Here is a 56,800-nt window from a genome sequence, read left to right as displayed (position 1 = left end):
GCACTTTCCCATCGTTATGATGCTGTAATTTGTCTAGGTGCAGTCATTCGTGGGCAAACACCCCATTTTGATTATGTATCCGCCGAAGTTTCTAAAGGCATCGCCGCCGCTAGCTTTCAAACTGGAGTGCCAGTAATTTTTGGCATTTTGACAGTAGATACTATGCAGCAAGCCTTAGAACGGGCAGGTATCAAAGGTAATCATGGCTGGGATTATGCCCTAAACGCCCTAGAAATGGCAAGCCTGATGCGGCAATTGCGTTCTAACCTAGCAGAGCCATATTCTCGTAATAGCCAGTCTTTGCCAGCCTCTTTTCAAAGTGCCAGCATTGGCAATTTAACGGCGGAGTCAGAAGAACTGGGCTAAATGAGTCATTAGTCATTTGTCCTTTGTCATTCACCAATGACCAATGACCAATGACCAATGACCAATGACAAATTAATAAATAAAGGGGTTGACAATCAGAGATAAATCTGAGATATTGATATATGGCAATTGATTGCGGGTGTAGCTCAGTGGTAGAGCGTCACCTTGCCAAGGTGAATGTCGCGCGTTCGAATCGCGTCACCCGCTTCCAACTAAAACCTCTTGAAGTTAAAAATCTCAAGAGGTTTAGTGTTTTTAGGGTGCATTGAAGTTTTTGGCGATTCGCACTGTATTCCTCTGAATCGTTCCAAATTTTTATGAATTTCATAGATAGCTAGAATATAAAGTAATTTAGATATGGTGGAACTGTGTATTCGTGAATAGATTTTACCCATCTAGTAAAACTTGTTCAAATTATGGGGGAATTCAAGGGTCTTAGTCTCTCAAAACAGGTTTATGTATGTCAGCAGTGTGCTGACACTTCTGACTAAGATTTCACACTGAGCGTAGCCGAAGTGTTAAATACATCTAAAAACCCTGAAACTTATGCACGGATAGCTAAATCGTGTCTCGACGTTAAGGGATAACCGCTCCTATGCTCCCATTCAAACGTCAAGTAAAATCTAGACGAAGCTAGATTTTATCTAGTAGAAGGAAATTTTAAATAAGATTGTCAGCTTCGGGGAAAGACTACAAATAAAAAACTCCGTACTGATATGAAAATTAGGATATTTAGAGTCTGCTGCATCTACTGTTTGCAATCATGGCGATATTTGTATTGCCAGTATATGTATATAAAGAGAGCAATCTATAGTAGCAGAAGCTTCTATTGCATTTACCAAAAGATTATATTGTCGTAGTTCGTGTAAAACACGCTCAAGTTACTAGAACGCTTGTGCAATCTCAAAAACCCGAAAAAATAGATTTCAATGCTGAATACCCCTGTCCCTGTCGTCGCCGGGGTCAGTTAATTCCGATTACGTTGACAGAAGCATTTGGTTGCGATCGCTGTCAGCAAATCTTTGTTGTAGAAGATAATGGTCATGTCCTAGAACAGCTTTCTACCACCTATCCCTACAAACGGGCTTGGCGTTGGATGGGAAATAGTTGGCACGTTGTCCATCCCCGCTTGGGAGAAAGCTATCTGCCTATAGCACTTGGCATTATTTTCGTGCTAGTGATTATATGGCTGCCATTAGCACTGCGATTAGCAAATGGTTCCAGCATTATTGCTTGGGCAATGGTGGCGGTGCTATTAGCTATTCTGCCAGCATTAATGGTCTGGCTTACCTACAGACGTTAACTCAATGACTGTTGAAGTTTTAGATGACCACCCCGAACCGATTACTAGTGCCCAACGAGCCTATCAAGCTTCCCTAAAGTTGGGGATCACAAAGGGAGCAGACCGAAGTCGTGCAGTATTGGCGATGGCGCAAGCTCTTGAGCGCTCATTTGACGACATTCTAGAAGCCAACACGCTGGATTTAGAAGCCAGTCGAGAAATGGCAGTGCCAGAGTTGATATTGGACTGGCTGAAGCTGACTCCCACAAGGCTAGAGATGACAGTAGATGTTTTACAACGGTTAGGGGAATTATCAGATCCGCTACGGCGCGTCAGAACGGCTGATTATCAACTGGAAGATTCCCAGAGTTACACCCAGTTAATGCCTTTGGGAGTGATTGGATTTATTTATGAAGCCTTTCCCGATTTAGGAGCGATCGCAGCAGGTTTTTGTATTAAAACTGGCAATAGTATAATTCTCAAAGGCAGTACGGAAGCTAGCCATTCCAACGCCGCCATAGCTGAGGCACTGCAAAATGCGATCGCAGAAGTTGGTCTAGCTCCCGGCTGTGTAGAGCTGATCACAGCCGAACATGGTGCTTCAATTCGGGATTTAGTCACCCAAGACCAGTACGTGAATCTAGTTATTCCCTACGGACGTTCTAGCTTGGTACAGCAGGTAGTACGACAGTCAACTTGCCCAGTCTTAAAGTCCGCGATGGGTAACTGTTATCTCTACTGGTCGCTAAATTCCAGCTTAGAAATGGTGCGCTGGATGATTCTTGATAGCCATCAAAGTGAACCCGATCAAGTTAATGCCATTGAAAAGGTACTCATTCACCGCCAAGCCTTACCATCATCCTTAGCAGTTCTGTGGAACAGCTTGATGGAAAAAGGCTTTGAAATTAAAGGGGATGCAGAACTAGTACAAGCCTTTCCCCAGTTGCAGCTGGTGAAGGAGGGCGAATGGGGAAATCCTTATTTAACAAAAACAGTAGCTTTTAAACTTGTAGATAGCTTAGAGGGTGCGATCGCTTGGATTAATGAACACAGCAGTGGTCATGCTGACTCCATCGTGACTGAATCCTACCAAGAAAGTCGGCAGTTTGCCTTGGGAGTTAACAGTGCCTCTACCTACATCAATACTTCCCCGCGTTTTTCCCGCAACCCTTCGCGAGGAGATTCAGTGTTTCTCGGTATGTCTAACCAAAAAGGTCATCGTCGAGGATTTATCAGCCTAGAAACTTTGACCACCGTTAAGCACATTGTTCAGGGAAATGGCAGGTTTTAAATAATTCGTAATTCGTAATGGGCTACGCCCCGCTTCTCTACGAGACGCTACGCGAACGCTAACGTAATTCGTAATTTGTAATCTGTTTTAGTTGGGGTCTAAATTCCCAATGTCCCAATCCAATCTTAAACTTAACAAAATCTTAATTTCTGCTTGATCCGAGTTTGCTAGGTTCCTTGTGTTTGGTTGAGCAGCAATTAGGAGACAAGTTGAATCAAGCCATTACCTGTGCTTTTCACAACTGACTCTCCTAAAGTTTGCCAACTGTATTTACATCTGGGTAGAGGTGAATATGGAACTTATGGATGGCGGACTGCTAGCAAATCGGTGCAGACGGCGGAGTTTTTTGTTGGGTGCAGGATTCTTAACTGGGTTAACAATTGCTAGCCAGTGGCATCCGGTATTGGCTAGCTCAAGGTTTTCTGGTTATCCGTTCAGTCTTGGTGTTGCCTCTGGCGATCCTTTGCCGGATGGTGTTGTTATTTGGACGAGGCTGGCTCCAAATCCACTTTCTGGAGGTGGAATGCCAGTGGTAAATGTGCCAGTGCGGTGGCAAGTTGCCCTTGATGAAAATATGAAACGGGTTGTGCGGCGAGGAACAGTGCTGGCAACACCAGAGTTAGCGCACTCAGTCCACGTTGATGTGCGTGGGCTAGATCCTGACCGTTGGTACTGGTATCAATTTGAAGCGGGTAGGGAAGTTAGCCCCATTGGACGGACTCGCACAGCACCAGCATTTTATAGCTATACCCAACAACTAAACTTTGCTTTTGTCTCCTGTCAAGACTGGCAAAATGGCTACTACACGGCTTATCGCCATTTGGCTGAAGAAAACCTCGACCTTGTAGTTCATCTAGGTGATTACATTTACGAATATGGGCCACAATCTGGTGGTCCACGCCAGCATAACAGTCCAGAAATCATCACTCTTGCAGACTACCGCGATCGCTACGCCCTGTACAGAACAGACCAGAGTCTCCAAGCTGCTCATGCTGCTTTTCCCTGGATTGTTACTTGGGACGATCATGAAGTTGATAATAATTATGCCAACTTAATCCCCGAAGACAACCAAACTAAAGAGGCTTTTAGAAAACGCCGAGCTAATGCTTACCAGGCTTACTACGAACACATGCCTCTACGTCAGTCTTCGCTGCCTAAAGGCCCAGATATGCTGCTTTATCGGCGGTTGACTTTCGGTAATTTAGCTGAGTTCAATGTGTTAGATACCAGACAGTACCGCACTAACCAACCTTGTAATGATGGACTTAAGCCTCGCTGCCCAGATGCTTTTGATTCAAATGCTACCATGACCGGCTCAGAACAAGAGCAGTGGCTACGAAAAGGATTAGATCAGTCGCGATCGCGCTGGAATGTGATTGCTCAACAGACCATGCTAGCCGAGTACAATTTCAATGGTAATCCAGGCGTAGGTGTCTTCAATGTGGATCAGTGGGACGGCTACGTAGCTGCACGTAATCGGCTCTTGAGTTTTCTAAACCAGCGCAAGCCTTCAATCCAGTGGTGATTACCGGAGACATCCATTCTAGTTGGGTACACGATCTAAAGCTTGATTTTAATAACCCCAATTCAGCCACCGTAGGTACTGAGTTCGTAGGAACCTCAATTACCTCTGACTTTCCCACAGCATTTATCGCTCCAGTTCAAGCTTCACTAAGTAACAATCCCCATACCAAGTTTTTTGATGGTGCTTTTCGGGGATATGTCCGTTGCAACCTTACCCCACAACGCTGGCAAAGTGACTACCGCGTTGTATCAAGCATCGTTGACTTGAATGCCTCTGTCAAAACTCTAGCTTCGTTTACAGTCCAAAACGGACAACCAGGAGCGCAACTGAGTTAACGTGAGTTTCGATCAACCTCTCCTTGACTTTAACTCAAGTTCAAGTCTCTCCCTCTCCGACTCGGAGAGGGAAGATTTTGCATAGTAAAACTAGGGAGAGGTCTTTGTAGTATGAAATATGACTTTAGATTATTCAAGCCAGAAGCGATCGCTTATTAAGCGTTACAGCGAATCAATTTTCATTAAAAGTTATTTGAGAATTTCTTTGCAATACTTAACTAACTTCTAATTAAAAAAAGTGAATATAGATTAACAATGATAACTAACATCATATTTTATTAAGTTCATCAGGCTAAATAGAGAGTATGCTTAACAATTGAAGTCTAGTTGACAATTTAAATAACTAGGTGCAAACAAACTTAAATATTTGTTGAGTATTTTGTACTTTGCCATTTTTTTAAGTATTAAATACTAAAAAACAAAGTTTATTGTGTCAACTTACTAACTAGGTTATCAAGCGAGGTGGTGAAAATCCAACCTAAGCCAAATACTAACAACAGCGAAAACAAAAGTAAACTTAACAACAACTACGTAAGATGATAAGAAAAATTTTGCTGACTGTATCGGGATTGGGACACGCAGAAGAAATGCTCAAAACCCTGAGAGAAATCCCTTCAATTGAATCTGCGAAAGTTACAATTTTGCATGTTGTTCAGGCACAAAATACTGCTGCTACCATGACAACTAAATGGGAAAATGGTGGTAAAATTCTGGCTAATGCCATTCAAACTTTGAACTTAGATCCTAGCCAGGTTTCTTCAATTTTGCGCGAAGGCGACCCCAAAGATGTAGTTTGCCAAGTAGCTGATGAAATCGACGCTGACTTGATTGTTATGGGTTCACGCGGACTGAAGCGACTACAATCTATTTTATCGAACTCAGTTAGTCAGTATGTTTTCCAGCTATCTTCTCGCCCCATGTTGCTGGTAAAAGATGACATTTATGTGAAAAAAATTAAGCGCATTATGGTGGCAATAGACAACTCTGATTCTGCAAAAAACTGCTTGAAATTGGCACTGTTTTTACTGCGAGATATTCAGGGAGGCCAGTTAATTTTGGCAAATATTAGTACAGATTTAGGTGGTAAAAAATCGGAAATAACCGAGGTTAACTCAGATAAAAATCCAGTTTTAGCAGCCGCAGTTGCAGAAGCTCAAAAACAAGGTATCCAATCTCGTGCTTATATCAGCAGTGGGAAACCTGGTGAAGAAATTTGTCGGTTAGCAGAAGAATTGAATATAGACTTATTATTGCTCGGTTCTCCAGATCGTCGTCCATCCATCGCTAAGAGTTTTGTTGATATAGATCGACTCATCGGATCTTCCTTGTCTGATTATGTTCGAGTCAATGCCACTTGTCCGGTATTATTGGCGCGGACGATCGCTTAAACTAAGCAATGCTGAGTATTAGATTTGTTGTAATAAGATACTAGAGAAGCAAGATTTTCTTTCTAATACTCTGTACTCATACTATTTTTGTTTGAAGCTGCGCTTATGTGACTGTAGGGGCAATCCATGAATTGCCCCTACAGAAATGCTACCAGTTAGCGGTTGATAAATAAAAACCCCCACATTACTAGTGCAGGGGTTATTTATTTTATACACAAATTCTTAACTATCTTTTCCACCTTGGCGGCTAGCAGTTTGGATGTACAGAATGAGTAAAAATACAGTGGGAACTAATACGAACAAAATGCTCGCTACGAACCCCAGGTCATTAACTTGCATGGCAAGAAAGCCTCTCTTAAATTTCCAGTCAACAACATTAGGATACCATTATCAATGACAGAGTTAGCCCAAATTTTTTACTTTCTCAAATGCTAACCACGGATGATCCCAAAAAACTTAAGGCTTCGTAACTACGCTGACTGAGCCATTCACTAAAGTTTGACAGGCAAGGCGGTAATTTTCTGGCTTTTTCTTGAATTTCCGGTTTTCTACTTCTGTGCGCGGGGAAAGATTTTCTAGTCCTTCGACTATTTCAACAATGCAAGTACCACATTGACCATTACCGCCACAATTGGTCATCTTGCCAATGAATGTATATATATCAATGTCATTTTGCATGGCTTTGAGTCGGAGATTGGCACCATCTGCCGCCACTACTTCTTTATTCTCTTTAACGAATTTGATATTACCCATAACTGATTCCTCCTTGACTCTAAGCTTGGCTTTCAAGGCTTCATATTGACATGGCTTGATTCACATCTTATTTATTATATTAAAACATTACAAAATATTAATAAATGTTAACTTTAGAAAACATAGTTCCACAAAAAAATAGAACAGGTATATTACCTGTCCTATAAATTGAAAAATAGATTAACTTACCTAAATCCCACGGCTGCTTGCCAAACGAAAGCAAGCAACAAGAAGAATACAGGGATGACTGGGAGAACGTCTACCAAAGGATCGAAGATTTGGTAAGCTTCAGGCAGTTTTGCTAATAAAAGTGCTGCTTCCATGTTTGTTTAAATCCACCTATCCAACACAGCTTTCATAATTGAGAAATATCTTAACATGGTTTGGTCATTGGTCATTTGTTATTAATACCCTATTCTTCGATTCTCCACTCTTCATCTCCACTTTCTTCGTTGAGCCAGTGGCCAAATTCTGTGGTGAAGCGATCGCTCAATATTGCTTCTCTAATCTTTTGGGTAAAGCGAATTAGCTCGGTAATGTTGTGAATGCTCAACAACGTATAAGCTAAAATTTCTTGCGATCGCACCAGATGAGATACATAAGCACGGCTAAAATTTTGACAAGTGTAGCAGGGACAAGTTTCATCTAATGGCGTAAAATCTTCACGAAACTTAGCATTTTTTAAATTCCAGCGTCCGCCCTGGACTATTGCCGTTCCATGTCTTGCCCAGCGAGTGGGAATTACGCAATCAAATAAATCTATCCCAGATGCGATCGCGATCGCCATTTCCCGATAAGTACCCACGCCCATCAAATAACGCGGCTTTTCGGGAGGTAAAAGCGGTGCTGTCACTTTTACAATCTGAGCCATCAATTCTGGCGGTTCTCCCACACTCACGCCACCAATGGCATATCCAGGCAAATCTAACTTAGCCAAAGCTTCAGCCGCACGGCAACGCAAATCCAAATACACGCCCCCTTGCACAATCCCAAACAAAGCCTGCTCACTACGTTGATGAGCCGTTATACAGCGTTCTAACCAGCGATAAGTCCGTTCAGTAGCAGTTTCCACCTCTTGGCGAGTCGCTGGGTAAGGCGGACACTCATCAAAGGCCATGATCACATCTGCCCCTAAAGTATTTTGAATTTCAATAGAGCGTTCTGGTGTCAAGTTAATAATTCGTCCATCATGTGGTGAGCGGAAAGTTACACCTTCTTCAGTAATTTTTCGCATCTCACTTAAACTGAACACCTGAAACCCACCAGAATCTGTGAGCATTGGGCCGTTCCAACCCATAAACTTGTGTAATCCTCCACCCCCAGCCACGATCGCTTCACCTGGTTGTAGGTGAAGATGATAAGTATTGGATAAAATCATTTGCGCCCCAGTATCTCGTAACTGGGCTGGGGTGATAGTTTTGACATTTGCCAGCGTACCCACTGGCATAAATCTGGGGGTTTCTACAACCCCGTGAGGAGTGAAAAACACTCCAGCTCTAGCTTTTGTCTGACTACAGCAAGCAAGACATTCAAAGGAAAAATTCGCACTCATGCCATTTTAGATTTTTGAAGATGCGCCTATTAGGACTTAAGCAAAACTATACGATGTAGGGGCAATTCATGAATTACCCCTACATCAATGCCGCTAAAGGCGGCAAGGCAGAAGGCAGGAGGCAGGAGGGAAACCTCTCCCATAAAGGGAAGAGGTTTGAACAAGGACACATCTTTTATCGTGCGACGCATCTCACAAAGAATGTTTTTAATTTTTTTGCCCACAAGGGGAGCCACTGCGGTCTTGGCTCGTAGTCAAGATGAGCAAGTGGCGTGCAAGGTTTGTACCTTTTTCTTCCTTCTGCCCTCTGCCTCCTGCCTCCTGCCTCCTGCCTCCTGCCTCCTGCCTCCTGCCTCCTGCCTTTCTTTTATCAAATTGGTATAGTAGTCGCTATTTTAAAAAGAATCAGAACAGTCATCGTCAATTTCTGCATCCCATCTGGCTGAGAGAACTTGCTCCATCATCGCTTCTATGGCGCTGACATTGAAGGTTCGCTCTCGTCGCTCTTGTATGGGGGTTGAGCGGGGAATCAACCGCAGACACACTCCTTCTTGCATCAAATCGAAGTAAGTTTCTTGTTGCGATGACTGTTTGAGTTCCAAGTAATCAAAACTACAAACATTCAAATATAGCGCATGATTAGCCACTAAGGTAGACCTTTGTGGATTAGCAAAAACTTCCATCACATCCCCTTCACCCTCGCTCAGTACCTTATCTTCTTGGGTGTAGATGTAGTGGACTCGACCTAAATCTGCCAGCAATCGCCGGATGTCGAGCTTATTCACAATGATGCCCGTGTTAATAATGCACGGAGCTGGTATCCTGGTGTCGGGTAGATGGTGACTCATAGGAAAATAGCGATTGAGCTAAGGAGAGCGATAACAGAGCTAAACTGTCAAAATTGAATAGCTTGTTTACTCCCTACATTTAAAAAAATATCAATTTTGTGGGGCAATCGTCTAACAATTTGAAGTAAGTTTTGAGTTAACGAATACAAAACACAAATTTTGATTCCTGATGGAATTTTAATTTCCTGAATCATTTTATTTTTGTATAAAAACTACTCAAAATTTTTTATTTACTACTTAGACCAGCATAACAAAATTTTCAGTGATAATCTCTAACAGAAGTAAATCTTATCTAAAGCTTTAAAGTGTACTGATGTTCAATTGTAGTCAAATTATGATGATTATCCAGCAATTAGCCAAATATTAATGTAACTACGATGACGAAACAGCAACAGTGGTGGAAAAAGCTGCTGTTAAAGCTGGCAGCTAGTATTATATTTTACACAAGTATTCCATTGCCGTATTTGAACGGATTAGATTTTCAGGGAGTGGCACGTCTTGCTTCGCTCGTAGGGTTAATAATTGGGGGAATTTTAGGGTTACTGGATACGGGGATGGATTATCTTGGGATGCCAATGTTAACTCGTAGTGCTTTGGTAGTAAGTATTTGGATTGCCATAACTGGAGGACTGCACTTAGATGGGGCAATGGATACTGCCGATGGTTTAGCAGTAGGCGACCCAAACCGGCGGCTGGAGGTGATGGCAGATAGTGCTACAGGTGCATTTGGAGCAATGACTGCGATCGCCTTGGTGCTACTCAAAATAACAGCCTTAACAGATATGCCAGAAAACCGTTGTTTGTTACTGATGGCGGCTTGTGGTTGGGGACGCTGGGGACAACAGGTAGCGATCGCACGATATCCTTATTTAAAACCAACTGGCAAAGGTGCATTTCACAAACAAGCCATTCGTTCTTACAAAGATTTGTTACCAGGATTGTTTTTGCTCTTGGGTTTGAGTGGTTTACTTGTGCTGATAGATAAACAGCAATTATTTCTGGCACTGACAATGATAATTGCTGGAAGTGCGATCGCCACTTTAACTGGTGCATGGTTCAACCACAAATTAGGCGGACACACCGGAGACACCTACGGCGCAGTCGTCGAGTGGACTGAAGCCTTATTTCTGTGCGTATTGACCGTTTTTTAATCAATGGGGGAGTGGGGAGTAGGGGAAGAATAACTATTAATTATTGATCAATGCTTCATGCCCAATGCCCCATCCCCAATGACAAATGACCAATGACTACTTCATTTAATCGGTTGCAGCTTTGTCACCTTGAGTTTAAAAGTCCCAACCCCTGTTTCCCCAAAAGACCGGACACGAATCACATAATTCCCTGTCTCTACGATGCGGGTAAATAGTAGGGAATTGCTACTACCATCGGGGCCATCATCATTTTCTGCCAGAGTCGATCCATCAGGTGCTAGCAGTGTGATAATGCTGTCAAAATTTTCAGATGACAGGTCAACTGCTAAATTATCGCCCTTTTGTAACTTCACAGTATAATCACGAGCAAACCCACCTTGACCTGTGGGAATGTCTTTATCTGAGAGGCTATCGGAAAGTTCAGTACTGTTAGATAAAGGAATTGGACTATACAACTTATTTTGAGCAAAAGCTGCGCTTGTACTTACACCTATTGCCAGCAATGTGGCAGGAATAATTATGAGTTGTTTTAAACCCGCCGCAAAAACTTTATTCATACATTTCAAGCAATTTTTTCCACAAAAATAGAGTAATTCGGTCGATTTATGCGCTTATCTGTTCAATTTAGCTCATTAATTTGGGATTTATCCGTCTTTAACGGCAGTGGCTACTGCTACTAATCCTAAGACCACTATTCCATACTGACGAAGAGTTTGCACAGCAGACCTGGCAGTAGCACCAGTAGTATAAATGTCGTCCACTAACAGCACAGGAACATTTGGGGGGCGATCGCGAAATTCTTGTCCGACAGCAAAAGCTTGAGCCAAGTTTTTTTCTCGCTTAGATACCGATAAACCAAATTGCGCTTCAGTTTCTCGGACTCTGGCTAAACCGTTTAGTTTCAATTTTAATCCAGTTATTTCACAGAAGCTTTGTGCTATTAGTGCAGCTTGATTGTATTTACGTTGCTTTTGTTTGCTAGGGTGCAGTGGAATGGGAACCACCACAGGCTGGCTATCTCGCTTAGGTGAATTTAACAACCATGCTTCTCCTAACCATTGACCCAAAGAGCGAGCTATTTGGGGTTGATTTTCGTATTTCATCACAGCGATCGCTCGTTTCACTGGGCCACCATACTCCCCCCAGCCAAACACTGGTATTGGCCCTTTCCATAGAGACATTGGGTCTTTACGTTGACATTTTTGAAGTTGTCTGGTGCAGTTGTGACAAAATTCTTGGGAAGTTGCGCGTTGGCATAGTGGACAATGGGATTGGAGAAAAAGATTAAGTAAGCCTGTGAGATTTTTAATCCAAGCGTGCATTTAGAATTGTCCTTTGGCATTAGTCACTTGTCCTTTGTCACTTGTCCTTTGTTCTTAGCTAATGACCAATGACCAATGACTAATAACCAATGACTAATGACTTAAAATACACGCGATCGCAGCGTGTTGTTTCTACTCCCGTTGATGGAGTGTAGCCGTTGCTTTCATACAGCTTGACTGCTTCCACCAAAACACTGGCGGTTTCAATCCAAATTTGCCCAAAACCACGCTCTGCGATCGCTGCTTCTAGCTGTTGTAACAAATATTTCCCTAATCCCAAACCCCTAATGCTGGGCAAAAGATACATTTTGCGGATTTCTACAGCTTTTTCACCTCGGTGTATGGGGTAGTATGCCCCAGTTCCTACTAACTGGCTTTGGTGTTCAATTACCCAAAACTCCCCCCCAGTAGCTAAATAATATTCCTCTACTCGCAATACATCTCGGTCAGCGCCGTTGGGTTCCCAACCCAGACCGTATTCTGATAATACATAACTAATGACTTCGGCGGCTCTGGTGCGATCGCTTGCGACCCAATCACGAATTATAAAATCTTGATAATAGTTTTTCATTACCATTTGCTGGTCAAGTTTACACAGAAAATTTTCTGGTTCTATATCCCAATTTACCCAGCAAATAGCAATTCTTGCATGGTCATTTTCAGGCGGTACTCTCAAGATGTCAATAAAGGAACAAGGAGAGGGGAATTATCTTCCCCTCCCCTTGTCTTTTTACCAAGGATAATTCAGCGATATAGTAGCGAGCGCTGACATTGATTTTACGACTTGATATCAGTCTCTATAACCTGTCCAAGGGCCCCAGATAGCTAAAGTAATACCAGGGCTTTGAATGTTAACGAACAAAGTATCACCATCGGGTGAGAAGCAGGCTCCAGCAAACTCACCAGTTTGGAGGGCGTTACGTGCAAATTTGTAGATTTCACCACTGGGAGTAATACCTATCAAGAAATTGTCACCGCTTCCGTCCTCACAGAGGATAAGATCGCCAAAAGGTGCAACGACTAGGTTATCGGGCATATCAAGTTCATCTTTAGATTGAGACTCGACAAACAGTTCAATTGTCTCTTGACCCGGAATGTAGCGCCATACCTGACCACCCCCTACAGGGCCGCCACTTGTAGCAGTGAAGTAAAATTCACCTTTGCTCTTCCTGTCATCCTTGCTGTTTTTGTCTTTCTTGCCCTTGTTGTCATCGTACCAAATGCCTTCCCCACGGTTAAACCGGGCTGCACCTAAGCTACGACCTTGGACTCTGACATTATCTACAGTAGTAGGGTTTGGCTCAGGAATAGTTACCCAATCTACATCCCATTTCTGTCCAACTACGAAACCAGTAGTGGTGTTAACCTCTGGTTTATCCTTAATCCTCAAAGCTTGGAGAGTGCCTCCTGCCTTTAAATTGCCATACTGTTTCGGGATAAAACGATAGAAGAGGCTACTTCCACTATCTTCAGTCTGATAAACAATTCCAGTTTTAGGATCTACAGCTACAGCCTCATGATTAAACCATCCCATTTCAACTAGAGGTACTGGTTCAACAGGAGAGGTGCCTTTAGCTGGAACCTCAAAGTTATAACCGTGTGGCTTAGTGACTCCATTCGTCGCAGTCGGTATGGTTACATTTTCTTCGCAGCTAATCCATGAATCCCAAGGAGTTAGACCACCTGCACAGTTACGAATGGTTCCACCAAGAGAACTGAACTCTTGGATCAGTAGAGTCCTAAAAAAAGCCAGCATCTATATAGACAGTGAACCTGAATAGTCGAAGCTAGCATGATTAGAACTGTAATTAAATATTATTCTAACTTTAACGATCAAGAAATTTGAAAGGTTAGAAATACCTAAAACTTGTAGGGGACGGATTGAGAATATGTCCCCTAGTTACAGTGCAATACGTTTACTGTTAAAACTAAATTTGTAGTTTAGATATGGGATAGTTTTTGACAGCCAATTTTTAACTGACAATTCCTAGATTGCTATAAATTTCGATGAGATTGCCATCAGGATCGCGAAAATGAGCGGTGCGAATTCCCCAGTCTGGACGATCTTGCGGTTCTGTCACAACGATCGCATTCTGATGCTTTACTAACTCATAGACCTCATCCACGTTATCAACTGCGAAAATTAAGACAACTTTATCTCGATTGACAACATAAGAAGGCTGTTCGATTCTTGGGACAACTTCGGCCATTAATTCTTTTTTGAACAAACCCATCTTCAGATATCCGGTATTAAACTCAGCATATCCGCTATCTTCATCGCCCCAATCTACATCAAATTTCAGCAGATCCCGGTAGAACAGAAAAGAATCTTTGTAGTTGGAGACAAGTAGTCTCAGGTGTGTTAGCTGAAGCTTCATATCTGTTGCCTTAGTCTACTAACTGTGAATTCTAGGTTCTGGGTGCAAAGTCGCCAGCAACTCGCTTTCGACAATTGCTAATTCATCAAGCCGTTGCATGACAATTTCTCTGTCGAAATAAGTAGCAGCTAAAACCCAATATATACCGTAGTGACGCGCTTCGGATGCCATTAGGCCACGATAAAATTTTGCTAACTCTGGCTCTGGACAGTGAGCAGCTAATAGTCCCAGACGTTCGTGAGAACGAGCTTCAATTAAACCAGTGACTAGTAAGGAATCCAGAAATCGCTCAGGTTCTTTGGGGCGGACTTGAGCCTTTAAACCTGCGCCGTAGGGAGGCGGTGGTAAGGGAGCTAAGGGAATATTCCGGCGTTCTAACCATTGGTTAACTAGCTCAAAGTGTTCTAGTTCTTCACGGGCGATCGCAGTTAGTTCCCGCACCATTTTAGTATTGGAAGGGTAGCGAAACATCATATTCAAAGCCACACCTGCTGCTTTGCGTTCACAGTGAGAGTGGTCGAGTAAGATGATGTCTAGGTTAGCGATTGCTTGTTCAACCCAAGCAGAGCTAGTGGGCTGTTTTAGGACGTTGATAGTCGGTAACTGAGTAAGCACAGAGTCAATCAATTTTGGATTTTGGATTTTTCCATAGTTTAAACTAGTAGACCACCAAAGAAACTTTGCGGGGTTTATCGTCAGAAAATCAAGTTCTTTTCTCCCCCTGCCCCCTGCTTTTTCATTCCTGCTGCCGCCGTTCCTCCATATCTTGACTAGAAATCATACTATGGACTCTCTCTACATCTGCCATCATTAAAACTGCTCCCTGTATATCCATCCCAAGTAACGGCGTGATTGCCAGGTAACATTTTATTTGCCTACCTCGACGATTAGTAGCCTCAAGCATCATTTCTTGAAATTGTTTTTTACCAGATAGGCAATCGCGGATGGGCGATCGCAACTGCTCGACGGGTAAACCAATATCTAGGCTGAAGATAGACTTTCCTAGAACTTCATCAGTTCGCAGCCCCCATAAATCCTCTAACATGTAATTCCAAATTGAGATATTAAAGCTGCCGTCAATTACCACTATTCCAGTTTGGAGACTTCTGAGAATAGATATCAAAAAAATATTTGTGTGATTAAGTTCTGTGGTGCGTTCACTCAGTTCGTTATTAATTGTCTGTAATTCTTCATTAGTCGATTGGAGTTCTTCATTCATCGTCTCCAATTCTTCATTGGTGGATTGGAGTTCTTCGTTGGTAGTTTCTAATTCTTCATTGGTAGATTGGAGTTCTTCGTTAGTAGTTTCTAATTCTTCATTGGTAGATTGGAGTTCTTCATTAGTAGTTTCTAATTCCTGTTGGGAGCGTTGCAGAGCATCTTGGAGTTTAATATAACGGGTGACATCAAGAAAGGAGATGCTAACACCTAAAAAACTGGTGTCTGTTTCTTGCAAAGGTGTAATTCGCACATCTAGATATTGGGTTTCTGTGTTAGACAAATAGCGCTCTACATTTGTCAGGCTGACAGGGCGGCGTTCGGCATAAGCCCGTTCAATTAGCGATCGCAATTCAATCGGTCGATAGGAAAGTTCTAGATCCTGGAAAGGACGAGCTAAATCTTTGGGGGAAAGGGCAAACAAAGTCCGTGCCTGCTCATTCAGCATTACTAGAGAGCCATTGATATCAATGACTACTTGGGCAATTGGTGATGTGTCGAAACCCATGTCTCGCAGCCGCAAATGTCGAGACACACGGCTGCTAGATTCGTCATCTACTGAATTTGCCATAACTAGGAGGCGATCGCGTATATTAACCGACGATACCTTACTAAATATCCGGTTTTTTAAGTCTATTGGGGTAAAGAGACTAGAATGCATCAATAGCATCTCTGCTTTCCCCAAAAATAGATAACCAGTATCATTAAGTGCAAAATGAAACCGCGCCAGAATTCGCCCTTGAGTCTCAGAATTAAAGTACATTAATGTATTGCGACTAACTAGCAAATCTAAGCGCGAAATGGGCGCATCTTGAAGCAGATCGTGACGGCCAAAAATCACTGAGCGTCGTAGGTCTTGACGGAAGACATAGCGATTACCGACAATCTCAAAGTATTTCTGCCGCAGTTCATCAGATACCGCCTGGACATCTTTTGCTGAATACGTAGCTTGACGAGCTTGGTTGAGAGCTTCTTCATCTACATCTGTGGCATAGATTTTCACCCGTTGGCGAAATTCCTCTGCTCCCAATCTTTCAGCCATCAACATTGCTAAAGTGTAAGCTTCTTCCCCAGAAGCACAGCCAGCACTCCAGATGCGGATTTGGTCAGAAGTATTTTTATTCCTAATCAGATTAGGCAGTATTTCCTCTGCTAGGTATTCCCAAGCTGATGAATCTCGAAAAAAAGCGGTGACGTTAATTAAGATAGTGTTAAAAAGATAATTGAATTCTTCTGGATAAACTTCTAGGTAGTCTAAATACTCTTCAAAGTTTTCTATGTTCAATGACTGCATCCGCTTGCGGACTCGGCGCATCAAAGTCGAGCGTTTATAGCCTGTAAAATCAAATCCCCGGCTTTGTCTGAGATAAATCAGTAGATTTTCAAATTTGGGATCTCTGTCTGCGGAAGTCATAAGGTATAGCGTAGGGGATAGGGGGCATAAGAGTAAAGTTTTTATACTTGTCTACGAGTATCAAAGGCTTAAGTAAGTTGGCACAATAAAATCAAACTATGTAAAGAAAAATCAACTAGGCTAAAACCCTTATACCTGTAGCAAGATTGCCTATTGCCTTATCCCAACGACAATTATTTACGCGAACTTACTTATTAAAGGAGTTCTAAGCTTCATTAATGAGTATCAAAGACTCATTTTTATTCCAAAATATATTTCCTCTGCCCCCTAATTCTTAGCTTAGTTACATTCTCCCATGACTAAAGTCACCAGAGCCCTGGAGATTTCATCTAGGGGGAGAATAAAATCTACGTTGCCAGTTTGAACCGCAGCTGAGGGCATCCCGGAAAATTCGGCGGTCTTTACGTCTTGGACAATGACAGTACCACCCATTTTTTTGATTGCTTCTACTCCCATTGCGCCGTCGCTACCCGTTCCAGTAAGGACAATGGCGATCGCTCTTTCTTTGTAAGTGGCTGCAACCGATTCAAATAATAAGTCTGCCGAAGGACGTAAAAAATGTACTAATTTCGACTGTGATAAGGAAAGTGTGCCGTCATCGTTAACCAACAAGTGACGATTGGGTGGAGCAATGTAAGCCGTTCCTGGGGTGAGATAATCTCCTTCCTGTGCCTGCTTGACGGTAATATGCGTGCGCCGACTGAGAATTTCTGCCATGAATGACGGATGTTCAGGAGAAATATGTTGCACAATGACGATCGCGGCTGGGAATTCTGAGGGTAGAGTCGATAGCACTTTAATTTGAGCAGTCAGACCACCTGCCGAGGCTGCGATCGCCACAATATCAAAGGCAGCATTAGTAAAGTGGGGTGGATTATTCTTGGCATCTTCTGCCATCTGAATCATGATTTTTCAGCTGTAAGTACCAACCAAACTTATTATTTACAGGGAGCATTAATAAATTTACGACTGCTCATCTTTTCTTTATATAAATTGTACAGTATATTTAAACTAATTTTTTGCCTTTGTCTGTTAAGCTTGTTTGCTCATCTTCTTGCTCTAAAATGCGTTTTGCCTCCAAAAGTTGCTGCCTATGTTCGTCACTAACTATGGGGTATTGCAGATTGAGTTCTTCTAGTTTTGTGCAGATAATATTGGCGACTACCAGACGTGTAAACCATTTGCGATCAGCAGGAATAATATACCAAGGGGCCGATTTTGTACTAGTGTTATTAAAAACCTCTTCATAAGCATTCATATAATCATCCCAAAAAGCTCTTTCTTTGACATCGCTATCTGAAAACTTCCAATTTTTTTCAGGATATTCAATCCGTTCTAAAAAGCGTTTTTTCTGCTCTGATTTAGAAACATTAAGAAAGAACTTCAGAACGATCACACCATTGTCTACTAAATATTTTTCAAAATTATTAATTTCTTCAAAGCGTTGCTTCCATATCTTATTTCCATTAGGGAAATGAGGAAGTTGTTGCTTTCTTAACATTTCTGGATGGACACGAACTACTAGCGCTTCTTCATAATATGAGCGGTTGAATATCCCAATTCGACCCCTTTCTGGCAAAGCCTTCATTGTTCGCCACAGGTAGTCATGGTCTAATTCTTCTGCACTGGGGCCCTTAAAACTAAACACCTGAAATCCTTGCGGATTCACCCCAGAGGTCACGTGTTTAATTGTGCTATCTTTACCAGCAGCATCCATTGCCTGAAAAATAATCAGCAAGGCGTAGGTGTTCTGAGCATAGAGAATATTTTGGTAATTCGCTAATCGCTCAATATCTGCCTGTAATTTAATTACAGCATCAGCTTTTTCATTAAAATCAGCTTTATAAGCTGGGTCATAGTTTTTTTTCAGAGAAATTTTTGAACCTGGTGGAACAATGAAAGCATCGTAATTCATATATAAAAATTCCTAATATTTGCTTATATCCAAGCACATTGTTAATTATAAATTACTGAATATTATGATTTATTTATTAAATAATTTTGATTTAAAGTTCATAACTTTTAACAAATTTTCATAGCTATCCATTGGTCAGTAATGCTTTGAAGTTGAAGTGGGTGGAGGAAAAATGGTGAGGCAGGCATTGCTGTCGCCTTGCGTTGGAAAGCAACTGCCGAACCCGCATGGTAAATCATATAAGCGATGCCTAGGTTGGGCTACGCCTACGCAAATCGGCATTGTGGACGAGTTGAGATTCAATGACCCGATAAGCGTTTTTGGCTATCCTCCCAGCGATGTCTACGACGGGCTACGCCTACGCACTCTTACACTCTTCCCTAGCAGTCAAAACTTTGGCATAATCAGACATGGCCGCACCTAAACTGATATAAATTTTGCAAAGCTAATTAAAAGGTTTACGGCGACTGGATATTTTAATAGAATAATCTCATCAAAAGATTCGCAGAAATATAAATGGACTGGATTACACTACTGCGATCGCTACAGTCTGATTTTATTAAAAGGTTAACATCTGGTTGTCTGCTTCATTGTGAAACCGAAGGTCAATATAGCGAGTTAACTATAATCTCTGGAGACAGATTAAAGGCACTACGGGAATTTTGCTGGTTGATGGCTGAAAAATATAAGCGTGTTTCGCCAGTCCGTGACGTGTTTATTAGCTATCTTAAAGGGAAGTTGGGTGAGGAAGTTGTCAAGGAACGTTTAGCAGATTTTATTACCGAAGTCGATTATGAAAAGCGATTCGGCGGCGATGGCAATATAGATTTTACCTTGACTTCTGACCCCTCTATTGGTATCGAGGTTAAATCTCGTCACGGTAATATTGATAGAGTTAGATGGTCAATCAGTTCTGAAGAAGTTGAAAAAAATGCAGTTGTAGTTTGCATTTTGATTCAAGAAGATGTAAGTGAAGCACAATCTCAGTATCATCTTTTTTTGGCTGGTTTTCTCCCAACCCGGATGATTAAGTTAAAGACTGGTAAAATTTCTTTTGGGATAGACCAGTTGTTGTATGGTGGAGGTTTATGGTGCTATCTAGAACAGTTACAATCTTCTCTAAATAATTCTTCTAGACAACAACCATCAATTTACAAATATCTTCCGAAGCAAGAAATTTTATCTAAGCCAACCAATAATCAGTTACTCAAATCTTTTTTTCAACCTGAATATAATAATAATGAAGATTTAAATACACTTTATGCAAAATTAGGGGATGAATATTTTGAAAAAGGAGAATATACAAATGCGATCATTAACTATAGTAAAGCGTTAAAAGTTACATCTAGCGATATTGATTTATATTATAAACGAGGTTTGACTCACTATCAAATAGGTGATTATGAAGCTGCGGTCGCAGATTATTCTCAGGCAATTCAGATGAATATTCAGGATGCTAAATCTTACAACAAACGAGGTTTAGCTCTGTCTCAACTAGGTCGATTAGAAGAAGCAATCAATGATTACACTCAGGCTATTAGAATTAATCCTAATGTTGCCGTAGCTTATAAAAACCGGGCTGAAGCTCGTTCTCATATAGGAGATAATCAAGGAGCAATTGAGGATTATACCCAGGCAATTAAAATTAATCCCCATTATGCTGATGCTTATAAAAACCGTGGTATTGCTCGTTATTTATTAGGTTCTCAGCCGGGGTTTCCTCAAGCAATCAAGATTAATCCAAAAGATGCCATAGCTTATAAAAAGCGTGGTAATGCTCGTTCTGATTTAGGAGATTTTGAAGGAGCAATTGAAGATTATACTCAGGCAATACAGATTAATCCTAATTATGCCGATGCCTATTATAACCGTGGTAATGCTCATTCTGACTTAGGGGATTTTGAGAGAGCGATTGAAGATTATACTCAAGCAATACAAATTAATTATAATTATGCCGATGCTTATTACAATCGTGGCAATATTCGTTTAGAAATAGCAGATAAACAGGGAGCAATTGAAGATTTTCAGAAAGCAGCAGATATCTATCGTAAAGAAGGTAAGCTAGAAGCACTCAAAGATACACGAGAAAGAATATTAGATTTAGAAATAGAAGAATCATTAGATATTTTAAAATTCTAGAAAATTTGTGAATTCGGATAAATAGCAATTTTCAGCTATGTTTCAGATACCCATATTTTCAGAGGATGTTTTAAAAGTCCCCTTGTCAGGATCAAAAATTTATGCTGTTGGCGATGCTTGGGTTGGACTACACTAACACAAACTCACAAAAATTCAGAAAAATCCCAAAATAAAGCACAGTACAAGCTTGTAATAAATAAACCTAGCAGGGGTCATATAACAAAACCGCCTGCCAGGAAGGTATAGTATATTCTGGCCATGTTTGATTAGGTTAGCGCTTATTTATAAAAAATAAATGCGTATCCCTAGATACAATAACTAAATACTTTGGAAAAGACAGTTAAGAAAAGTGACTAAATAGGTTAATTTCCAATTAAAACCAACAATTTTTCAAATGGGTAGATGACGGAGTGAAGGACAAGGAGACAAGAAAAAATTATTGAACGCATTCTTCCTTGTCCTTTTCCAATGCCAATACAACTCTTGGAGAGGCTGCGCCCTAAGCGTAGCTATGCCGCAGGCTTTACGGCTTCGCCCTTCAACTACGCTCAGGACAGGCTCGAAGTGCTTCGTGCCCAATCCCCAATACCTCATAATATAAGAAAGCGCTTCACACTTCTTAAATAATCAGCTTTATTAGAACAATGGCGAGAGACTTGCGGGGATTCATTAAAATTTTGGAAGAAAAGGGACAATTACGGCGGATTTCAGCTTTAGTTGACCCAGAATTGGAAATTGCTGAGATTTCCAACCGAATGCTGCAAAAAGGTGGCCCAGGGTTGTTGTTTGAAAACGTCAAAGGCGCTTCCTTTCCGGTGGCGGTGAATTTGATGGGAACTGTGGAAAGGATTTGCTGGGCGATGAATATGCAGCATCCAGAGGAGTTGGAAACCCTGGGGAAGAAATTAAGTATGCTGCAACAGCCAAAACCACCGAAGAAGATTTCCCAGGCGATAGATTTTGGGAAAGTATTGTTTGATGTGGTGAAGGCGAAACCAGGACGAGACTTTTTCCCCGCTTGTCAGCAAGTTGTGCTTCAAGGTAATGATTTAGATTTAAATAAGTTACCTTTGATACGTCCTTATGTTGGTGATGCTGGCAAGATTATCACGCTGGGACTGGTAATTACCAAAGATTGTGAGACGGGTACACCAAACGTAGGTGTGTATCGCTTGCAACTACAATCTAAAAATACGATGACGGTTCACTGGTTATCGGTGCGGGGTGGGGCGAGGCATTTGCGAAAAGCAGCCGAACGTGGGAAGAAATTAGAAGTAGCGATCGCACTTGGTGTAGATCCTCTAATTATTATGGCAGCAGCTACACCCATCCCTGTAGATTTATCAGAATGGCTGTTTGCTGGACTTTACGGCGGTTCTGGTGTGCAGTTGGCGAAATGTAAAACTGTAGATTTGGAAGTTCCCGCCGATTCCGAATTTGTCTTGGAAGGGACAATTACACCAGGGGAAGTGTTACCAGATGGGCCTTTTGGCGACCACATGGGTTATTATGGCGGCGTGGAAGATTCGCCATTGGTACGCTTTGAGTGTATGACGCACCGAAAAAATCCGATTTACTTAACAACATTTAGCGGTCGTCCACCCAAAGAAGAAGCGATGATGGCGATCGCACTAAATCGCATTTATACCCCTATTCTGCGCCAACAAGTATCTGAAATTGTCGATTTCTTCCTCCCAATGGAAGCTTTGAGTTACAAAGCAGCGATTATTTCCATTGATAAAGCATATCCCGGACAAGCACGACGGGCGGCTTTAGCGTTTTGGAGTGCTTTACCACAATTTACATACACTAAATTTGTAATTGTTGTGGATAAAGACATAAATATTCGCGATCCGCGTCAAGTGGTGTGGGCGATTAGTTCCAAAGTTGACCCAGTGCGAGATGTGTTTATTTTGCCAAATACACCTTTTGATACCTTGGATTTTGCCAGTGAAAAAATTGGCTTAGGTGGACGGATGGGAATTGATGCGACTACAAAGATTCCACCAGAAACAGACCATGAATGGGGTTCGCCCTTAGAATCTGACCCAGATGTGGCGGCGATGGTTGAGAGACGATGGGCGGAATATGGTTTGGCAGAGTTGCAGTTAGGAGAAGTAGACCCCAATTTGTTTGGCTATGATATGAAGTAACCTGTTATAGCTCAATACAGTTTAGATAGAGCAACAAAACCCTAATGTAGAGACGCGATTTATCGCGTCTTGAAAGACAAATTATCTACACCAATAACCATTAACTAAAACGTATTGTGTGATAGATAATGCAGTAATAACAGGTATCATTTAAATAAATGATACCTGGCGTAATAAAATATCAAAATGAAAAAGCTGGAGAACATAGCCTGATATAAATATCTCTTTGATCATCAGCAAAAGACCTTCTCCCATGAAGTATTCTTGTATTATCAATCATTAAAATATCGCCTTTTTGCCACGAAATTTCTGTGGTTATTTTTTCAGCAATCTCATTCAGTTCAGATACAACCTCTTCAGGGATTTCTGAATCATCCTCAAAATTAATAATTTTTGGGTTTAACTGCTTTGTAGGCAATAAACTATTAATAAATACCTGGTATTTTCCACATCTGCTAGGGATAATAGCTGGAGAAATGTATTCAAGCAGAATCGATTGATCTTCATTGACTGTCAAATGCGTATTATTTTTACGACACATTTCTTCTAGCTGATTCAAATCATCTGTTTGGTATTTTTTCTGCCAGTCCTCTTGAGATATCCGAACATTAAATTTTAATTTCTTTTTGCTGAATAACTCTTTGGTTGAACTACTAATTTCATTAAAAAATTGTCTACCATCACATACCGTAGTTTCACCATCTTCTAATGGTGGATTAGCACAGAAAAACCACAGCATAAGTGGGATATTTTTCTGATAATACATTTCTCCGTGCAACTTAATCTCAGATTTAAAGTCATTGACGCTTAAAAGAGTCTCATCTCCATTAATTACCCTTCTACTGAATGCACCACCAGCATAATTTATAAAATCGATACTCAAGAGATTGGTAAATTCTTTAAAAATATCAACATCAACATCAAATCCTCTAAAAAGTAAGATTCCATTAGCATTAAATAAGCTAATAATTTCTTCTTTGTCTAATTCTAAAATACTCACATTATCGGAATTATTAATTTCTTGAACTATGCTAGTTGATATGAAATGTGTATTTTTAGTCATATAACTTAATGAATCTTTGCCGAAATTTGAACTTACTGTTGGCGTTAACTACACCATTGACATTTTAGTACTCAATGATGTTGTTGTGTTGCATTTGTCAGCGTAGGCGTAGCCCGTCGTAGACATCGCAGGACTAAATTTTGTAAAATTAAAAGTGTTATTACAGTACTAAAATCATTTTTAGATAAGTATTTTATAAACTTATCTTTAATTTGCTTGGGTAGATTATGAGATAGAAATTAAACTCAAATCTTAGGTACTGAAGCAAAAAATTGAGCAAATTTATGACAAAAAAAGTGAAAAAGGCACCATCAAAGTTAGTAACAGGATTGGTATTTAGTTGTATTAGTGTAATGCTAAATACAGGTATAGCTCATCAAATAGCTTTAGCGAAATCGACTAATTCCCAAAAGTGCGATATTCTTGCCTACGTGACCGATACAGATCCACAAGGTTTAAATGTGCGGAGTGGTGCAAGTACAAATAACACAATTTTAGGGCAAATACCCATCAACGAAACAGTTCAAGTTATTGGTGCTACTGGAGATTGGGTACAGATTACTAATGCTAGTAATGGTTTTCAAGGAACTGGATGGGTATTTGTGCCAAAGTTAGGTTTAACAACACAGGGCTACGGTACTAATGGCGTAGATTTATATGGTAGTAATAGTCAAGAAAGCCAAAAAGTGAGAACAATTCCTGCGAATACGGCTGTCAAATTGTTAGGCTGTCAGGGAGATTGGGCGCAGGTTGAATATCAAGGTGTTAAAGGTTGGTTGACAAAGGAAGATCAATGTGGTGCTGCGCTTACGAGTTGTTCTTAGAACCTCACCCCTACCTTTCTTGCTGTCAGCAAGCTATCCATCCATTAGCGGAATATTTGTTAATCAAAATATAACTTAATTGAAAGAAGGGCTAATTTCCCTGACTTATTTGATGTAATGCTAACTTAACTCAGCTGCGATCGCTTCCACCTCAATTAAAACAGGCGATCGCAATTAGGTATTGTTATACCTGGTGGACAGTACTAACTCGCCACAGTGAGCGCAATTAGCGCGTAGTTGTGTCCCGCAAAGATAACACTACTTAGCTTTAACGGTATAATAAATTGTTATGCTCTGCGGCATCTCCTTCACCATACCTCTTATGCCAGATCAACCTGCGCCAGAAATCGAACTGCTCCGTGCGGCTTACGCGGCCTTCAACGCACGAGACATTGACGCTGCCCTTGCCCTCATGACTCCGGACGTGGCTTGGCCGAAAGCGTTCAAAGGCGGTTTTGTGCGTGGGACTGAAGAAGTTCGCGCTTACTGGACGGAGCAATGGAGCGAGATCAATCCGCACGTCGAGCCAGTTTCCTTTTACTCGGAGGAGGGCGGGCGCATTTTGGTCGATGTGCATCAGGTCGTGCGTGACTTAGCTGGAGCAGTTCTTGCCGATGAGCGCGTGGGCCATCGATTCACCCTTGAGCAGGGCTTGATTCAAGTCATGGAAGTCACGCTAGTAGGTTGAGTGGAGTGAAACGCAACACAACATTACCACCAAATTTTATGTTGGGTTATGCGATCGCTGCACCAAACCGACAAAACTACGGTTCTCAAGGTAGACGAGGTTTAATTGTTATTTTGGAATTCGTCTAACTTAGCCCGCACTGCCTGGATATCCTGCCACATCAACCATTTAGGCGCACCTCTTTCTTTAGAAGGGTTACGCAGTAAGTACGAAGGATGAAAAATCGGCATACATAAACGCCCTTCCCACTCCAGCCACTGGCCGCGAATTTTCGTAATTCCTCGCTTATCGCCAGTGATGCCTTTGACAGCAGTTGCACCTGTTAACAAGATTATTTTAGGGTCAACTAGACGAATTTGTTCTAGTAAATAGGGTAGACAAGCCGCCACTTCTGTTGGAGTAGGAACTCTATTATCTGGCGGGCGACATTTATTTATATTAGCGATATATACATCATGCTCAGTAGTTAGATTCACCGATGCCAGAATTTTCTCCAGCAATTGCCCCGATCTGCCTACAAATGGTAAACCAGTTTCGTCTTCATTTTGACCAGGCGCTTCCCCAATAACCATAATTGGGGCTTTGAGATTACCGCGTCCGACGACAGCATGAGTCCGAGTGTCTCCCAATGGACAACGGTGGCAGCGATCGCAATGCTGTGCCAACTCCGTTATGGTGGAATAAGTTCCGGGAGCGATCGCAATTTTAGCGTCTGTAGGAATTAGTTCTCGTTGGTTAAAGGTTGAGTCGTCGAAGAGGCTGAGTTGAGTTTCGCTGCTCATGAAAATTAGGATTTTGATATCAGCGCCAGCTGTTTTATCTGAGTTAAATACTGCTCTGGTTGCAGATTTATCTGAATAAATAGACTTTTGCTGAATACTTAATTATTTATACAAAATCTTATTGTATCAGTTAAGTTGAGACAAAATTCAGTCATGATAAAAGCAGTGCCGTCCTAAGATGCTGGGGGGAACCCATGTCACAGACCCCGCTTTTTGCCGATCGCACCCATGCGGGTGAGTTATTAGCGCGAGTGATTCAGGATGTTTTGACTCAGCAAACTATTGCTTCTGGGATAAAACCTGTACCAATTGTTTATGCTTTGCCGAGAGGGGGTGTACCAGTAGCAGCACCAATAGCACGTCTATTGGATTGTCCGTTGACAATCGTTGTAGCGAAAAAGATTAGCCATCCAGAAAACCCAGAGTTAGCAATTGGTGCAGTGACTACTTACGGAAATTTTCTTTGGACTGATCAAAAGCTATTTCGGTTTAAAGATGATACAAAGTTGCGCGAAGTGGCTTTAAATAAAGCTATCATCCAAGCTAAATCTCTTGAGGCTCAATTAATTACTGCTTGTCCGCAGGTGAATGCCGAGAATGCTACAGCTATTTTAGTTGATGATGGCATTGCTACAGGAATGACAATAGCGGTAGCGGCAACTGCTATCAAAGCACTGTCTCCAGCAGCAGTTTGGCTATGTACTCCAGTTGCACCACAAAGATTGCTACCTTGGTTAGAACAGTGGGGCGATCGCACAATCGTCTTGGAAACACCAGAACCCTTTTGGAGTGTGAGTAATTTCTACGCGGAATTTCCCCAAGTTGATACATTAGAGGTTCTCAGATATCTCCAGCAACAAAATACAATGGGGACAATGGATCTATCCGAGTAATTTTAAGTTTGAATTGTTTCCTTCTTTTGCTTTTTAACTATTTGAAGATGTTCCTTGCTGGTATTGCATAGCTTTGGCATAATCACCCAAAGCGTAGCAAGCGACTCTCAAACGATCAAGAGCTTCTTCTTCACTACGACGGTCTTTGATATTCCTAGCTAAGAGCAAACGTTGTTCATAATATGTAATTGCTTTGTTATAGTCACCCAGTGCTTCACAAGCAACTCCTAAACTACCTAAAGATTGTTCCTCGCCACGTTTGTCTTGAATTTCTCTGGCTAAGAGCAACCTATCTTCATAATACTTAATAGCTTTAGTATAATCACCTAGAGCATAACAAGCATTACCCAGATTTTTTAGTACCTGAGAAGCACTGCGAACATTTTTTAAAGAACGTGCTAGTACTACACACTGCTCATAATAAGCGATCGCTTTTGGATAATTATTCAAAGCATACCAAGCATTACCCAAATTTTTGAGTACCTGTTCCTCGCCCCAGTTATCTTTAAGTTCTCGCACAATCTCTAGGCTTTGCTGCTGATACTCAATAGCCTGTGTAAAGTTACTCAAAGATTTATACACCAATCCCAAATTATTCAGTGCTGCAACTTGACTCCGTTTATCTTGCAGCTGTTGCGTTATTTTCAAACACTTTTCTAGAAACTCAATAGCCTTGTTATGGTCATTCAAATGACGGTATGAATTTCCTAAATGGGAAAGTGCTTGCATTTGCAACGCTAAATCTGAGGTGTTATTGAGCAAAGACAAACACTGCTGGGAGTAAGATATCGCACCTTTATAGTCTCCAGCGCTATAAGTTACCAATCCTAAAAAAGAAAGCGCCTGTGCCTGTTTTTGCAAATCCCCAACTCCCTGAAACAGCCCCAAAGCTTGTTGTAAAGACTTCAACGCCGCAATTAATTCACCAGCTTGCTGCTGTTGAATTCCTTGCCGTAGTAGCTTGGATGCTTCCGATAAATTGTCATCATTTTCCTGTGGAGGTAGTATTTCTGCATGTGAACCAGAGCCAAATTCATGAGTAATTGTATTACGCTTCACTGGTTTTAAGTATGTTATGGGTAATTGTAGGGGAATTGTATTTTTCGAACTATTATTCCATTCGCCTTTAGGCATCAACCCCTTTCTTTGAAGTCTGGTGGTAAATATAGTGTTCCCAAAACTAGAAGATATCTTTCATCAGGTTGTTTAGCGCATCATTTAACGCTTTTACAATCAACATCTGCGCTGTATGTATGGTGCAGGCTCTCTCGCACCTCCATTAAAATTTTTCCTAGCATATTTTTACCGCTACCATCGGCTCCGCAACCCCAATAAAAATCGATGGGCGAGTTTTCAACAATTTCTGCATTGCCTGTGGAAAGTAAGATATTCCTAATATCTGTATGAGTTTGAAATTTACATAGCACAGCTTGCCGCATGATATCGTCTTTAACTTGTTCCCAATCTTGACGTAGTGGACGGGTTCTCTCACGTCCCATTCTTGCCGCATCTTTAGGTGTTTTAACTTGGCGGATTTGCTCTAAATGAGTTGTATCCACAAACTTTTGCGCTTGAAAGTAGTGTTCGCTGGTTGACCAATACAATCCATCTAATTGAAAACCGTGGGGCGAAAAGTTAGAGAAACAACCATATTCTTCACGAGTGCTATAAAAGTATATTGTCATAGAAGTTGATCGGCATTCGAGATATAGTTTGAATTAATTATTACTTATTTATACCAATTTTCTATCAAATTTAACTTCATAATTAATTCATTTACCGAGCCGTTTCTTTATATACTACCTAAACTTCATAATTCGTTTAATAAATATTAAGTGCATCATCATGTAGAGTTAATATTACTTATTCCTTACAGTTTGCTGAAGTTAAGATAAGGAATATTAATAATTAATCCCCCCTTTATTCCTGAAAAAAGGGGGGTTGTGTCCCCTATTTTTGAGAGTATTTGGGAGGATATTCAAGAGATAAATGCTAATAATCTACAATTATTAATGATTTATTCAAGTAAAACGCACCTGTAAAAAGTTAGGTGTTGATTCAAGCAACAGGTACGGTTACATTAGTCACAGAGGCATTATTTAGGATAGGTTGGCGGGTTTTCAAGTCAAATTTGAATCCATGTGGCAAAATGTGAAGCTTTGCTCCGCAAATCGCCAAAGACTCATCCTTCAAGATTTCACCCATATTGTTGTATGTAGCTTCTGATTCATCAACAATTGTCACCGCACCTGCACCAATCACTTCAATTTGATTATCGGTTACGACCATAGCGGTATTCTCGTCAATACCGAATCCTAAAACAGCAGGTTCTAGTATTAAAGCTGAAATTAAGCGTCCCAAACGTCCACGTTGGGAAAAATGCTGGTCAATTACCACCCCTGGTAAAAAGCCTAGACCAGGGCCCATTTCAACAGTTTCAATTCGAGGATGCGTTTGAGAATCACCTTCAACTATCATTTTATCTGGCATCACAGCAGCGCCCGCACTTGTACCGGCGATAACTACACCTTCCGCGAACCGTTTATGAATGGCCGCATCGATTTCGGTATCCTTGAGGATATTGGTGATGCGAGCTTGATCTCCACCAGTAAAAAATACCCCAGTTGCTTTATGAATTGCTTCTAATGCGGTAGAGGATGATGCGTCTTCGCGGGTTTCTGTATCAATAATGCGAACATTTTCGGCTCCCAACCGCTCAAAAACTCTAATATAATTTTCTCCCACTTCTCTTGGTAATTCTGTCGCAGCCGTCATAATGACAATGTGCGCCTTCGTACCTCCGGCGCGTCGCACAAAGTCTCGCAGAATTTGAGAATCTCCATCCTTATCTTCTGCTCCCCCAATAATTACCAACTGCCGTTTGGGATTACTTTCCACCATGATGCCCCCTGATGTGAGTTAATAAATTTCACTAAACCATGACAATTAAACTATCAAATCTTCCTTGTGGTAGATTACCCAATAGAAGGTAGTATTGAAATTTGCGCTTGCAATTAGACCAAAAGATTTTTCAGGCAAATTACATACAAAAATAGCTATCCTCAGAATTAATTTTCTTTTACTAAATAAAAACCCTAAAACCAACTGCCTCTAGAGAGATTTTCTAGAGGCATTATTGACTGCGTTTCTAAATTGCCGATTGAAAATTTATCATGCAATTGTTGGTATTAACTCTCGCTGGGTGCAAATTAGATATCTGATAGATATCTGATGGTAAATCCTAATGAATGCGACTTCTGTAAAGCAAGTTAGTCAAGAAAAAACGTGCTTGTTCTAGTGGGAGATGTCTGGGTTTACCTTGGTAGACGATTTGATATTCATTTATGTCAGGCCCATCACCATGACCGGAGATCAGCTTTTGGTGAAAAGCTTCCTCAGCAAGTTCTCGAATTTCATCTCTTAGATCAGCTTGTGTGCTATTCATGCTTTGCTGTCTTTTCAATACCGCATATTTACTTATACAGATTTTGGGATGCGTGTTACACCTTTCAAAGGTTATATCTTTGCCCATTCATAAGGATGAAGTGACTATTCTTGATTCTTTGCTGAGGAAAAGAAATTTAATTATGCCTTGAGATAGTTAAAAATGCTTACTAATAGGGTTAGTGTAGGTTCTGATTAGATCAATGGCTTTGCCATCACTCTCCAACAATTAATCTGAATCAGCCTCCAATCAACAAGTCTGAGTAACGATAACTCAGCATAGAAATTTCAGGGTGTTTAGCCAAAGGTTCGTAATCAATGGTTCTACAAAAAAGCAGTGACTTAGTTCGCATTAATGCTAGAAGAACGGATGTATTCGATATTTTCAACTTCAAGCATTATGTTGGCCCCAACCCCTATTTAGATGTAGGGGCGCTAGTATTTGACTTTGCTCTAGTTGACTCTAGAGAGCCTTTGCCCATAGAAGATTATATTGCAAGCATTGGCGATCGCTATCCAAATCTGGGCAGTCAAAGCTACGAGTCCCATGCCTATCTATTTGCCCAAGTTGTGTCCGAAGTCGGAAAGCTTGATATGGATTTGCACCTTAAGCATTGGAGTGTTAAGCCATATCCAGATTTCGCGCGAATTAGCGTCCAATCACTACATGAACGCACAACTAGAGAGGTCGTTTATTTTGTTTGGGATTGGTTTGAAGCCATTACCCAAGACGAAGACTTTAACTTTGAGGAGCAGCTAGTGAGGCTGCAAAATAGGTTTCGCGCATCTGTTTATGGTGGCCCCACAGTTTACGCTTTATTGCGAACAGCCTACGAAAAAGGTATTCCCGCCTTTTATTTGTGGGAAGAAGGATTAATGCAATACGGCTTTGGAAAAAAACACGTCCGAGGAGTAGCAACCACATTTAACTGTGATAGTCATCTAGATTCAGAGTTTACGACCCGTAAAGATGACTGCAAAGCATTTCTAAAAACCTTGGGTTTCCCAGTCCCTGAAGGCGATATCGTCTTTTCTGAAAAGGAAGCCTTGGCAGCAGCCAGACAAATTGGCTACCCAGTGGCAGTTAAGCCAGTGGTAGGTCACAAAGGAATTGGCGTTACGGCTGACGTACAAGACTCAAAAGAACTGGAATCTGCTTATAATAGAGCATTAGCAGCGATTCCTGAAGATCAGCTAACTCGGATAATTGTTGAGAAAAGTATTTCTGGATCAGATTTTCGGATGTTGTGTGTCAATGGTAGATTTGTCGCCGCCACAGAACGCCGTCCAGCATCGGTTGTCGGTGATGGCTACTTAACGCTTGCAGAATTAATCCGCCTAGAGAACCGCAAACCTGCACGTTTAGATACGCCCACCTCACCCATGAGTAAAATTCAGATTGATGAAGCGATGGAACTTTACTTAGAGGAGCAGCGCTTATCACTAGACAGCGTGATTGAAAAAGGACGCACTGTTTACCTGCGTAAAGTTGCCAATCTTTCAGCCGGAGGTATGAGCATCGATTCAACCCACACAGTTCATGATGACAATATTATCTTGGCACAAGATATTGCCCAACACTTCCAGTTGACTTGCCTTGGTATTGATGTAATTACCAAAAGTCTCTCCGAATCTTGGAAATCTAGTAACTTCGCTATCCTGGAAATCAACGCTGCACCAGGAGTTTTAATGCATCTTAAACCTTCTGAAGGCGAAAGTGTTGATGTACCTTCTCATATTCTAGAAACCTTTTTTGAGTCGGGTGCAGATGCGAGGATACCGATTATTACCTTTAATAAAATCTCAGTTGAAGAACTGCAAACAACAATTGACCATATCCTTTTGCAACATCCCAACTGGACAATTGGTGCTGTTTGTCGTGATGCAGTTTTTGTGAATCGCTCGAAAAAAGTATTAAGCAAAAATTACAATAGCAACGTCCAAACTTTACTCCGTCATCCCAAAGTTGATTTGCTGATTGCCGAATATGCGGAAGACATCTTAGATGAAGAGGGGATGTTTTACCGGAGTAGTAATATCGTAGTTTTGGATAATCCTACCGAAACTGAGATGATGCTAGCGCGGGATGTCTTTGATGGTTCTACTGTGGTGATTAGAAAAGGCAACGATATTTCTATCCGTCGCAAAGGGTTGATTGAAGATTATACTTTGGCTGAAGATGAACCATTTACACGGGTTTATTTGAAAGAAACTGGAACGATTTTGTGAGCTAGCTTAAGAGGTTGCTTTAAAAGCTATTGGTTGGCTGTGATTTAGGCACTTTTTTATCTCCTAAACCCTCTTTTTTAGGCTACGGTGTATACACATCCCTCTACAAGCTCAAAATGTTGTAGATCCTCCTAAATCCTCCTTAAAAAGGAGGACTTTGAGAGGTTTTTGCTTACTTAAAAATTGTTGTTGGGGGATAAAAAGGCTGTGGGAGACTCCATGATTAATTCTAATTGATACAACGTAAGCTAAGTTATATTCAGCGATTGTTCTAATAAATATTAAAATTTCAGAGATAATAAGATTTTATTTCCAGACTTTAGAGATTTAATATGTATCTGTGAGGCTTTGATTGGGACTATATAGTATATAGCGATTTGTGGATCGGGCTGCTTCAATTACCCTTGTATTCGGGACAATTTTGGACATTCCAAAAGCAGTTTTTTTGGTGTGGCGAAAATTTCGTGAAAATAACTAATTTTAACCAAAATTTTAACCAATTATAACTTTTTAAGTCATATCCAATTGCTAGAGTGAATTTCACCACCACTTTTGTGATGCCGCGTGATCCAAACAATTTACACATCGAAAATTGGACGGCGCATGGGCTTCAATTATTCTCAGAGATTATCAAACAATGAAATGTAAAGCAATATCTTCCTTTGCGCTCACAAAGCTGTTTTTTGCCTGTGGCATAAGTTTATTGAGTGCGAAATTGGTAGCAGCCGCTGTCACCTACAGCGCATGGCCTAGCAGCACAACTGTAGTCACTGCTGATGGCTCTAACCAGTTCGGTGGTAATCTCAGTGGTTTGTTCTACGACCCAGCGACTGGAATGCAACAAGCTGTGTTGTGGGGAGTGCAAAATTCGCCATCAAAACTCTATAACCTGGTTTGGAACGGCAGCACTTTCGTCAAAAATACTGCTAATAATTGGAGTTCTGGAAAAACGTTGCGCTATCCCAATGGTACTGGTGCGCCAGATGCGGAAGGCGTGACCAAAGCCGAGTTTTCTTCAACAACTATCTACGTCTCTACTGAGCGAGATGGCAGCGGCTCGAACCGCTTCAGCGTACTGAGTTATGACAGCAGCAGTAGTGCCACCACCCTCAATGCTACTAAGGAATGGAACTTAACTTCTAATTTGCCAACGGTTAGCTCCACTAATTTAGGCTTGGAAGCGATCGCATGGGTGCCAGATAGTTATTTGCAGGCTAATGGATTCATAGATGAAAGTACCAATCAGCTCTACAACCCAGCCAATTATCCGTTACATGGCACGGGATTGTTTTTTGTTGGATTGGAAGCAAATGGACAAATTTATGCATACGCGCTCAACTCCGACTCTACATATACGCGTATTGCTACCATTGCCAGTGGTAATACAAAGATCATGGATTTATCCTTCGACCGCGATAATGAGACTTTATGGGCGTATTGCGACAACAATTGCAGCAATCGCTCAACCCTGCTCGCCATCGATACCGCCGTTGGCTCGTCAACGAAAGGCAAATTCATCATCCGCAAGGGTTACGAACGCCCAAGTTCGATGTCAAACATTAACAACGAAGGTATCGCCATTGCGCCCAATTCTGAATGCGCCAGCAATCTAAAACAGTTCTTCTGGGCGGATGATTCCGAAACCAGCAATCATGCGATTCGTCGTGGAACAATTCCTTGTGGACGATTGTTTTAAGCTGACATTGATCCTCTTTTACTAGTGCGAGGTTTAGGTCTGCTGTGACGTTCTTTCCCGTTAATCTGATGGTATAACAGGCGGGAGAGAACGTCATGTTTTCACTTGACTGCCTGTTACATGCGATCGCTGCTTTAGTGCAACTTTGCCTCGAAAATAATTTTTTGTCAATCAACGCCAACCCATCTTCTGGCTGTTTTGCTTTCAGCAGGTAATGCACATGATGCACAAAGCATAGAGTTTAAACTTATACTTTTCTTATGCCTTTTTGACGGCATAAATAAAGACTTCGCGGCATTCTAAGCGCGTTAGAGGATGTTTGAAAAGTCTTCTTCTTGGTAGCAAAACGTTTTAGATCCACCTAAAATCCCCCCTACAAAAGGGGAATTTAATTCTTGTCCCCCCCTTTTTTTAAGCTACGGTGTACAGACATCTTTCTAGAAAAACAAGTAGTGATTGAAATTGATGGAGATAGCCATTTTACAGATGAAGGTCAAGACTATGACATAGAAAGAACAAGAATTTTAGAATTCCATTCGCCCAATAGTTTCCAAACTTTCAGTATAAAAAAACTGCAAGCAACCGATTAGCAGTAAGGCTTTCAGTAATAAAAGTAAGCTAAACTCTTATAGCCAAGTATTGACTAAAAATATTTCATAATTAAAGATAGAACATCCCAATGGAGAACATAAAAATGCTAGAACAATATCGTAAACACGTTGCTGAAAGAGCAGCACTCGGTATTCCCCCTTTACCATTGGATGCGAAGCAAACCTCAGAATTATGTGAATTACTGAAAAATCCGCCAAAGGGTCAAGAGGATATATTATTACATTTATTGCGCGATCGCGTTTCTCCTGGTGTTGATCCAGCAGCTTATGTCAAAGCTGGATTTCTCACCGCGATCGCCAAGGAAGAAATCACCAGTCCGTTGATTGCGCCCATCGAAGCGGTGCAATTGCTGGGCACAATGATCGGTGGTTACAATGTGCAATCTTTAATCGATTTGCTGCAATTGCCTACTGTATCCGTCTCCGACTCATCCGAAACACCTCTGGTAATGGGTGGACAAGGAAAGGAACCCATCGCCGCTTATGCCGCCAACGCCTTAAGCAAAATCCTCTTGGTGTATGACGCTTACCACGATGTTTTAGAGTTGTCTAAAACCAATCCTTTCGCCAAACGGGTGGTTGATTCTTGGGCGGAAGCTGAATGGTTTACCCTTCGCCCCACAGTTCCAGAAGCGATTACTGTCACCGTTTTTAAAGTTCCTGGCGAAACTAATACCGACGATTTATCCCCCGCCCAAAGCGCCACAACTCGCCCGGATATTCCCTTACACGCCTTAGTGATGTTAGAGTCACGGCAACCGGGAAGCTTGGCAACCATTGCCGAATTGAAGAAAAAAGGGCATCCTGTAGCTTACGTGGGAGATGTAGTTGGTACAGGTTCTTCGCGTAAATCTGCCATCAACTCAGTATTGTGGCATACAGGAAATGATATACCTTTTGTGCCAAACAAACGCGCTGGGGGTTATGTTTTAGGTGGTGCGATCGCGCCAATTTTCTTTAACACAGCAGAAGATGCCGGTGCTTTGCCTATTCAGTGCGATGTCACCAAACTCGAAACCGGCATGGTAATTACCATCCATCCCTACAAAGGCGAAATCACCAACGAAACAGGCGAAGTCATTTCCACCTTTGCCCTCAAACCTGACACCATCCTCGATGAAGTCCGCGCAGGTGGACGCATCCCCTTACTTATCGGCCGTACCCTCACCGATAAAACTCGTCTTGCACTTGGTTTAGAACACAGCACAGTCTTCACCCGTCCTCAGCAAGCCTTTGATACAGGCAAAGGCTATAGCCTAGCACAGAAAATGGTAGGTAAAGCTTGCGGATTACCTGGTGTGCGTCCCGGCACATCTTGCGAACCCATCATCACCACCGTTGGTTCTCAAGATACCACAGGCCCCATGACCCGCGACGAATTAAAAGAACTCGCCTGTCTTGGTTTCAGTGCAGACTTAGTGATACAAAGTTTCTGCCACACAGCAGCTTATCCCAAACCAGTAGACATCCAAACCCATCACGAACTCCCCGATTTCTTTGCTTCTCGTGGCGGTGTCGCCCTCCGTCCCGGTGATGGTATTATCCACTCTTGGTTAAACCGGATGCTGCTACCCGACACCGTGGGAACTGGCGGCGACTCTCACACCCGCTTCCCCTTGGGTATTTCCTTCCCCGCCGGTTCTGGATTAGTGGCCTTTGCAGCCGCCTTGGGTGTCATGCCTTTAGATATGCCAGAGTCAGTTTTGGTAAGATTCAAAGGTGAATTGCAACCAGGTATCACCCTGCGGGATGTCGTGAATGCCATTCCCTACGTAGCAATTCAAAAAGGTTTGCTGACAGCAGAGAAGCAGAACAAGAAAAATGTCTTCTCTGGGCGGATTCTGGAAATAGAAGGTTTGCCAGATTTAAAAGTTGAACAAGCCTTTGAACTCACCGATGCTAGCGCCGAACGTTCTTGTGCCGGATGCACAATTAAGCTGAGTGTAGAGACAATTTCTGAATATCTGCGTTCTAACATAGCGTTGTTGAAAAATATGATAGCACGGGGCTATCACGATCCGCGTACCATGCTGCGCCGTGTGGCAAAGATGGAAGAATGGTTAGCGAATCCCGTGTTATTAGAAGGCGATGCCGATGCGGAGTATGCCGAAATAATTGAAATTGATTTAAACGAAATCAAAGAGCCAATTGTTGCTGCTCCCAATGACCCCGATAATGTTAAGTTATTATCGGAAGTTGCTAATGATCCAGTGCAAGAAGTATTCGTCGGTTCTTGCATGACAAATATTGGTCATTATCGGGCAACAGCCAAAGTTTTGGAAGGTGCAGGTGAAGTGAAAACTCGCCTGTGGATAGCACCACCAACCCGCATGGATGAACACCAATTAAAAGAAGAAGGTGTATACAGCATTTTTGGGGCTGCGGGTGCTAGAACAGAAATGCCAGGATGCAGTTTGTGCATGGGTAATCAGGCGCGAGTTGCTGATGGCACAACAGTGTTTTCTACCTCTACCCGCAACTTCAATAATCGCATGGGTAAAGATGCGCGAGTGTATCTTGGTTCAGCAGAATTAGCCGCAGTTTGTGCGCTGCTGGGACGGCTTCCGACAGTGCAAGAATATTTAGATATTGTAGCGAGTAGAATTCATCCTTTTGCAGATGATTTATATCGGTATTTGAACTTTGATCAAATTGTCGGTTTTGAGGATGAAGGGCGTGTGATTGCGTTGGAAGATATGCCGAGACTTGAGGATATTTTGGGTATGCCAGCTAGTAGTTTGCGTTAGTAAATTTAGTAGGGTGGGCAATGCCCACCTCACACCACAATTTCAATAGGTGAATATCAATGGAATTTTACACAGTAGTACTCAAGCAAAGCGCTGGTTATTGGGTTGCTTTGTGTTTAGAAAATGGAATTGTAGGACAGGGCACTATTCAAGAAGATGCTATCAGCAAGCTAAAAGAGGCTATTGAATCTTTTGAAATTGTTTATGAGTCTGAAAGCAATATTTATAAATCTCCCATTTCAATAGATGAATTACATGAATTTTTATTTGTTGAAGAAAAAGAACAAGATTCAGAGATATATGAATTAAGGAAGGTTTATGCCTAAAAACATACCTTCCCTGAAACCAAAGCAGTTAATTAAGCTTTTAGAACAAGCAGGTTGCACATTTCATAGAGAAGGAAAAGGCGACCATTGTTTATATACTCGTGAAGTTGATGGTAAAAGGAGAGTAGTTCCTATAGATATGGGTGCAAGAGAAATGTCTCCTGGTTATGTTTTGCGTATTTTTAGGCAATTTGGTTTTACTGATGAGGAAGTAGAAAGTCTTTTAAGTTAAATAAATTTAAGTAATTTTAAGTTACGCTATGACATTTAGTAATCTCATGAAGCATCTGTAGTAAAGTTTAATCTTAGACCAAATTGCTGGGCAAGTTTTTGGTAACGCATACGCACTTCTTCGATTGATATATCTAATTGAGCAGCAGCATAATTAACTCGTTCTTCATTAATTTCTTCTTGGGGATCTAGAAAGGGGTTAAAAGCATCAACATCCCTAGAAAGCAGCTCGCGATCTATTTTATCTTGACAAATCCAAGATAATGCTCTGAGTGTTATTACCCTCGTATTTTGATTCTCAGATGACAACCTGTTTAGTAACTTTTGTATAGTCTGAGTATCTCCAAGTTGTACTAGTGCTGCCTCTACTGCTTGCTGCACCTCGCTATCAGCATTATTGAGCTTGGCAATCAAGGGTTCAAGCACTCGTGGATCATTAATCTTTCCTAGTGCCCCTGCTACTGCCTGCTGCACATCGCTATCGACATGATTTAGCTTGGCAATCAACGGTTCAACTGCTCGTGCATCTTTAATCTCTCCCAATGCCGATGCTACTGCTCGCTGCACATCGCTATCGGCATCATTGAGCTTGGCAATCAGGGGTTGAACTGCTCGTGTATTTTTAATTCTTCCCAATGCCCCTGCGACTGCTTGCCGCACAAAGTTATTGGAATCATTGAGTTTGGCAATCAACGGTTCAATTGCTCGTCCATTTTTAATTGCTCCCAAAGCCCTTGCTACTGTTTGCCGCACATCGCTATTGGCATCATTGAGCTTGGCAATTAGGGGTTCAACTGCTCGTGCATCCTTAATCTCTCCTAGTGCCGATGCTACTGCCTGCCGTACACCACTATCGGAATCATTGAGCTTGGCAATTAAAGGTTCAACTGCTCGTCCATTTTTAATTCTTCCCAATGCCGATGCTACTGCTTGCTGCACATCACTATCGGCATCATTGAGCTTGGCAATCAAAGGTTCAACTGCTCGTCCATTTTTAATTCCTCCCAATGCCGATGCTACTGCTTGCCGTACATCACTATCGGAATCATTGAGCTTGGCAATTAGAGGTTTAAGTGCTTGTGCATCCTTAATCTCTTCCAATGCCGATGCTACTGCTTGCCGCACATTGCTATCGGCATCATTGAGCTTGGCAATCAGGGGTTCAACTGCCTGCTTTTCACGTTCGTTACCTAGAATTCTGCATATTAGAGCCAACGCTTGTGTGTCAGATGTTAGATTACTGATAAAAGAGATTAACTGCTCCTTCTCTTTTATTGATGGTTGCCAACGCTTTATTCTAGGATGAAAATTAACATTGAACAATCGGAGTACTCCGGCTGCGGCATGGGAAGTGGGGGGGCTGCCCGTAAGCATTTCTAGCAAAGTATCTATTATTTCAGGCATATTATCAAAAAATATTTGATCAACTGGGAAAAGTATAATTCGCTTCCAAAGTATTTTCTCAATGATGAGAGCTGCCTTTATTGACTCCTCTTGGCTTAACTTAAGACGAGATGCTTGTTCCAAATAACATTTATGAAAAGTTTCCAGTTCGTTTGACATTGATGCTGTAGTAATCATTCCCAAAAGACCACCACAACCACCACGAACTTTTGCTTCTCTTCGTTGAAATTCTTGAAGAAGGATCGAACATAGTATTTCTGCCCACTGAGATTCAGCCAATTCTATAGCAGCAGTATCTACACTAGTTCCCGAAAACGGTGTATTGCCATCACGCTCACCAACATTCCTAACAAACTCTTGCAATATTTCCATTGCCATTTGTTCACTGGCATTAGGCTCATCAGCTAAACACAGAGCCGCCAGTACTGCACGGGGACGAGCCGTAATCTGAGCATCTTCTGTTTCAATTGGTTTGAGGATAGCTTGCAAAACATCGTCCACATCATCATCATTGCAGGAGGCTACACAAAGACGTAGTGCCTCTCGCCAGTTTTCAGTTACCACTACTTCTTGCTGACTGCGAAAAACAACAGGATGATCAGATTGCACTTCATTAATTTGGGCAGCAAGTGGGGCTACATAATCAGCAAGGTTGAGAGAGCGATCGCGGTTAGGGAAATGACCTTGCACAAGTGCCAATCCTGCCAAGTATTCTTGAAATGTGAGGTGACGAAATTCAAATACAGGAATGTCTCTGCCATTATGTGGAATAACACCCGCTTCTACTAAAATGCCTGTGCGATGTTCCAATAAACTCAGAAATTCTTTAGGTGTGTGCTTTTTTACCTCATGAAGATTGGGATATTCTTCTCGGAACTTTTCAAATAACTCTATCACTTCATCTTTCCGAAGTTGCTGTACTCCTCTATGACACATGGCATAGGCAATATACTCTAATTGCGGTAGTGCTTCATCATCATCTATAGGTTTGTCTACTTCAGAGCGCCAGTTAAGTAGTACATCTACTGCTTGTGCATACAACTTATGTCGGCGAGTCGGCAGTTTACCAACTTTACGCTTAACCAACGCCATTGTAGTAAGCAGCATTGGATTACCAGTAAGACGTTCAATGCGTTCAGCACTGTGAATGTCTTGAATCAATTCTGTTTCTGCCTTCTTTTTTCGCTCTGGTAATTCGGTAATATCACACCAGCGATGAGCAAAATCATCTTTATCTTTTTTTATCAGTTCAGCTACTGTAACATGCTCAAACTGCCGCCCTATGCGGTATTTCATTTCCCGATAGCCAACAATGCGGGAGGTAACGATTATGGGGGCTTGTTTATATGCGTCACAAATTTTTTCAATCTGTTGGCAGAATTCAGCTCGTAAAAGAGAATCTGTGATCTCATCCAAGCCGTCTATAAGTAACAGTGCTGTACCTTGTTTAAGTTTTTGTATTAAAATGCCACGCAGAGCAGTGCATTCAGGCTCGCTCATCTCGTCCTTACGCAAGATGTAATGCAGAATATCGTCTAATGAACGAATAGGGCTGACATTTTTCAAATCTCGACAACGGATAATAATTGGTAGCCAATCCTCATCAGGAAGTGTAGATACATCAGGCAAATCTTTCCAGTCTGGATCTTTTTCGAGCCGCAGCAAGTAGGCTGTGGTAATCCAACGAATCATAGTAGTCTTTCCTGCCCCTGGATCTCCCAGCACAACTAATCGTTTAGCCTTAGCCAGTCGTTCTCCAACAGGAACCCGCTTACCTCTATCTTCCCTTTCGTCTTTTTCTTCACTACTCCAGCCTGCTCTCCTACGCTGCATAGCAATGCGGCGCTTTTCAATTGCCGCTAATTCCACTTCCTCAACTTCAGCATTGGAGACAATTTCTACTTGGACGCGGAGTGCTACGTAAAGCTGACGCAGTAACAGTTTCTGGGTGGCAATATGGCGATCAAACTCTGGTAAGTTAGCTAAGTCTATAATGTCGCAGGACTCCAAAACCAGTTCCCGATAACGCTGTTCTGCGTCATTTCCCCCCTTTACATAATCGGAAGGTACTTGCAAAGGATAATATTTCTTCAGAGCAGTAATTAAATCATGTTGTGCTTTTGTAGGATCTTGCCAATATTGAGCAATGCATTCATCAAATGCCACTGTCTCTACGTCAGCTTCTTCATCCATTTGTACGCAAAAGATTCGTACTCGATAGTTATTTCTTGCAGCGTTAACAATCTGACGTGCCCATTTTGTTCCCAATGCTTTGATAGTTCCACAAAGTACCACCGGACTACCACTACTCAAAGCCTTAGAAGCTTCTTCAACGAAAGATTCTCCTACCATTACCGTTCCCCGATGAGCTACTTCATAGCCAGCTTCTCGAATCGGTTCCCCTAATTTTTCGGCAAACTCCTCTTCTCCCTTTGCATGGGCTATAAGAACCTGCTGAAGTATTTTTTTCATTTGACAGCCCTTAGCAAATCAGATACACCTTTAGACCAGTCTTTAATTAAGTCAGCATACTTGATATCAGCTAATATGGCAGGTGGTTTGCCTCCGGTCAGCAAAACTGGTAAAATTTTAACCCCGTGTCCACTCAGTTGCTGTGCTAAAACCGACATCCATTCACGATTTACCCACGGAGATAGATCAGATGAAGAATAACACAATACTAAATAACTTAGTCCTTCCAGCCCTTCATTGACGCGCTCAACTATAGAATCACCAACATCGATTTTCCATTCAGCAAACCACACTTGATGCCCAGCACTAACTACTTCTGAAGCTAGTTTTTCAGCTGGCTCAGTATCAATTTGTCGATAGCTTATAAAAACGTTAGCCATAATATAGTAAGTTAATCTTTAATTTATACTTAATTTTAAGTATACTTGGTTAATTTAAAAACTCATATCTAGTCAAATAAACAAAATATTAAAGCATCCCAAAGAAGGATGTATCTTACAAAACGGGATGCTCACTGTTAATCAAAGATAAATGCTTGCTTTCCTCACAAGTTCCTCAAATTCTTTTGCTATATATAAATATGGGGCGAAAACCTTTAAGAATATTTAAATTCAAAAATCGCTAAACATAGTTGAGGGATGAGTCATTTTTGACAATCCAGCATTTAGAAATCTGAAACAGTAAAGACCAATTACCAATGAACTAGGAGGTCTATTATGATGTTTAAAAAGATTTTAGTTGCATTAGATCGTTCAGAAATAGGGCAACAGGTTTTTGAAGAAGCATTGAGTTTAGCAAAGTTAACACAAGCTAGCTTAATGTTAGTCCATGTCCTATCTCCAGAAGAAGAGGGTAGCCCTTACCTACCTATGATGTCTAATTTTGACTACTATCCAGGATTGACTAGTCAAAGCTTTGAGTTATACCAAAAACAGTGGGATACCTTTAAAAATTTGGGAATCCAGATGTTGCAATCTTTCTGTGCCCAAGCTAATACAGCAGGTATAAATACAGAATTTACACAAAATGTTGGTAATCCTGGCAGAATTATTTGTGACTTAGCCCATAGTTCTGGCGCTGACCTAATTGTTATGGGGCGGCGGGGTCATTCTGGGCTGATGGAACTATTTCTCGGTAGTGTGAGTAACTACGTTCTTCACCATGCTTCTTGTTCGGTTCATGTTGTGCATCTGTCCGTTGCTGTTAAAAAAGATGAAGTTGTCAAAGAAACTACAAGTACTTTAAGCGTTAACTAATTACTACTTTGTCAAACTATTTTTGAGGGTTTGTAGTAAGGACTTTAGTGTTTAGAAAAGAAGGACTAAAGTCCTTACTACGAACTTGCTTACCATCAATTTAAACTTGACAGACTACTAATATTGCATAAATCATAGCCAGCCAAATTCTGAATTTGGTTTATCCTCAACTACCCAATTACCTCAATTAATGGCCTCTATAGAGTCAAATCGCTACAAATTATCCTTAACTGCACGGTATTAGGCTAAAATTGAGCGTAGGCGTAGCCCATCGTAGACATCGCTTTTTCAGTGAAAAAGAAAAAGTCCTCTACCCAAAATTAGAGTTGAGAGCAAAAAGTGGATCTATGAAAGAAGATACCATTGAGATCGCTGGTTTTCATGCTCATGTTTACTTCGATGCTGCAAGTCGGGATGTAGCTGCGCGTGTACGTGAAGGATTGGGCGCTAGATTTGAAGTGCAACTCGGACGCTGGTTTGACAAGCCTATTGGGCCCCACCCAAAAGGGATGTATCAAGTTGCTTTCTTACCGAATCAGTTTGATAAAGTCGTCCCTTGGTTAATGCTTAATCGTGAGGGATTAGATATTCTTGTCCATCCTGAGACAGGCGATGCTGTCTCAGACCACGCGATTTATTCTCTCTGGTTAGGAGAAAAATTAGATTTGAATATTGAGTTTCTTCGACAGCTTAGTTCGACTTCATCCAATTAAAGGAAGTAGCACTTTGTTGTGTAAAAGTTATGGACTGAAGCGTGAAACTTGATTATGAGGACTAAAGTCCCCACTAGAAACTTTAGATTTGCGATCGCCTACCCGCAACACCATACTGATACTAAAAGGGATTAGCCTCTGTCACCACTTCCGGCAGTGGAATAAACTCTGTTTCTTCTGACACGTTAGCAAAGCGGCAATCTTGCCAATCGGCTTTTGCTTGCTCTATCCGCTCTGGTCGGCTAGAAACAAAATTCCACCATTTGTAGCGTGTACCCAATGGTTCACCACCAATAACAATACACCGAGCAGGAGCAGCAGCAGAAACCCTGATTTCATCTGTTGGTTCTAGGATGGCAAGGCGATATGGCTCTAGCGGTTCCTCATTAATGCTCAAACCTTCTGTGACACTGTATACTGCCCTCTCTGAATAACCAGTGGGGACAGTAAAGTGAGCATTAGCAGACAGTATCACATCTAAATAGAGAATGGGTGAGAAAACTTTGACTGGTGAGGTGTACCCAAGTGCTTGTCCAGCAATGAGTTTGATGATAGCGCCATTCTCTTCCCAGGTAGGAAGAGTTTGGGCAGGATAGTGAGTGAAGCTTGGATCGATTTCTTCGTATTCTACAGGCAAGGCGACCCAGGTTTGAATGCCATGAATGGTAGTTTCTTTTTGACGATCGATATCTGGCGATCGCTCCGAATGTACAATCCCTTTTCCCGCCGTCATCCAGTTTACAGCACCCTGTTGAATCTCCTGCACAGTGCCTAAACTATCGCGGTGCATCAAAGCACCATCAAATAGGTAAGTTACGGTGGCAAGATTGATATGAGGATGTGGTCGGACATCGATACCTTTGTTGGGTGGCAAAACAGATGGGCCAACATGATCAAAGAAGATAAACGGCCCAACCATTTGACGATGAAGATATGGCAAACTGCGGCGGGCAACAAACCCACCCAAATCTTTAACTTCAGGTTCAATCAATTGAAGTATTGCCATAAGTGATGGGGGGTGATTGGTGAATGCTGGAATCATTATAAGTAGATCCACCAGAAAAAAGCTAACCTTTATGAGTTATTGGTTTGTGCGATCGCTTCCGATGGAAGCTTCGCACCATCGCTCCTCTTCGGTCACGAGTCAGAATGGGCTAAACCTTAGCTATCCGCTAACAGAATCAATAATTACTGCTGTGGAAAAAGCAGGCTTCAAATTGGTGGGCAAATCAGAAATTAACGCCAACCCAAAAGATACTAAAGACTATCCGGGCGGAGTCTGGACACTACCTCCCACCTTGAGCCAAGGTCAAAATGATAGGGAACGCTTCGTTACTATTGGAGAGAGCGATCGCATGACCCTAAAGTTTGTCAAACCCAAAGCCCTGTAAAGAAGGGAGAAGGCAGTGTTACAACTGAGTCTGCTGCTTCAGACAAAGGCGATCGCACTAACAACTGCATTCAAGCGCACATATAGCGTTTTGTAAGGAAGCTTCTCGTAGAAAAAAGAGAAAAAATCGAAGCTGCCATAAAATAACAACTCAACTTAATAGTACCCTCAAGGGTACTATTAAATACATTTTTTAGTTGATATCGTAGCTTTGAAGCACAGCGATGGAGGCAATCTTTTTTCTAACTAGCATTAAAAATTACAGGTTCAACAAAATAACCAGTTTCAAGTGTAATTACAGCCACAAATCTTGTGAATAAGTGGCTCTAGCTTTTATTCCAGGTACAAATTATCTTTATCAGCTTCAGAACTCAATATTTGTGCTTTGAATATATGAAGCTATGTGAATACATTACTTATGTCAATAATTTATCCCCTAACACATCTAAGTCTTGCATTGATCGAATGGGTGTTAATAGGCAGGGCAATTCGTCTGTGGCAGCAATCAACCAGCTTCGCAATGATAGTGTTACCTATAGTGCTATTGAGCATTAGCTATGACAATCTCATTCTTTCAATAGGAAGTTTTATTGGTGCAGGAGAGCTTTTGAAAACTCTCAGTATGCTGCGCTTTCTATTACATTATTTAGTTGTACCGCTATTCATTGTGATTGGTGTTGAACTCGCTCACCGCGGCGGAGCTGGTTGGGCCAATGGAGTAATGCGGGTTTTATCTGCGATCGTTGCATTGGGACTTGCAGCGATAGATATTGCCACCCATTATATAGGGCTGGAACTAGTTCCAATAGAGTTTGCGGGAATTCTACGCTATCATGTTGCCAACTTGAGTGGCCCACCAATTATCACTATTGTAGTTAATATATTTGTCCTACTAATTGGCATTGGTATTTGGTTCCGGCTGAAATGGCCTTGGTTATTTTTAGGAACATTGGTTTCCTTTTTTGGTAATGCTTTGCCCTCAGATGTAGTAGGTACACTTGCTGGTAGTGCATCTGAATTTGTCATGGCTATAGGTTTACTGTTAACTGAGGATTTTTCCCAAAAAACGAAACAAAAAAGTATCAGGGAAAGTCTATTGATAAACAGGTAACTTATGAAAAAAGCAATTATTATCTGTGGTGGAATTGGCGGTGCTGCAACTGCGTTTGCCCTAAGTTATGCTGGTCTTGAACCTGTTGTATTTAATGAGATTAATTGTGTAAATATTCTTTACATTTAATCTGATTTGATTCCTTGGCTCTTAATGGAATTCGCTACAATAAAATATAGTTTTTCTCTCTGAAATCTGAAAGAAATCTAAGGTTTTATATGATTATGCGCCTTCCCATAATTTCTATCACCTTTCTGGTTGCCAGTCTTACTACAGGTACAGTTTTGAGTGTTGCTGCTCCAGCTTCAGCTCAGGAAATAATAACTTGTTCAAGCCAGAATAATCGAAGGAATACTTGTGCGATAAATACAAGAGGCAGAGTGAGGCTTATCAGGCAATTGTCTAACGCCAGTTGTAGAGGAAATTGGGGCTATGGAAGAAATCGTATTTGGGTAAAAAATGGTTGTCGAGCTGAGTTTTCAGTTGGCGGTCGTAGAAACGGCAGATATGGCAGAAACGACAGATATGACAGAAACGACAGATATAACAGAAACGACAGATATGACAGAAACGACAGATATAACAGATAGTCAACTAGGTATTTCATCAACATATAGGACTCATATTTGATTGCGTGAAAAAACTCCGTACAATTCAAAAAGCCTTCTTTCCTATTGCCTTACCACGCAAGTAAATATGGCTACGCCACAGTGCGAGAACAAAAATCAAATCCAGACTTTTTCTCCATAAAAAAGCCCAGTCATATTTTAACTGGGCTTTTAGCTATCTCAATCAATTATTGGAGATAGAGTAGTTTCCTCAACATCAATTAAACAGCAGCTTGCTCTAGATTAACCTTGACAACTTTGTTCTTTTCTCGCTCGGACTTGGGCAGTGTCAAATTCAAAATACCGTTTTTATAATCTGCGGTGACATTAGTATTTTGAACCCGAGCAGATAGAGGAATTACACGTTGGAATTTACCATAGTAGAATTCGCTCTTGGTAGTGCCATTGTTTTGGGTTTTGGTTTCAGACTTGCGTTCACCGCTAATGTGAACAGTATCTTCTGTAACTTGAATATCTAGGTCTTTAGCTTCCAGCCCTGGCAGTTCTAGCTTCAGATAAATTGCATCATCAGTTTCTTGCAGTTCAGCAGCCGGAACTTTGACAGAGCCTTTTTCAAACTGTGCAGATGGGACTTTAGTGTCTCCCAATAGACCGTTGATGTAACTTTCTAAAGTGTTGAAATCTTGTGCAGAGTTGTAACGAAATAACATATTAATTTATCCCTTGTATCAGTAGTAGTTTTTGGCTCAACCAATCTTTGGATTTAAATCCTTGCTTTGATTTCCATCATATTGAGAAATAACAAGTTTGTAAATTCGGTTATTCTCACCAAACAATGGATGATTCCCGCACCAGATTAGGCGGTAAAAAAGATATTACGGTTTACTCTCATTTCTCGGTTCGGTAAACCGAATAATAGCTGTCAAAGGGGATTTACTTTAACACTAAGCTTTACTTTCTTGTAACCAAACGGTTATCCCTGCGCTCCCACTTTTCTTTATTGAATTGACTGCGCCACTTCAAAACTAAGTTCAATTTCAATTCTTTTAGTGATCTTTGCTTGTATGGGCGAGTACCAAACTCATTAAACTATCTAAAATGCGATCGCGTGACAATGGCATCATTTCTTTGCCATATAGCATTTCCTGCACCATCACATAGGATACCAGTGAGCCAAAAAAGATTTGCGCTGTTGCTTCTGGGTCAGTAATGCCTAATTCTGGGTGAGAAGCTAAATACTGGCTCAGTAATAGCCGTCCACGTTGAATCACGGTTTGAGTATATAATTTTGCCAATTCTGGAAAGCGTTGCGACTCGGTGATAATCAAGCGGAATAGTGCTAAGTATTCAGGATTGTCGGCAACTTTTGTTAGATAAATTTCAGCAATTTCACGCAATAATATCGCTGCCTCACCATGCAAATCTTCTGTACAAAAAATCCCCTGAAAACTAGCAATTGTTACTCTTTCGATCAACGCCTTAAATAATCCTTCTTTATCTTGAAAGTGACTATATAGCGAGTAGCTTTTGGCGCTTCTGTAATGCACGAACCAGATATTTTATTTCTAGATGAACCGACATCTGGGGTAGATCCTTTAGCCCGTCGTCAGTTTTGGAAGCTGATTAATGACTTTGCCCGCAATGGTACAGCAATTTTGGTGACAACGCACTATTTAGAAGAAGCTGAACAGTGTAACTGCATGAGTTTTATGGTAGCCGGGAAAATCGCCGCCGAAGGTTCACCCAGTTCTATCAAAGCTTCTCAACCAGGACAACTTATAGAGATTATCGTTAACCAAAATCAAGCCGCTTCCAAGATACTTAAACAACATCTTGATTCGTGGCGTGTCTCGATTTTTGCCGATAGTTTACACATTGTTCTTGATGACCCGGAAGCAGAAATTCCCGAAATAACTCAGCTTTTAAAATCTGCACACCTGACTATTGAATCTCTGCGTCCGATTCCTTTCTCTTTGGAAGATGCTTTTATTGGTATCGTTGAACGTGCGGTCGGAGATTAGGAACATGAAAACTGAGAATAAATAATGAAAAGAATTTTTCCCAATGTGTGAAAGGAATAGCGCAATTTCGGCGCGATCGCTTAACTTTAGGTTTAGCATTTTTATTGCCATTTTTAACTCTATTGATTTTTGGGTTTGCGATTCGTTTAGAAAGTAAAGATATTACCCTGATTGTGCAGGATTTTGACCGCATAAACCTAAGTAGCAGCTATATTGAGCGTTTATATGCTACCAATCAATTTGTACCTAAGCAATGGTCAGGTGGTAATCCGGTACGGGATGCAATTGACAGAGGTATTGCTAAAGCGGCAGTGGTTATTCCTCCCCAATTTAGCCGAGATATTTAAGTTGGTAGAAATGCAAAGGTGCAAGTATTGATTGATGCCACAGATGTTAATAATACTCGTGTAATTAGAGGTAGCATTCAAAGAGTAACTAATTTCTTCATGCAAGACCAAGGATTAATACCAGATAAAAATATTATTACACCGCGAATCTGCTTGTGGTTTAACCCTGGTAGATTGGAGTCGTTGTACATTGTACCGGGAACTTATGGTGTCGTATTGTGGATTTTTCCCTCATTGCTAACAGCGATCGCAATGGTACGTGAAAAAGAAAAAGGTACAATTTTACAAGTCTATGCTTCTAGCATTAGTGCAACCGAACTGTTACTTGGCAAAGGGCTAGCTTACCTGCTAATTGCAATTACAGAAGCCTTAATAGTCATGGGATTAGGGTCAATAATAGTTTAGGCATTATGTTAGCAACTATTTGCGGTTCTCAACAACAAGTATTACTTACATCTTTTTTTATAAATTTACCAATGATCCAAACTTCGGGGGCAATATCTCCTATTGAATCTATGCCTCCTTTATTTCAATTCCTCTCTCTTTTTAATCCACTTCGTCATTACATTACTATTGTTAGAGGTATTTTACTTAAAGGGGTTGGTTTAGATGTGCTGTGGTTGAATATTCTAGCATTGCTTGGTTTTGCCGTTGTTTTATTAACTATTAGTGTTCCTAAGTTTCGGAGTCAGTTAAGTTAAACTGTACTATCTCATTAATTCTGATAACATCTGTTCAAGAATATCTTCCATAATTTCTTCGTCTAAGTAGTGTGGAGTTGATGGTCCACCGAGAAATTCTTTGATAGTAATCTTCTGCTCTCTAAAGTCTTTGACAAAATCTCGGATTTGAGAAATAGCATTCATTTGAGATTCTATTGTTTTTAACATCAAAGACATAGAGTCAATGCCTTTTTTAGCAGCTTTACGAGAATCACTTACCATAGTTCCTTCTGGAGTATTTTTTGCTAACCGTAGTTCCATTTTTAAGTTTTCATATTGAGTGAGGAGAATTTGATTTTGCTGTTCTATAGTTCGACATTTGCGAGTTAAATCATCCTCGTTATTAAGATCAATAACTTCTCCCACCTGCTGAATTCGCTCAATTTCTAAAAGTCTTGCCAAATCTCCTTCTTGGTAAGCTTTATTGATTGATTTCATGATTTCTGTATGATATATCTGTGTCTCGCTGTCTCTTGTCTTATCAGGGTGAAAGATTTCAGCTAATCTGAGAAATGTTTCCCGAATTTTTCTCTTATCCTCTGTTCTCGCTACAGAGGAAGATTCTACAGACTGTTGTGCTTGCCAATATTGATGGCTACCTTCAGCCGCTTCCTCTGAAAAATCTGATTCGGATTCGGAATTATTAAATAGTTCGTTTAACTCTGTATTGAATTGTTTGCGACTCGCGTTTGGACTAATAATCCCTGTCAACTGGAGTTCAAGGTAAACTGCCTCTATATTTTTGATGGTTTGCTTCCCAAACTTTCTAGTGGTAAAAATTTCATCAAATAGAGCATGAATATCTCGGTCTAACTCAGCCATTTTTTGAAAGTGGGGACTAGCTTGATGAAATATTTCTGTGGCAAAAGTTCGCATTTGCTCGACAAAATTGTTCAATTCCGTTCGCTTTCTTTTAATCTGTTTAAGTAGCGATTTATGTTCTGCTTCTAAAAACTCCAAGCGGATATGTAATTGAGAGAGTGCTAATGGAGTTACTTCAGTTGATTGTAATGGAAGTGATTTTTTGCGAGCCATGAAACACGTATGTAAGTTTAAGGTTTAAAATGTAATTGCCAAAGTTATTTCGTCAATGCGAAAAGAACGTATCTAGTGATAATACATGAACTCTGGATACTTTTTTTGTCAAGAATTACTGTAATGGACATAGGCCACATCATCTATATTGTTACTATCGGGAAGCGCACCATGCGAGAAAAATCATAAAATATCACGATTAAGAATGACACCACAAGACGCACGACAATACGCACCAGCAACTGAGCGCAACCGAGAACCAATTCTAGAAATACTTTTGCAGGTATTACCCAAAAGTGGCACTATTTTAGAAATAGCAAGTGGTACTGGTGAACACGCGGTCTTTTTTGCATCCAGGCTAATTCCTCGCCTGTGGCTACCAACAGATGCAAATTTAGAGTTACGAGCCAGCATTAGTGCATGGACTGAACACAATGCCTGTGATAACGTTTATCCACCGCTTGAGCTAGATGTTAGAGAGCCAGTTTGGGCAGTGGAGAAAGGGGAAGTAACTCAGTGGCTTGATAGGGAGCCAATTGTCGCTATCGTCAACATTAATATGATTCACATTTCACCGTGGTCAGCCTGTTTGGGGCTAATGGCAGGGGCAGGCCGTATCCTAAAAGCAGGAGGTATCCTCTATTTATATGGGCCCTTTAAACAAGGTGGAGAACATACAGCAGCGAGTAATGCAGCTTTTGACGAATATTTACACACCCAAAACCAAGAATGGGGTGTGCGGAACTTGGATGATGTAGTGGCAGCAGCTAGGGCAGAACATTTCATCTTGAAACAAATTTACCAAATGCCAGCCAATAATCTTTCAGTAGTGTTTGAACGTGCCGCTAATGAATAATTCCTGGAAATAATTTCTTAGTGGACATAATTTAATTCAATTCAAAATAATTGCAGATATGTCAATTTTCTGGCTACTTTCTGCTGTGCTACCTCAAGGCTAAATATAGACTCATATTTGATTTTTGAAAAAACTCCGTACAACTCAAAAAGCCTTCTTTTCTATTGCCTATTGCGTATTCTCTTCTTTCCTTGCCACGCTGCGCGAACAGAAATCAAAGCGGATTCCTATAGCTTGGAAAGCAATTGATGAGAAAACTATCCAAGCTATTCACAAGTTCCTCAAACTATTTGTCTACAATTCAAGACTCAGGGCATTCCAGAAGCGAAAGGCTCATTCTGATTGAGGCTAGAAGCAATGTCAGTCAAAACTTTAACAGTCAACGACAAACTTATTAGCGCCCGTGAGGAGGAAACTATTCTCCAAGCGGTGCAAGATGCAGGGATTCACATTCCTACTTTGTGCCACTTGCAAGGAGTTGAAGATGTTGGCGCTTGTCGGCTTTGTTTAGTAGAAATTGCTGGGAGTAATAAACTCCAACCTGCTTGTGTAACAAAAGTTGCTGAGGGTATGGAAGTCCAAACAAATAGCGATCGCCTGCAAAAATATCGTCGCACCATTATAGAAATGCTATTTGCTGAAGGTAATCACATTTGCTCGGTCTGCGTAGCTAACGGTAATTGCGAATTGCAAGACTTGGCAATTGAGATGGGTATGGATCATGTGCGCTTAGATTATCATTTCCCCGATCGCAAAGTCGATATTTCTCACGCTCGCTTTGGCATTGACCATAACCGTTGTGTTCTTTGCACTCGTTGCATCCGTGTTTGTGATGAAATCGAAGGAGCGCACACTTGGGATATGGCGGGTAGAGGGACAAATTCTCATGTAATCACTGATTTAAATCAGCCTTGGGGAACCTCAGATACTTGTACTTCTTGCGGCAAATGCGTTAATGCTTGCCCTACAGGTGCGCTTTTTGACAAAGGTTCGAGCGTCGGGGAAATGAAACACCAGCGTGCCAAGCTTGATTTCCTACTTACAGCAAGAGAAAAGCAGCAATGGCTTGTTTAGCTACTGTTCATAAATTAGCACAACGAGGTAAACCTAATGTTACGCCGCATCCTAAAAATTTTTTGGTGGCTCCTATTGTTGGCAATATTAACAATATATATATACCTGGGTTTAGCAACCTTCACATCTCAACAGGTAATCGCTGCTGTTATGCAATTAGAAGATACGCCAGAAGAAATCCTTTATCGCTCACAAGAAAAATTAAATGATGAATTAGGAAATTATTGGCAAGTTATTTTGTTTAAGCGAGTTAATTCTAATAGCAATAAAATATCTTCAATAAATCTCCGATTGGTGGGATTTCCTGGTTCTCAGGAATTGCCCCATCCCTTACCCCTAAAGATTACTACAGATACAGGCAAAGTATTAACTGCTCCCGATATATTCCTAGATGAAGCACCAGCACCAACCATCGCTCAGTATGACTTCAAGAATGTTTTGCCTCAATTGTCAACTCAAGAATTGTTGATTGGTATACCTGTAGGTAAACAACACTTCATCAATCTTTCAATCCCAAAATATATCGTGCAGGAATGGCAAGAAATTGCACTAAAATCCTGAGTGCTAAGGTCAAAATTCATTTAAGAAATAAAATGACTCGTTTAAAATTAGCAACAGTTTGGCTAGGCGGCTGTTCTGGCTGTCACATGTCTTTTCTCGATTTGGATGAATGGCTGATTGATTTAGCAGCACAAGTAGATTTAGTTTATAGTCCCTTTGCTGATGCTAAAGAATATCCCCCAGGGGTAGATGTGGTGTTAGTTGAGGGTGCAATTGCAAATGAAGATCACCTGCAAATGATTCAGATAGTAAGAGAGCGATCGCACATTCTTGTCTCTTTTGGTGATTGCGCTGTCACTGGTAATGTTACTGCTTTACGCAATCCTTTAGGTAGTGCCGAACCTGTTCTGCAACGTTGTTACATCGAAGCAGCAGATATTCACGGCACTATTCCCCATGAGCCTGGCATTGTACCAACCTTACTAGATCGGGTGATACCAGTGCATACAGTAGTGCCAGTTGATATTTATTTGCCAGGTTGTCCACCCTCCGCAACTCAGATTAAAGCAGTGTTAGAGGCACTCTTAAGGGGAGAAAAACCACAGTTAAAAGGACGTAAATTTATCAAGTTTGGTTAACTTCACAAGTTACTCAGATTCTTTATCTAAGTTGAAAGAGAGGCAATCACAAAATAATTTTAGAAGCAATTATGTTAAAAGCATCTGACATTATGACTAGAGATGTTGCTACGATTCACAGTTCAGCAACAGTGGCTGAAGCAGTTAGACTCTTGAGAGCAAGGGACTGGAAAGCGCTAGTTGTAGATCGCCGCCATGAACACGATGCCTACGGCATGATTACTGAAAGGGATATTGTATATAAAGTGATTGCTTATGGTAAAGATCCCTTTAGTGTGCGTGTTCATGAAGTGATGACCAAGCCTTGTATCGTTGTCAATCCTGAACTTGCCTTAGAATACGTAGCGCGGTTATTTGCTGACCATAATTTGCAGAGAGCGCCCGTTATTCAGGGCGAACTACTGGGTATCATTTCCCTGGTTGACATTCTAGCTAATAGTAGCTTTCTTGAGCAACCCCATACTTTCCTGCTAGAACAACAACTTCAGGACGAAATTCAAAAAGCTCGTGTCATTTGCGATCGCCAAGGTATCCATTCAGAAGAATGTGCTGTTGCTTGGGATGCGATCGAGGAATTACAAGCCGAGATCGCACATCAAAAAGCCGAGAAAGTCGTGAAAACAGCCTTTGAAGAATACTGCGATGAATATCCAGAAGCTAAAGGAATTTATGACGATTGGTCTAGTAGTCTGCCAACCCAAAAATGCTAAGTGAGGACTGGGGAAAGGGGAAAGGGTAAAGGGTAAGGGATTTAAACCCTTTCCCCCTGCCCCTTATCCCCACTTCCCCCTTACCCTTTTCCCGGCCAAGTCACGAAAGTGAACTACTAGTGGTTGATCTGAGATAGTTATGAAAAAAGTAATCATCGACCCAGTTACCCGAATTGAAGGACACGCCAAAATCAGTATTTATCTGGATGAGACAGGACAAGTGAGCGATGCTCGCTTTCATGTTACAGAATTTCGTGGTTTTGAAAAGTTCTGCGAGGGTCGCCCTTTGTGGGAAATGCCAGGAATTACGGCGCGAATTTGTGGCATTTGTCCGGTAAGCCATTTGTTAGCATCAGCAAAGGCAGGCGATCGCATCCTTGCAGTTACAATTCCCAAAGCTGCGGAAAAACTGCGTCGTTTGATGAATTTAGGACAAATTATCCAATCCCACGCCCTGAGTTTCTTCCACCTCAGCGCCCCAGATTTATTATTAGGAATGGATAGCGACCCCGAAAAACGCAATGTATTTGGTTTAATTGCAGCTGAACCGGAACTGGCGCGTGGGGGAATCCGCTTGCGTCAATTTGGACAAGAGATTATTGAACAATTGGGAGGGCGAAAGATCCACCCATCATGGGCGGTTCCTGGTGGTGTCCGCGAACCCTTATCGATAGAAGGACGCACCCATATTCAAAACCGCATCCCGGAAGCACGCACCACAATATTAGATGCACTGGGTAAATTTAAAGACTTACTCAATGATTATCAAAAAGAAGTGCAAACCTTCGGGAATTTTCCTAGTTTATTTATGGGTTTAGTCACTCCTGATGGTTTGTGGGAGAACTACGACGGACATATTCGTTTTGTAGATAGCGCAGGAAATATTATTGCTGATAAACTCGATGCAACTCATTATCAAGAATTTATTGGTGAAGCAGTTCAACCAGATTCCTATTTAAAATCTCCGTATTATCGCCCTTTAGGTTATCCTGACCAGAGCGACCATTGTCGTTTAGATAGTGGTATTTATCGGGTAGGGCCGCTAGCACGTCTGAATGTTTGCAGTTATATTGGTACACCTTTAGCTGATGCAGAATTGAGAGAATTTAGAGACAGAGGTAAAGGCACTGTCACTTCATCATTTTTCTATCACTACGCCCGGTTAATTGAAATTCTGGCTTGCATTGAACGCATAGAAATTATAATAGATGACCCAGATTTAATGTCTAAAAAATTGCGTGCTGATGCTGGCATCAACCAACTAGAAGGAGTAGGTGTAAGTGAAGCACCACGCGGTACATTATTTCACCATTATCAAGTTGATGAAAATGGGTTACTTCAGAAAGTAAATTTAGTAATTGCCACAGGTCAGAACAATCTAGCAATGAATCGTACAGTCGCGCAAATTGCCCGACAT

General features: G+C 41.3%; 59 protein-coding genes, 1 tRNA gene and 2 pseudogenes (2 of these 62 cut by a window edge). 36 read left to right on the top strand and 26 right to left on the bottom strand.

Translation table 11 applies throughout. From position 1 onward, the window contains the following. The 6 genes and pseudogenes from ribH to IQ274_RS12080 form a co-directional block, all read left to right on the top strand. Nucleotides 1-366, top strand: the 3' portion of a protein-coding gene (gene ribH, locus IQ274_RS12105) for a 6,7-dimethyl-8-ribityllumazine synthase (RefSeq protein WP_094346524.1). Its footprint begins 213 nt before the window's first position; the window shows 366 of its 579 coding nt (coding positions 214-579); its start codon lies beyond the left edge, outside the window; it ends in the stop codon at nt 364-366. Between the two features lie 135 nt (nt 367-501). Beyond that, nucleotides 502-573: transfer RNA gene (locus IQ274_RS12100), tRNA-Gly, on the top strand. 688 nt (nt 574-1,261) lie between these two features. Further along, nucleotides 1,262-1,669 (top strand): hypothetical protein, encoded by a 408-nt coding sequence (locus IQ274_RS12095; RefSeq protein WP_041565838.1) that lies wholly within the window; start codon nt 1,262-1,264, stop codon nt 1,667-1,669. Nucleotides 1,670-1,673: 4 nt separating this feature from the next. Beyond that, nucleotides 1,674-2,939, top strand: a complete 1,266-nt coding sequence (locus IQ274_RS12090; protein WP_163928410.1) for a glutamate-5-semialdehyde dehydrogenase — start codon at nt 1,674-1,676, stop codon at nt 2,937-2,939. Between the two features lie 292 nt (nt 2,940-3,231). Next, nucleotides 3,232-4,799, top strand: a pseudogene (locus IQ274_RS12085) (alkaline phosphatase D family protein). Nucleotides 4,800-5,335: 536 nt separating this feature from the next. Next, nucleotides 5,336-6,187, top strand: a complete 852-nt coding sequence (locus IQ274_RS12080) for a universal stress protein (RefSeq protein WP_163928412.1) — start codon at nt 5,336-5,338, stop codon at nt 6,185-6,187. A 222-nt stretch (nt 6,188-6,409) separates the two neighbouring features. On the opposite strand, the gene psbM is transcribed toward IQ274_RS12080, so the two are convergent. The 5 genes from psbM to IQ274_RS12055 form a co-directional block, all read right to left on the bottom strand. Then, a complete protein-coding gene (gene psbM / locus IQ274_RS12075; RefSeq protein ID WP_012407089.1) occupies nt 6,410-6,526 on the bottom strand; it encodes a photosystem II reaction center protein PsbM in 117 nt (38 codons plus the stop codon). Nucleotides 6,527-6,643: 117 nt separating this feature from the next. Next, entirely contained in the window at nt 6,644-6,940 is a 297-nt protein-coding gene (locus IQ274_RS12070) for a 2Fe-2S iron-sulfur cluster-binding protein (protein WP_114083568.1), read from the bottom strand. 185 nt (nt 6,941-7,125) lie between these two features. Then, nucleotides 7,126-7,263 carry a photosystem II reaction center protein K gene (locus tag IQ274_RS12065; protein WP_006195022.1) on the bottom strand — a complete coding sequence of 46 codons (138 nt, stop codon included), beginning with the start codon at nt 7,261-7,263 and terminating at the stop codon, nt 7,126-7,128. Between the two features lie 89 nt (nt 7,264-7,352). Then, entirely contained in the window at nt 7,353-8,492 is a 1,140-nt protein-coding gene (gene tgt / locus IQ274_RS12060) for a tRNA guanosine(34) transglycosylase Tgt (protein ID WP_193949684.1), read from the bottom strand. A gap of 395 nt (nt 8,493-8,887) precedes the next feature. Next, complete coding sequence (locus IQ274_RS12055; RefSeq protein WP_012407086.1) at nt 8,888-9,340, bottom strand: hypothetical protein; 453 nt, start codon at nt 9,338-9,340, stop codon at nt 8,888-8,890. Between the two features lie 377 nt (nt 9,341-9,717). On the opposite strand from IQ274_RS12055, the gene cobS reads away from it, so the two are divergent. Then, complete coding sequence (gene cobS / locus IQ274_RS12050) at nt 9,718-10,491, top strand: adenosylcobinamide-GDP ribazoletransferase (RefSeq protein ID WP_194142394.1); 774 nt, start codon at nt 9,718-9,720, stop codon at nt 10,489-10,491. 101 nt (nt 10,492-10,592) lie between these two features. On the opposite strand, the gene IQ274_RS12045 is transcribed toward cobS, so the two are convergent. The 9 genes from IQ274_RS12045 to IQ274_RS12005 form a co-directional block, all read right to left on the bottom strand. After that, on the bottom strand, nt 10,593-11,048 hold the full coding sequence (locus IQ274_RS12045; RefSeq protein WP_194142393.1) for a PPC domain-containing protein: 456 nt from the start codon (nt 11,046-11,048) through the stop codon (nt 10,593-10,595). Nucleotides 11,049-11,135: 87 nt separating this feature from the next. Next, on the bottom strand, nt 11,136-11,813 hold the full coding sequence (locus IQ274_RS12040; RefSeq protein ID WP_194142392.1) for a ComF family protein: 678 nt from the start codon (nt 11,811-11,813) through the stop codon (nt 11,136-11,138). A gap of 79 nt (nt 11,814-11,892) precedes the next feature. Continuing rightward, a complete protein-coding gene (locus IQ274_RS12035) occupies nt 11,893-12,384 on the bottom strand; it encodes a GNAT family N-acetyltransferase (RefSeq protein ID WP_194142428.1) in 492 nt (163 codons plus the stop codon). Nucleotides 12,385-12,603: 219 nt separating this feature from the next. Continuing rightward, nucleotides 12,604-13,569, bottom strand: a complete 966-nt coding sequence (locus IQ274_RS12030; RefSeq protein WP_194142391.1) for an alkaline phosphatase PhoX — start codon at nt 13,567-13,569, stop codon at nt 12,604-12,606. Nucleotides 13,570-13,786: 217 nt separating this feature from the next. Beyond that, nucleotides 13,787-14,191, bottom strand: coding sequence for a VOC family protein (locus tag IQ274_RS12025; protein ID WP_163928417.1), 405 nt, complete (start codon nt 14,189-14,191; stop codon nt 13,787-13,789). An 18-nt stretch (nt 14,192-14,209) separates the two neighbouring features. Further along, the gene (locus tag IQ274_RS12020; protein ID WP_114083559.1) at nt 14,210-14,806 is read right to left on the bottom strand and encodes a tRNA-(ms[2]io[6]A)-hydroxylase; all 597 of its coding nucleotides are present in this window, start codon (nt 14,804-14,806) and stop codon (nt 14,210-14,212) included. A gap of 121 nt (nt 14,807-14,927) precedes the next feature. Next, nucleotides 14,928-16,823, bottom strand: a complete 1,896-nt coding sequence (locus tag IQ274_RS12015; protein ID WP_163928421.1) for a CheR family methyltransferase — start codon at nt 16,821-16,823, stop codon at nt 14,928-14,930. 279 nt (nt 16,824-17,102) lie between these two features. Continuing rightward, nucleotides 17,103-17,729 carry a chemotaxis protein CheB gene (locus IQ274_RS12010; protein WP_163928422.1) on the bottom strand — a complete coding sequence of 209 codons (627 nt, stop codon included), beginning with the start codon at nt 17,727-17,729 and terminating at the stop codon, nt 17,103-17,105. 100 nt (nt 17,730-17,829) lie between these two features. Next, nucleotides 17,830-18,738 carry a polyphosphate kinase 2 family protein gene (locus IQ274_RS12005; protein ID WP_163928423.1) on the bottom strand — a complete coding sequence of 303 codons (909 nt, stop codon included), beginning with the start codon at nt 18,736-18,738 and terminating at the stop codon, nt 17,830-17,832. Nucleotides 18,739-18,910: 172 nt separating this feature from the next. Between IQ274_RS12005 and IQ274_RS12000 the strand changes: the two genes are divergently transcribed. The 3 genes from IQ274_RS12000 (at nt 18,911) to IQ274_RS11990 (ending at nt 23,030) form a co-directional block, all read left to right on the top strand. Next, nucleotides 18,911-19,162: a hypothetical protein gene (locus tag IQ274_RS12000; RefSeq protein WP_194142390.1), complete on the top strand. Its 252-nt coding sequence runs from the start codon at nt 18,911-18,913 to the stop codon at nt 19,160-19,162. 92 nt (nt 19,163-19,254) lie between these two features. Then, nucleotides 19,255-20,877 (top strand): tetratricopeptide repeat protein, encoded by a 1,623-nt coding sequence (locus tag IQ274_RS11995; RefSeq protein WP_194142389.1) that lies wholly within the window; start codon nt 19,255-19,257, stop codon nt 20,875-20,877. 644 nt (nt 20,878-21,521) lie between these two features. Next, nucleotides 21,522-23,030 (top strand): UbiD family decarboxylase, encoded by a 1,509-nt coding sequence (locus IQ274_RS11990; protein ID WP_163928426.1) that lies wholly within the window; start codon nt 21,522-21,524, stop codon nt 23,028-23,030. A 181-nt stretch (nt 23,031-23,211) separates the two neighbouring features. On the opposite strand, the gene IQ274_RS11985 is transcribed toward IQ274_RS11990, so the two are convergent. Then, nucleotides 23,212-24,093: a TauD/TfdA family dioxygenase gene (locus IQ274_RS11985; protein ID WP_163928427.1), complete on the bottom strand. Its 882-nt coding sequence runs from the start codon at nt 24,091-24,093 to the stop codon at nt 23,212-23,214. A 284-nt stretch (nt 24,094-24,377) separates the two neighbouring features. Here IQ274_RS11985 and IQ274_RS11980 point away from each other — a divergent pair, with 284 nt between their 5' ends. From IQ274_RS11980 to IQ274_RS37330, 3 genes are all read left to right on the top strand, one after another. After that, nucleotides 24,378-24,917 carry an SH3 domain-containing protein gene (locus tag IQ274_RS11980; protein ID WP_163928428.1) on the top strand — a complete coding sequence of 180 codons (540 nt, stop codon included), beginning with the start codon at nt 24,378-24,380 and terminating at the stop codon, nt 24,915-24,917. A 322-nt stretch (nt 24,918-25,239) separates the two neighbouring features. Beyond that, nucleotides 25,240-25,605, top strand: a complete 366-nt coding sequence (locus IQ274_RS11975; RefSeq protein WP_194142427.1) for a nuclear transport factor 2 family protein — start codon at nt 25,240-25,242, stop codon at nt 25,603-25,605. A 5-nt stretch (nt 25,606-25,610) separates the two neighbouring features. Then, on the top strand, nt 25,611-25,733 hold the full coding sequence (locus tag IQ274_RS37330; RefSeq protein ID WP_265578538.1) for a hypothetical protein: 123 nt from the start codon (nt 25,611-25,613) through the stop codon (nt 25,731-25,733). On the opposite strand, the gene IQ274_RS11970 is transcribed toward IQ274_RS37330, so the two are convergent. Beyond that, nucleotides 25,707-26,387 (bottom strand): uracil-DNA glycosylase, encoded by a 681-nt coding sequence (locus IQ274_RS11970; RefSeq protein ID WP_185583826.1) that lies wholly within the window; start codon nt 26,385-26,387, stop codon nt 25,707-25,709. The genes IQ274_RS37330 and IQ274_RS11970 overlap by 27 nt on opposite strands. 194 nt (nt 26,388-26,581) lie before the next feature. Here IQ274_RS11970 and IQ274_RS11965 point away from each other — a divergent pair, with 194 nt between their 5' ends. Further along, nucleotides 26,582-27,280 (top strand): phosphoribosyltransferase, encoded by a 699-nt coding sequence (locus IQ274_RS11965; RefSeq protein WP_194142388.1) that lies wholly within the window; start codon nt 26,582-26,584, stop codon nt 27,278-27,280. Nucleotides 27,281-27,313: 33 nt separating this feature from the next. Here IQ274_RS11965 and IQ274_RS11960 read toward each other — a convergent pair whose 3' ends face one another. From IQ274_RS11960 to IQ274_RS11945, 4 genes are all read right to left on the bottom strand, one after another. Continuing rightward, nucleotides 27,314-28,414 carry a tetratricopeptide repeat protein gene (locus tag IQ274_RS11960; RefSeq protein ID WP_194142387.1) on the bottom strand — a complete coding sequence of 367 codons (1,101 nt, stop codon included), beginning with the start codon at nt 28,412-28,414 and terminating at the stop codon, nt 27,314-27,316. Between the two features lie 80 nt (nt 28,415-28,494). Continuing rightward, on the bottom strand, nt 28,495-28,965 hold the full coding sequence (locus IQ274_RS11955) for an NADAR family protein (protein ID WP_194142386.1): 471 nt from the start codon (nt 28,963-28,965) through the stop codon (nt 28,495-28,497). Between the two features lie 373 nt (nt 28,966-29,338). Continuing rightward, entirely contained in the window at nt 29,339-30,181 is an 843-nt protein-coding gene (locus tag IQ274_RS11950) for a cyanophycinase (protein ID WP_163937444.1), read from the bottom strand. Between the two features lie 340 nt (nt 30,182-30,521). After that, nucleotides 30,522-30,725 carry a hypothetical protein gene (locus tag IQ274_RS11945; RefSeq protein ID WP_041565287.1) on the bottom strand — a complete coding sequence of 68 codons (204 nt, stop codon included), beginning with the start codon at nt 30,723-30,725 and terminating at the stop codon, nt 30,522-30,524. 317 nt (nt 30,726-31,042) lie between these two features. Here IQ274_RS11945 and IQ274_RS11940 point away from each other — a divergent pair, with 317 nt between their 5' ends. From IQ274_RS11940 to IQ274_RS11915, 6 genes are all read left to right on the top strand, one after another. Continuing rightward, a complete protein-coding gene (locus tag IQ274_RS11940) occupies nt 31,043-32,953 on the top strand; it encodes an acetate--CoA ligase family protein (protein ID WP_194142385.1) in 1,911 nt (636 codons plus the stop codon). A gap of 637 nt (nt 32,954-33,590) precedes the next feature. Further along, complete coding sequence (locus tag IQ274_RS11935; RefSeq protein WP_194142384.1) at nt 33,591-34,649, top strand: hypothetical protein; 1,059 nt, start codon at nt 33,591-33,593, stop codon at nt 34,647-34,649. A gap of 395 nt (nt 34,650-35,044) precedes the next feature. Then, complete coding sequence (locus tag IQ274_RS11930; protein WP_194142430.1) at nt 35,045-35,239, top strand: hypothetical protein; 195 nt, start codon at nt 35,045-35,047, stop codon at nt 35,237-35,239. Nucleotides 35,240-35,343: 104 nt separating this feature from the next. Then, the gene (gene acnB, locus IQ274_RS11925) at nt 35,344-38,007 is read left to right on the top strand and encodes a bifunctional aconitate hydratase 2/2-methylisocitrate dehydratase (protein ID WP_194142383.1); all 2,664 of its coding nucleotides are present in this window, start codon (nt 35,344-35,346) and stop codon (nt 38,005-38,007) included. 59 nt (nt 38,008-38,066) lie between these two features. Then, a complete protein-coding gene (locus tag IQ274_RS11920) occupies nt 38,067-38,333 on the top strand; it encodes a type II toxin-antitoxin system HicB family antitoxin (protein ID WP_163937456.1) in 267 nt (88 codons plus the stop codon). Beyond that, nucleotides 38,326-38,565 (top strand): type II toxin-antitoxin system HicA family toxin, encoded by a 240-nt coding sequence (locus tag IQ274_RS11915; RefSeq protein WP_163937459.1) that lies wholly within the window; start codon nt 38,326-38,328, stop codon nt 38,563-38,565. The genes IQ274_RS11920 and IQ274_RS11915 overlap by 8 nt, the downstream gene beginning before the upstream one ends. A gap of 44 nt (nt 38,566-38,609) precedes the next feature. On the opposite strand, the gene IQ274_RS11910 is transcribed toward IQ274_RS11915, so the two are convergent. Then, complete coding sequence (locus IQ274_RS11910) at nt 38,610-42,440, bottom strand: HEAT repeat domain-containing protein (protein WP_194142382.1); 3,831 nt, start codon at nt 42,438-42,440, stop codon at nt 38,610-38,612. Further along, nucleotides 42,437-42,820 carry a toll/interleukin-1 receptor domain-containing protein gene (locus tag IQ274_RS11905; protein ID WP_163936561.1) on the bottom strand — a complete coding sequence of 128 codons (384 nt, stop codon included), beginning with the start codon at nt 42,818-42,820 and terminating at the stop codon, nt 42,437-42,439. The genes IQ274_RS11910 and IQ274_RS11905 overlap by 4 nt, the downstream gene beginning before the upstream one ends. A 339-nt stretch (nt 42,821-43,159) precedes the next feature. Between IQ274_RS11905 and IQ274_RS11900 the strand changes: the two genes are divergently transcribed. Together IQ274_RS11900 and IQ274_RS11895 are read left to right on the top strand one after the other, a co-directional pair. Beyond that, complete coding sequence (locus IQ274_RS11900; protein ID WP_163936582.1) at nt 43,160-43,696, top strand: universal stress protein; 537 nt, start codon at nt 43,160-43,162, stop codon at nt 43,694-43,696. A 347-nt stretch (nt 43,697-44,043) separates the two neighbouring features. After that, complete coding sequence (locus tag IQ274_RS11895) at nt 44,044-44,409, top strand: DOPA 4,5-dioxygenase family protein (RefSeq protein ID WP_163936564.1); 366 nt, start codon at nt 44,044-44,046, stop codon at nt 44,407-44,409. Between the two features lie 121 nt (nt 44,410-44,530). Here IQ274_RS11895 and IQ274_RS11890 read toward each other — a convergent pair whose 3' ends face one another. After that, nucleotides 44,531-45,415: a pirin family protein gene (locus IQ274_RS11890; protein ID WP_194142381.1), complete on the bottom strand. Its 885-nt coding sequence runs from the start codon at nt 45,413-45,415 to the stop codon at nt 44,531-44,533. A gap of 70 nt (nt 45,416-45,485) precedes the next feature. Here IQ274_RS11890 and IQ274_RS11885 point away from each other — a divergent pair, with 70 nt between their 5' ends. From IQ274_RS11885 to IQ274_RS38015, 4 genes are all read left to right on the top strand, one after another. Then, the gene (locus IQ274_RS11885; protein ID WP_228058155.1) at nt 45,486-45,800 is read left to right on the top strand and encodes a hypothetical protein; all 315 of its coding nucleotides are present in this window, start codon (nt 45,486-45,488) and stop codon (nt 45,798-45,800) included. A gap of 417 nt (nt 45,801-46,217) precedes the next feature. Beyond that, nucleotides 46,218-46,910, top strand: a complete 693-nt coding sequence (locus IQ274_RS11880) for a hypothetical protein (protein WP_194142426.1) — start codon at nt 46,218-46,220, stop codon at nt 46,908-46,910. 3 nt (nt 46,911-46,913) lie between these two features. Then, nucleotides 46,914-47,039, top strand: a complete 126-nt coding sequence (locus IQ274_RS37325; RefSeq protein WP_265578537.1) for a hypothetical protein — start codon at nt 46,914-46,916, stop codon at nt 47,037-47,039. An 89-nt stretch (nt 47,040-47,128) separates the two neighbouring features. Next, the gene (locus tag IQ274_RS38015; RefSeq protein ID WP_416209835.1) at nt 47,129-47,500 is read left to right on the top strand and encodes a DUF3011 domain-containing protein; all 372 of its coding nucleotides are present in this window, start codon (nt 47,129-47,131) and stop codon (nt 47,498-47,500) included. Nucleotides 47,501-47,739: 239 nt separating this feature from the next. On the opposite strand, the gene IQ274_RS11870 is transcribed toward IQ274_RS38015, so the two are convergent. Both IQ274_RS11870 and IQ274_RS11865 read right to left on the bottom strand, forming a co-directional pair. After that, nucleotides 47,740-48,189 (bottom strand): Hsp20/alpha crystallin family protein, encoded by a 450-nt coding sequence (locus IQ274_RS11870; RefSeq protein WP_163936579.1) that lies wholly within the window; start codon nt 48,187-48,189, stop codon nt 47,740-47,742. A 336-nt stretch (nt 48,190-48,525) separates the two neighbouring features. Then, nucleotides 48,526-49,026: a TetR/AcrR family transcriptional regulator C-terminal domain-containing protein gene (locus IQ274_RS11865; RefSeq protein WP_322745229.1), complete on the bottom strand. Its 501-nt coding sequence runs from the start codon at nt 49,024-49,026 to the stop codon at nt 48,526-48,528. On the opposite strand from IQ274_RS11865, the pseudogene IQ274_RS11860 reads away from it, so the two are divergent. The 4 genes and pseudogenes from IQ274_RS11860 to IQ274_RS37310 all read left to right on the top strand — a co-directional run. Continuing rightward, nucleotides 48,997-49,500 (top strand): annotated as a pseudogene (locus tag IQ274_RS11860) (AAA family ATPase); the annotation flags it as partial. The gene IQ274_RS11865 and the pseudogene IQ274_RS11860 overlap by 30 nt on opposite strands. A gap of 47 nt (nt 49,501-49,547) precedes the next feature. Beyond that, on the top strand, nt 49,548-49,847 hold the full coding sequence (locus IQ274_RS36480; RefSeq protein WP_228058154.1) for a hypothetical protein: 300 nt from the start codon (nt 49,548-49,550) through the stop codon (nt 49,845-49,847). 18 nt (nt 49,848-49,865) lie between these two features. Then, nucleotides 49,866-50,252, top strand: a complete 387-nt coding sequence (locus tag IQ274_RS37315) for an ABC transporter permease (RefSeq protein WP_322745228.1) — start codon at nt 49,866-49,868, stop codon at nt 50,250-50,252. 5 nt (nt 50,253-50,257) lie between these two features. After that, a complete protein-coding gene (locus IQ274_RS37310; protein WP_265578535.1) occupies nt 50,258-50,548 on the top strand; it encodes an ABC transporter permease in 291 nt (96 codons plus the stop codon). A gap of 6 nt (nt 50,549-50,554) precedes the next feature. Here IQ274_RS37310 and IQ274_RS11850 read toward each other — a convergent pair whose 3' ends face one another. After that, nucleotides 50,555-51,604 carry a J domain-containing protein gene (locus IQ274_RS11850; protein ID WP_194142380.1) on the bottom strand — a complete coding sequence of 350 codons (1,050 nt, stop codon included), beginning with the start codon at nt 51,602-51,604 and terminating at the stop codon, nt 50,555-50,557. 205 nt (nt 51,605-51,809) lie between these two features. Between IQ274_RS11850 and IQ274_RS11845 the strand changes: the two genes are divergently transcribed. The 6 genes from IQ274_RS11845 to IQ274_RS11820 form a co-directional block, all read left to right on the top strand. Further along, the gene (locus IQ274_RS11845; protein ID WP_194142379.1) at nt 51,810-52,460 is read left to right on the top strand and encodes a DUF938 domain-containing protein; all 651 of its coding nucleotides are present in this window, start codon (nt 51,810-51,812) and stop codon (nt 52,458-52,460) included. A 357-nt stretch (nt 52,461-52,817) separates the two neighbouring features. Further along, nucleotides 52,818-53,534, top strand: coding sequence for a bidirectional hydrogenase complex protein HoxU (hoxU, locus tag IQ274_RS11840; RefSeq protein WP_163939287.1), 717 nt, complete (start codon nt 52,818-52,820; stop codon nt 53,532-53,534). 36 nt (nt 53,535-53,570) lie between these two features. Next, on the top strand, nt 53,571-54,095 hold the full coding sequence (locus IQ274_RS11835; protein ID WP_163939285.1) for a DUF3122 domain-containing protein: 525 nt from the start codon (nt 53,571-53,573) through the stop codon (nt 54,093-54,095). 32 nt (nt 54,096-54,127) lie between these two features. After that, complete coding sequence (locus tag IQ274_RS11830; RefSeq protein ID WP_163939283.1) at nt 54,128-54,673, top strand: oxidoreductase; 546 nt, start codon at nt 54,128-54,130, stop codon at nt 54,671-54,673. 71 nt (nt 54,674-54,744) lie between these two features. Beyond that, entirely contained in the window at nt 54,745-55,383 is a 639-nt protein-coding gene (locus IQ274_RS11825; RefSeq protein ID WP_163939281.1) for a CBS domain-containing protein, read from the top strand. Nucleotides 55,384-55,522: 139 nt separating this feature from the next. Then, nucleotides 55,523-56,800 carry the 5' portion of a Ni/Fe hydrogenase subunit alpha gene (locus IQ274_RS11820; RefSeq protein WP_194142378.1) on the top strand. 171 nt of this gene lie beyond the right edge of the window, so 1,278 of the gene's 1,449 nt are visible here — the first part of the coding sequence; the start codon lies at nt 55,523-55,525; its stop codon lies beyond the right edge, outside the window.

The organism is Nostoc sp. LEGE 12447, from assembly GCF_015206985.1.
Lineage (GTDB): Bacteria > Cyanobacteriota > Cyanobacteriia > Cyanobacteriales > Nostocaceae > Nostoc.
Note: the sequence above shows the minus strand (reverse complement) of the source record. Positions and strands in the feature narration are given on the sequence as shown.

What these genes read in the sequence shown, in the direction of transcription:
- IQ274_RS12090 (WP_163928410.1), top strand. Translation starts at nt 1,674, where the DNA reads ATGACTGTTGAAGTTTTAGATGACCACCCCGAACCGATTACTAGTGCC.
- IQ274_RS12080 (WP_163928412.1), top strand. Translation starts at nt 5,336, where the DNA reads ATGATAAGAAAAATTTTGCTGACTGTATCGGGATTGGGACACGCAGAA.
- psbM (WP_012407089.1), bottom strand. Translation starts at nt 6,526, where the DNA reads ATGCAAGTTAATGACCTGGGGTTCGTAGCGAGCATTTTGTTCGTATTA.
- IQ274_RS12070 (WP_114083568.1), bottom strand. Translation starts at nt 6,940, where the DNA reads ATGGGTAATATCAAATTCGTTAAAGAGAATAAAGAAGTAGTGGCGGCA.
- IQ274_RS12065 (WP_006195022.1), bottom strand. Translation starts at nt 7,263, where the DNA reads ATGGAAGCAGCACTTTTATTAGCAAAACTGCCTGAAGCTTACCAAATC.
- tgt (WP_193949684.1), bottom strand. Translation starts at nt 8,492, where the DNA reads ATGAGTGCGAATTTTTCCTTTGAATGTCTTGCTTGCTGTAGTCAGACA.
- IQ274_RS12055 (WP_012407086.1), bottom strand. Translation starts at nt 9,340, where the DNA reads ATGAGTCACCATCTACCCGACACCAGGATACCAGCTCCGTGCATTATT.
- cobS (WP_194142394.1), top strand. Translation starts at nt 9,718, where the DNA reads ATGACGAAACAGCAACAGTGGTGGAAAAAGCTGCTGTTAAAGCTGGCA.
- IQ274_RS12045 (WP_194142393.1), bottom strand. Translation starts at nt 11,048, where the DNA reads ATGAATAAAGTTTTTGCGGCGGGTTTAAAACAACTCATAATTATTCCT.
- IQ274_RS12040 (WP_194142392.1), bottom strand. Translation starts at nt 11,813, where the DNA reads ATGCACGCTTGGATTAAAAATCTCACAGGCTTACTTAATCTTTTTCTC.
- IQ274_RS12035 (WP_194142428.1), bottom strand. Translation starts at nt 12,384, where the DNA reads ATGAAAAACTATTATCAAGATTTTATAATTCGTGATTGGGTCGCAAGC.
- IQ274_RS12030 (WP_194142391.1), bottom strand. Translation starts at nt 13,569, where the DNA reads ATGCTGGCTTTTTTTAGGACTCTACTGATCCAAGAGTTCAGTTCTCTT.
- IQ274_RS12025 (WP_163928417.1), bottom strand. Translation starts at nt 14,191, where the DNA reads ATGAAGCTTCAGCTAACACACCTGAGACTACTTGTCTCCAACTACAAA.
- IQ274_RS12015 (WP_163928421.1), bottom strand. Translation starts at nt 16,823, where the DNA reads ATGACTTCCGCAGACAGAGATCCCAAATTTGAAAATCTACTGATTTAT.
- IQ274_RS12010 (WP_163928422.1), bottom strand. Translation starts at nt 17,729, where the DNA reads ATGATTCAGATGGCAGAAGATGCCAAGAATAATCCACCCCACTTTACT.
- IQ274_RS12005 (WP_163928423.1), bottom strand. Translation starts at nt 18,738, where the DNA reads ATGAATTACGATGCTTTCATTGTTCCACCAGGTTCAAAAATTTCTCTG.
- IQ274_RS12000 (WP_194142390.1), top strand. Translation starts at nt 18,911, where the DNA reads ATGGTGAGGCAGGCATTGCTGTCGCCTTGCGTTGGAAAGCAACTGCCG.
- IQ274_RS11995 (WP_194142389.1), top strand. Translation starts at nt 19,255, where the DNA reads ATGGACTGGATTACACTACTGCGATCGCTACAGTCTGATTTTATTAAA.
- IQ274_RS11990 (WP_163928426.1), top strand. Translation starts at nt 21,522, where the DNA reads ATGGCGAGAGACTTGCGGGGATTCATTAAAATTTTGGAAGAAAAGGGA.
- IQ274_RS11985 (WP_163928427.1), bottom strand. Translation starts at nt 24,093, where the DNA reads ATGACTAAAAATACACATTTCATATCAACTAGCATAGTTCAAGAAATT.
- IQ274_RS11980 (WP_163928428.1), top strand. Translation starts at nt 24,378, where the DNA reads ATGACAAAAAAAGTGAAAAAGGCACCATCAAAGTTAGTAACAGGATTG.
- IQ274_RS11975 (WP_194142427.1), top strand. Translation starts at nt 25,240, where the DNA reads ATGCCAGATCAACCTGCGCCAGAAATCGAACTGCTCCGTGCGGCTTAC.
- IQ274_RS11970 (WP_185583826.1), bottom strand. Translation starts at nt 26,387, where the DNA reads ATGAGCAGCGAAACTCAACTCAGCCTCTTCGACGACTCAACCTTTAAC.
- IQ274_RS11965 (WP_194142388.1), top strand. Translation starts at nt 26,582, where the DNA reads ATGTCACAGACCCCGCTTTTTGCCGATCGCACCCATGCGGGTGAGTTA.
- IQ274_RS11960 (WP_194142387.1), bottom strand. Translation starts at nt 28,414, where the DNA reads ATGCCTAAAGGCGAATGGAATAATAGTTCGAAAAATACAATTCCCCTA.
- IQ274_RS11955 (WP_194142386.1), bottom strand. Translation starts at nt 28,965, where the DNA reads ATGACAATATACTTTTATAGCACTCGTGAAGAATATGGTTGTTTCTCT.
- IQ274_RS11950 (WP_163937444.1), bottom strand. Translation starts at nt 30,181, where the DNA reads ATGGTGGAAAGTAATCCCAAACGGCAGTTGGTAATTATTGGGGGAGCA.
- IQ274_RS11945 (WP_041565287.1), bottom strand. Translation starts at nt 30,725, where the DNA reads ATGAATAGCACACAAGCTGATCTAAGAGATGAAATTCGAGAACTTGCT.
- IQ274_RS11940 (WP_194142385.1), top strand. Translation starts at nt 31,043, where the DNA reads ATGGTTCTACAAAAAAGCAGTGACTTAGTTCGCATTAATGCTAGAAGA.
- IQ274_RS11935 (WP_194142384.1), top strand. Translation starts at nt 33,591, where the DNA reads ATGAAATGTAAAGCAATATCTTCCTTTGCGCTCACAAAGCTGTTTTTT.
- acnB (WP_194142383.1), top strand. Translation starts at nt 35,344, where the DNA reads ATGCTAGAACAATATCGTAAACACGTTGCTGAAAGAGCAGCACTCGGT.
- IQ274_RS11920 (WP_163937456.1), top strand. Translation starts at nt 38,067, where the DNA reads ATGGAATTTTACACAGTAGTACTCAAGCAAAGCGCTGGTTATTGGGTT.
- IQ274_RS11915 (WP_163937459.1), top strand. Translation starts at nt 38,326, where the DNA reads ATGCCTAAAAACATACCTTCCCTGAAACCAAAGCAGTTAATTAAGCTT.
- IQ274_RS11910 (WP_194142382.1), bottom strand. Translation starts at nt 42,440, where the DNA reads ATGAAAAAAATACTTCAGCAGGTTCTTATAGCCCATGCAAAGGGAGAA.
- IQ274_RS11905 (WP_163936561.1), bottom strand. Translation starts at nt 42,820, where the DNA reads ATGGCTAACGTTTTTATAAGCTATCGACAAATTGATACTGAGCCAGCT.
- IQ274_RS11900 (WP_163936582.1), top strand. Translation starts at nt 43,160, where the DNA reads ATGTTTAAAAAGATTTTAGTTGCATTAGATCGTTCAGAAATAGGGCAA.
- IQ274_RS11895 (WP_163936564.1), top strand. Translation starts at nt 44,044, where the DNA reads ATGAAAGAAGATACCATTGAGATCGCTGGTTTTCATGCTCATGTTTAC.
- IQ274_RS11890 (WP_194142381.1), bottom strand. Translation starts at nt 45,415, where the DNA reads ATGGCAATACTTCAATTGATTGAACCTGAAGTTAAAGATTTGGGTGGG.
- IQ274_RS11885 (WP_228058155.1), top strand. Translation starts at nt 45,486, where the DNA reads ATGAGTTATTGGTTTGTGCGATCGCTTCCGATGGAAGCTTCGCACCAT.
- IQ274_RS11880 (WP_194142426.1), top strand. Translation starts at nt 46,218, where the DNA reads ATGTCAATAATTTATCCCCTAACACATCTAAGTCTTGCATTGATCGAA.
- IQ274_RS37325 (WP_265578537.1), top strand. Translation starts at nt 46,914, where the DNA reads ATGAAAAAAGCAATTATTATCTGTGGTGGAATTGGCGGTGCTGCAACT.
- IQ274_RS38015 (WP_416209835.1), top strand. Translation starts at nt 47,129, where the DNA reads ATGATTATGCGCCTTCCCATAATTTCTATCACCTTTCTGGTTGCCAGT.
- IQ274_RS11870 (WP_163936579.1), bottom strand. Translation starts at nt 48,189, where the DNA reads ATGTTATTTCGTTACAACTCTGCACAAGATTTCAACACTTTAGAAAGT.
- IQ274_RS37310 (WP_265578535.1), top strand. Translation starts at nt 50,258, where the DNA reads ATGTTAGCAACTATTTGCGGTTCTCAACAACAAGTATTACTTACATCT.
- IQ274_RS11850 (WP_194142380.1), bottom strand. Translation starts at nt 51,604, where the DNA reads ATGGCTCGCAAAAAATCACTTCCATTACAATCAACTGAAGTAACTCCA.
- IQ274_RS11845 (WP_194142379.1), top strand. Translation starts at nt 51,810, where the DNA reads ATGACACCACAAGACGCACGACAATACGCACCAGCAACTGAGCGCAAC.
- hoxU (WP_163939287.1), top strand. Translation starts at nt 52,818, where the DNA reads ATGTCAGTCAAAACTTTAACAGTCAACGACAAACTTATTAGCGCCCGT.
- IQ274_RS11835 (WP_163939285.1), top strand. Translation starts at nt 53,571, where the DNA reads ATGTTACGCCGCATCCTAAAAATTTTTTGGTGGCTCCTATTGTTGGCA.
- IQ274_RS11830 (WP_163939283.1), top strand. Translation starts at nt 54,128, where the DNA reads ATGACTCGTTTAAAATTAGCAACAGTTTGGCTAGGCGGCTGTTCTGGC.
- IQ274_RS11825 (WP_163939281.1), top strand. Translation starts at nt 54,745, where the DNA reads ATGTTAAAAGCATCTGACATTATGACTAGAGATGTTGCTACGATTCAC.